Source organism: Aequorivita sp. CRS11 (genome assembly GCF_059693805.1).
Genome location: NZ_JCATIG010000011.1, coordinates 1 through 57,671, shown reverse-complemented (window position 1 = coordinate 57,671; position 57,671 = coordinate 1). Strand labels below are relative to the sequence as shown.

Here is a 57,671-nt window from a genome sequence, read left to right as displayed (position 1 = left end):
GAAGACTTTAATTTCAAATAAATCAATAGAAATAAAAGGTGAAGATCGACGGGTTTTTACAAAAAAAATAAAAATAAATATACAACATTCTAAACTAAAAAGCAAGTAAAATGGAGGAGTGCCTATCGTGTTCGTCAGGTTAAAGATTTTATAAATGTTTGCCGTTGCGCACTATCTCCATTAACTTTAAAAAATTAAAACAATTATTATGAAATGCCCATTAACGATTTATAAACAAAAGGATGATGTGAATTTGGGCATTCCATCTTCTTTTTTCCCAAATATTTTATACAGATGAAAAACTCATATTCATCATTATCCGTGGCTATTGAAGATTTACAAAACCACGGCTTTACCGAAGATTTCAACCTTGTGGGCGAAGGCATAGAGTCCAAAAATCTTAAAATGCAGTGGAAGGCTGGCGAATTGGACGTTGTGAAATTCTATCGCTTTGAAGGAATGACCAATCCGGGCGACAACACTATTCTTTATTTGATTGAAACCCACGATGGCAAGAAAGGTTTGCTTGTTGATGTTTACGGCGCAGATCAAGGCGAAATTTCTCCAGAAATGATTAAAAAACTTACCATTCACCATGACGAATAATCTTTCGTGGGCCGATTTTGAAAAGGTCGAAATGCGCGTGGGAACCATAATTGAAGTAAATGATTTTCCCGAAGCACGAAATCCTTCGTATCAACTTTTAGTAGATTTTGGAAACGAAATAGGGCAGCGGAAAACATCGGCACAGATTACTTCGCTTTATTCAAAAGAGGAATTGGTTGGGAAACAAGTAGTTGCCGTTGTGAATTTTCCGAAGAAACAAATCGCCAATTTTATGAGTGAATGCCTTGTTTTGGGCGCTGTGGAAGGGAAAAATGTTACTTTACTAGAGCCCGGAAAAGAAGTTCAGAACGGATTAAGAATACTATAGCTAAAAACTTTTTTTGATACCTTCACCGAACAAAACCTAAACTTATGAAAAAGTATTTGTTGTTTTTAGTGTTTCCGCTATTACTCAACTCCTGTAAAAACAATTCGGATGCAGAAAAACCGAAAACTGAAATTACCTCTGAAAAATTTGAAAAAATAGACCAACTTCAGTGGATTTTGGGAACTTGGATAAATCAAAATGGCGAAGAGTTTTCACAAGAAACTTGGTCGCAAGAAAGTCCAAGCAGTTTTACTGCTTTCAGTTTTACGCAAGTTGGAAAAGAAACTGTTTTTGCTGAAACGATGGCTTTGGAACAAAAGGCAGATAGTTTGTTATTGACGGTTGCAACTGCCAAACCTGAGCAAGAAAACCCCGTAACTTTTAAACTGATTCCTTCGGAAAATGGACAGTTTACTTTTGAAAATAAAAACCACGATTTTCCACAGCGAATTATCTATACAAATCCAGCAAAAGATTCACTCCACGCTTGGATTGAAGGAACGCTAAATGGTGAAGCCAAAAAAGTTGATTTCTCTTTTTCCCGTAAGAACTAATTAAGAAACATCCGCATCCAAAGTATCAGTAACCACATAATAACGCGGATCTTCAACAGAATCTTCAATAATAGTTTCAAACTCAGGATTCCATTTTAAAAGAAGGGCTTTGCAGTCTGGGCTGAGGTGTGTAAGTTTCACTTGCTTTCCACTGTCGAGATATTTATTTGCAATATTCCTAACAGCTTCAACTCCGGAATGGTCCGAAATTTTAGATTCGATAAAATCAATTTCTATTGAATCCGGATCATTTGAAGCGTCAAACTTACTATTAAAAGCAGTGGTTGAACCAAAAAATAAAGGTCCCCAAATTTCATAAACTTTCGTTCCGTCATCTTTAATTCGTTTTCGGGCACGTATCATAGTGGCACTTTTCCAAGCAAAAACAAGCGCACTCATAATTACACCCACAAGCACCGCAATAGCCAAATCCTGCCAAACGGTAACTGCGGAAACGGTAATTAAAACAATGGCGTCTGCCACTGGAATTTTATTAAGAATCCTAAAACTGCTCCACGCAAAGGTGCCTATAACAACCATAAACATTACTCCCACCAAAGCTGCGATGGGAATTTGTTCAATCAACGGCGCACCAAAAAGAACAAAACACAAAAGCGCAATTGCCGCCGTAGCGCCCGATAATCTACCGCGTCCGCCCGAACTTACGTTGATGATGGATTGACCGATCATTGCACAACCACCCATTCCGCCGAAAAAACCGTTTAATATGTTTGCGCCACCTTGGGCAACACATTCACGGTTTCCACTTCCGCGGGTTTCGGTCATTTCGTCAATTAAATTCAGCGTCATTAAAGATTCAATCAAACCGACGGCTGCCAATAAAAATGCTGTAGAAAGTATTAAGTCCCAATGCCCGTTAAGTGTTTCTAAAAACCCAAAAATCTGCGTTTGAAAATGGGGAAGCGAACCTTTTAAACCACTTCCGCCACCGTCACGAATGAAGGAGCCAACAGTGCTCACGTCAATACCTCCAAAGATAGTTATGCAAGCCACCACGATAATTGCTATCAATGCTGCTGGAAGTTTTTTGGTAAGTTTCGGCAAACCGAACATTATTCCCATTGTCAACCCAACCAAAGCCAACATCACCCATAAATCTGCACCGGTTAGCCATTGCGGCACGGTGCCGCGGCTTTCTTTAAATAGCCCCAATTGCGAAAGGAAAATTACGATTGCCAAACCGTTTACAAACCCCATCATTACAGGATGTGGAATGAGCCGAACAAATTTTCCCAATCTAAAAACCCCGGCCATAATTTGGATGGCACCCACAAACAAAAGTGTGATAAAGAGCCATTGCAAACCAAGATTTTGAACAGGTTCAGCCAAAGTTAATCCAACTTCATTTCCTTTTTGAATTAAATGAACCATTACAACGGCCATTGCTCCCGTAGCTCCAGATATCATTCCCGGGCGACCGCCAAAAAGCGCTGTAACAATTCCCATCATAAACGCGCCGTATAAGCCGACCAAAGGGTCAATTCCAGCAACGAAGGCAAATGCAACGGCTTCAGGCACTAAAGCCAAAGCTACGGTAAGCCCAGAAAGTATATCGTTTTTTGGGTTTTGGGTAAAAGATAATAGATATTTTGCTAGCATTTTGGTTTTTTAAAGGCGGCAAATATAAGGTTTTGAAAATAGACCAAAGACCGCTTCGCTGAAAGATACAAGACTTAAGGCTAAAATGGAAATGTTTAAAATTTCAAATTCCAAACTCCAAATCCCAAATTCCAAATCCCAAATCCCAAATCTCAAAACCCAATTTCTGATTTTTTTGATCTCTTTACTTCCTTAAAAATTTTCCAAGAACCAAATTTCAAAATTGCGGTAGCACATAGCAATCCTGAGAGCATCGCGCCAGCAACGCCAACCAAAGTAATATCCTGTCCAACTAAAAACAAACCTTTTATTTTCGTTTTTGGGCGTAAAAAAGGAAGCGTGAAACGTTCTGGCGAATGTGCCAAACCATAGATTTCACCACTTTTATAATTTGTGAAATTTTCTGTGGAAAGCGGGGTTGAAACCTCGGAAGTAACAATGGTTCCTTCAATCTGCGGAAAAAATTTGTAGAGAACTTTTAGCATTTCAGCTTCAAAACTCTTTTTTAGTTGAAGATATTTCTCGCCACGTTTCATCCAATTTGAATCTTTAAATTCTTCAAACCAATCCATATTTCCCACTGAAATAGCCTGAATGGTTGCCGTACCCGGATTTTTGGTTTCCCAGTTTGGATCTTTTGCGGAAGGGAAGGAGATATATGCAAAATTTTCGGGAGCGTTTTCCAAAGTGGCTTCGTCAAATATTTTATCAATGCCTTCGTGTTTGTAATACCATAGATTGTGCTTCGGAAGATTTAGAGCTTCGCTGGATTTGTTCAAGCCGAGATACAAACAAATATGTGCACTGGCGGGCTGCACACTTTTTAAACTGAAATTGCACTTTTTTCGATCTTTTTCCGAAAGCAGATATTTAAAGGTATTGTTCACTCCAATGTTGCTTATCACGCTTTTGCACGGAATGAATTTTTCGCCAAGGTTAATTCCTTGAACACGATTGTTTTCAGTTACGATTTTAGTTACATCAGCATTTATAAAAGTCTTTCCGCCGTTTGCCGTAAATACTTCGAGAGTTTTTTCGCAAATCTGGTCTGCGCCACCAATAGGGTAGTAGCCACCTTCCAAAAAATGCCCGATTACCATTGCGTGTGCCCCGAAGCTACTGTTTTTTGGTGAAAGGCCGTAATTGCCACATTGTGCACAAAGCACGGCAATCAATCGTTCGTTTTTAGTAATTTTATTTAAAACTTCCCCAGTGGTTTTTTGTGAAAATTTGGAATATCGTTTTCTGAAAATCCATCCAACAGATTTACTGAGCCAAGGCTCAAAAATTTTTTCAAAGAAAAAAGCACTGGCGCGTTTGTTGGTTTTTGCAATGAGCTTCAAGTAGGTGTCAATCGCTTTTTCTTCGTCGGGAAAATAGCTTTTAAGTTGTTTTCTGAAGTTTTTTTTCCCAGCTTTAAATTTATATTCTGTGCCGTCAATATGTGCAACATCGTAAACTTCGCCCATGGATTCCCACTCCAGTTTACCATCTGTCAAAAAATCGAAAAAACCTCGAAGCGAAGAATCTTTCGCCATATTCCCCACATAATGAACGCCCACGTCCCATTGAAATCCATCCTTACGTTTAAAGCTATGTGTAAAACCACCGGGCACGTAGTGACGTTCAAAAATCGCGACTTTTTTACCGGCTTTTGCAAGCCAGGTCGCAGCGGTGAGCCCGCCCATTCCACTTCCAATTACAATGTGATCCAACCCTGAAAAATCCAGATTTGGTTTATAGGGTTGGTACAGCTTTTTTACCATAAAAGGGTTTGGAAAATTGTTTTAAAAGTGAAAAATAAGGAAAAGTATTTGAGCTTTCGTTGTTTTTAGAAATAAAAAACCGGCAGCGGTTTTGGCCGTGCCGGTTCTGTTTTTTAAATAATCTGACAATTATATGTCATCAAATTCAACATCGGTAAAGTTACTGGTATCCGTTTGTCCATTTTCTGAAGTGTTTTCAGCAGCAACGGGAACTTCATCGGTCTCTTTTTTATAATCTTTTTGATGACGTTCGCTTATTACTTCTTCACCTTTTTCATCAATTACATAATTTATCATTTCTTCAAGGTTATCTTTAAACTCGTTGAAATCTTCTTTGTAAAGATAGATTTTGTGCTTTTTATAATGGTAGGAACCATCGTCATTTGTAAATTTTTTGCTTTCAGTAATGGTAAGGTAAAAATCTCCTGCTTTTGTGGACCTTACGTCAAAAAAATAGGTGCGTCTTCCGGCGCGCATTACTTTTGAAAAAATCTCTTCTTGCTCCATCGTATAGTGGTCACTCATAATTTCTGTTTTTTACTAACGTTTGCCAAAAATCCAAAAAAAATCCAAATCAGCCAAAGTAAAATTTACATTTCTTTTTCTAAAAGTTGTTTTGCGTAAAGTTCCTTGTAATAGCCCTCGCTGTTTACCAATTTGCTGTGTGTGCCTTGCTGTATGATTTTTCCGTCATCCAGAACAATAATTTTATCTGCATTTTTAGCCGATGAAATTCTATGACTCACAATAATAGTGGTTTTATGTTTTGAAATTTTATGCAGGTTTTGAAGTATTTGCTCTTCAGTTTCGGTATCTACCGCAGAAAGGCAATCATCAAAAAGAAGTATTTGCGGATCTTTAATAATGGCCCGAGCAATGGAAACACGTTGTTTTTGCCCGCCGCTCAAAGTAATTCCGCGCTCGCCCAAAACAGTGTCATAGCCTTTTGTAAAACCAATGATGTTTTTGTGCACTGCGGCATTTTTTGCGGCTTCAACTACTTCTTCTTCGGAAGCATTTTCTTTACCAAAACGGATATTATTGCGAAGTGTATCACTAAAGAGAAATGCATCTTGGGGAACGTAACCGATGCTATCCCGCAGATCTTCCAAATTTAATTTGCGGATTGACGTATCATCAATTTTCAGCATTCCTTCTTCCACATCGTAAAGTCTGCCAATCAATTCAAGAATGGTAGATTTACCGGAGCCTGTATTTCCAACAATCGCAAGTGTTTCACCGGGTTTTATCGCAAAAGATACATCTTTTAAAGCGGTGATTCCTGTATCGGGATATGTAAACGACAAATGGTTGAATTCAATATTTCCTTCCACGGGAGTGCTTTCAGCAACCAAATTTTCAATGGAAGGTTCGGTCTCCAAAAATTCATTGATTCGTTTTTGTGAAGCTTCTGCCTGCTGCACCATGGAAGTTACCCAACCCACAACGGCCACGGGCCAAGTGAGCATATTCACATAGATTAAAAATTCTACAATGGTTCCAAATTCCGCAATCTGACCATTTATATACCGAGTTCCACCTATATAAATTACCAAGATATTGCTTATGCCAATCAGTAAAATCATCAACGGAAAAAACAAAGCCTGCACCTTTGCCAGGTCTATGTTCTTTACTTTACTGCCTTCGGCAAGTTCTTCAAAATTGGCGTTGGTGCGCGGCTCAATTCCGTAAGCTTTTATTACAGCAATGCCGCTAAAGCTTTCCTGTGTAAAGGTGGTAAGTTTTGAAAGATACTGCTGTACAATGGTTGTGCGTTGGTTAATAAGCACGCTCAATCTATAAATTGCAATGGAAAGAATAGGTAATGGTGCAATTGCATATATAGTTAAGATGGGTGCTTGATAAAACATATAGCTTATAACAACCACAAACAATGTTAATGTTGTGATACTGTACATAAGGGCGGGGCCAACGTACATACGTACTTTGGAGACGTCCTCGCTGATGCGGTTCATTAAATCGCCCGTGCGGTTCTGTTTGTAAAAGCCTAAAGAGAGTTTTTCGTAATGTTGAAAAATTTCGTTTTTGAGGTCGTATTCCACATATCGGGATACCACAATAAAGGTCTGCCGCATCATAAAAGTGAATAGCGCAGATAGCAGCGCAGCGCCTAAAAGCAATAAAATGTTAATAAGCAACTCGTGTTCTACAATACCGATATCCGCAATTTCACCATTCATATATTGTTTGACCGAAGTCAATGAATCGCCCACTTTCATAGGAACAACGAGCTTAAAAACGGTTGCAATAATAGTGATGAACACACCTAATAGCAGCCGCCCTTTATATTTTAGAAAATATTTGTTGAGATACTTTAATTCTTTCATTTATGCTTCAGTTAGCTGCACGCTAACTTTTTTAAAATTCTTAAATTAACAACCATTGCTTTGTGGAATTGACAACAATAAGCTACTTTTGCACCGCCTTTTTAAAGGATGAATAAAATAATTAAAAAAGCTATGGTAACTGAAGTAATTAAAACAAACGAACTTCACAAAGTTGACCCGGTTTTCGGGCAAATGTCCTTCGACAATCACGAGCAAATCGTTTTTTGCAACGACAAAGATACTGGATTAAAAGCAATAATTGGTATTCACAACACTGTTTTGGGACCCGCTTTGGGCGGTACCAGAATGTGGAACTATACCAGCGAGTGGGAAGCCTTAAACGACGTACTGCGTCTATCACGAGGAATGACTTATAAGAGTGCAATCACAGGTTTAAACCTTGGCGGCGGAAAAGCAGTTTTGATAGGTGATGCAAAAACCCAAAAAACTCCAGAATTAATGCTGAAGTTTGGTGAGTTTGTACATTCTCTTGGCGGAAAATACATTACTGCCGAAGATGTGGGAATGGCAACTTCAGATATGGATTTGGTGCGCACGGTTACCCCTTACGTTACAGGAATTTCTGAATCAAAAGGTGGCGCGGGCAACCCTTCACCGGTTACTGCTTATGGTGTTTTTATGGGAATGAAAGCTGCGGCAAAATATAAATTTGGAAGCGATATACTGGAAGATAAAGTTATTTATGTTCAAGGAATCGGAAACGTAGGTGAAGCTTTAGTAGAAAACTTGAGCAATGAGGGTGCAAAAGTATATATTGCCGATATTAACCAAGATCGTTTGGAAGAAGTTCGCGATAAATACAGCGTGAATATTTATGGTGGTGACAACATTTATGCAGAAGAAATGGATATATATGCGCCTTGTGCATTAGGAGCTACTGTTAATGATTTTACCATAAACCAATTAAACACAAAAATTATTGCAGGTGCTGCAAACAATCAATTGGCTGAAGAGCAAAAGCACGGGAAAATGCTTCGTGAAAGAGGAATAGTTTACGCACCAGATTTCTTGATTAACGCCGGTGGAATTATAAACGTGTATGCAGAATTAGAAAATTATGACCGAAAGGAAATAATGCGCAAGACCGAAAATATTTATAACACTACGCTTGAAATTTTGAAAAAAGCTGATGCAGATAATATTACAACCCATCAAGCAGCCTTCAACGTAGCCCAAGCTAGAATTGATGCAAGAAAAAACGAAAAATAGGTTTCGGTTTTTTTAAAACACTATCTTTGCAGCGCACAAGAACATTCTTGTGCGTTGTTTCTTTAAAAACAGTTCTTTCTAAAATATGCTTACAAGAAGACATATACGAGTAAAAGTTTTGCAGTCCGTTTACGCCTTTAACCAACGGGTAAACCCAGATATAGATTCACAGGAAAAATTTCTGTTGCACAGCATAGACCAAATGCAGGATCTTTATTTATTGTTGTTGCAGTTGCTTGTTTCACTTCAGGAGCAAGCAGAAAGCTTCCTTAACCGTTCGCAAAAAAAACACCTTGCTACCACACTTGAAAAGAACCCCAGCCGTACTTTTGTTGACAACAAGCTTTTAAAGGTAATTGCCGAAAACGCAACCTTTTCTAATATTATTGAAAAGAAAAAACTCAATTACTGGAAATTGGACAGCGAGTATGTTTCAATTATTTTTAACGAGCTGCGCCAATTGGAATGGTACGATGATTACCTTTCAAAAAAAGAAACTACTTATAAAGAAGATAGAGATTTCATAATTAAGGTTTTCAAGGAATTAGTGGCGCCAAATGACAAGCTTTACGATTATTTAGAAGACAAAAGATTGACTTGGGTAGATGATTTTCCCATTGTGAATACGGCCATTGTAAAGATGCTAAATAAACTTTCGGAGAAAAATGCCTCCTCGCTTTTGGTTCCCAACCTCTATAAAAATGAGGAAGACCGAGAGTACGCATTGCAGCTTTTCAGAAAAGTGATTTTGAACGAAGACAAGCTAAATGCGCAGATTGTGGGAAAAACACCAAACTGGGACCAAGAAAGAATCGCTGATGTAGATTTGATAATTCTGAAAATGGGCATTGCCGAATTTTTATATTTCCCATCAATTCCTGTTCGGGCCACAATCAACGAGTATTTAGAGGTTTCCAAAGAATATTCAACGCCTAAAAGCAGCATTTTTGTCAACGGAATTTTGGATAAAATAGTGAAGGAATTTGAAGAAAATGGCAAACTCAATAAAATTGGACGCGGACTTCAATAAAAGTAAAAAAATCCCTATTTTTGGCGTGCTAAAAACATAAAAAATAACAATTATCATGAAAAAATCAGTTTTATTAGTAGCAATACTATCTGTTTTCGCTTTTTCTTCTTGCAAGGATAATGCAGCAGACAAAGTAAACGAAGAAAATGTCGCCACAGCAGAGGCACGTGATGCAGAATCGGGCAAATTTCCAGTAATCACTTTTGAAGAAAGTCAATTTGATTTTGGTACTATTGACCAAGGAACAAATGTGGAGCACGTTTTTAAATTCAAAAACACTGGTGAGGCCCCTTTATTGATTGTAAATGCAAAAAGTAGCTGTGGTTGTACAGTTCCAGAATATACTAAGGAACCAGTTGCGCCAGGTGACTCAGGTGAGCTTTTGGTAAAATTCAATGGTAGCGGACAAAATCAAGTGAGCAAAACAGTTACACTTACTACAAACACAAAAGCAGGGACAGAAACTTTGACAATCAAAGCTTTCGTAAATCCTAAAGCAGGTGCTACACAAGCTCCGATTAAAACCCCAACTTCCTAATTTTACCTTTTAGGAATAAATAACTGCTATGGAACAAATACAAAGTTTTTTACCAATAATATTATTGTTTTTGGTGATGTACCTTTTTTTGATACGTCCCCAAATGAAAAAAGCCAAACAGGAAAAACAATTTGCCGCCCAACTTAAAAAAGGCGATAAAGTTATTACCAATGGCGGAATTCACGGAAGAGTGCTTGAACTTAATGATGATGGAACCTGTGTTATTGAATGTGGTGCCGGAAAAATAAAGTTTGAAAGATCTGCCATTTCTATGGAAAGAACAGCAAAACTAAACGCTCCCGTAAAAGAAAAGAAATAGTAAATTGTTCCTTTTTTGAATAAAAACTCCCTCAATCTGTTGTTAAATAGTTGAGGGAGTTTCTTTTTTGAATAATTCTTTCAAAAAACTATTCTTCTTCTTTCTTAAACTTTGAGATATCCTCTGCGGTAATTTTTGCAATGTTCACAATTACCTCTACAGCCTTTTGCATGCTTTCCACAGGCACATATTCATACCTGCCGTGAAAATTGTGCCCGCCAGCAAAAATGTTCGGGCACGGTAGCCCCATAAAGCTAAGTTGCGAACCATCGGTGCCACCGCGAATTGGTTTTATTAATGGCTCAATGCCAGCCTGCTCCATGGCTTGTTTTGCAATTTTCACAATGTGCATTACGGGTTCAATTTTTTCGCGCATATTGAAATATTGGTCTTTTATTTCAACTGTTACTACTTCCATTTCAAACTGTTCATTTAAATCATCAGCCAGTTTCTGAATCATTTCCTTTCTGGCTTCAAAATGCTTTTTGTCATGGTCACGAATAATGTATTGAATCTTGGTCTCATCCACAGTTCCCTTTATACCATGCAGATGAAAAAAACCTTCACGCCCTTCGGTGTGCTCTGGGGTTTCAAGTCTTGGTAAAGAATTTATGTAGTCTGTAGCAATGTACATACTGTTTACCATTTTCCCTTTTGCGTAACCAGGGTGAACAATTTTTCCCTTTACGGTAACCACAGCGCCAGCTGCGTTGAAGTTTTCATATTCCAGTTCGCCCACTTGGCTACCGTCCATAGTGTAGGCCCAATCAGCAGCGAATTTTTTTACATCAAACTTATGTGCACCGCGGCCTATTTCCTCATCGGGTGTAAAACCTACACGAATTTTTCCGTGTTTTATTTCGGGATGGTTTATAAGGTATTCCATAGCTGAAACAATCTCTGTAATCCCAGCTTTATCATCTGCACCCAAAAGTGTTGTACCATCTGTTGTGATTAGCGTTTGGCCTTTATAGAGCAACAAATCCTCAAAATAATCTGGAGAAAGAACGATATTCTGTTCTTTGTTCAGCACAATATCTTTTCCGTTGTAGTTTTCAACTATTTGCGGTTTTACATTCGCTCCTGTAAAATCTGGGGAAGTATCAAAGTGGGAAACAAACCCGATTACGGGAACCGGATGTGAAACGTTTGACGGCAAAGTGGCCATTATATAGGCGTTTTCGTCAATGCTAACATCTTCCATCCCAATTTGCTTAAGCTCTTCGGCAAGTTTATTGGCAAGATCCCATTGCTTTTTGGTACTTGGGGTAGTATCGCTATTTGGGTCGCTTTCGGTATCTATGGTAACGTAGCTTTTAAAGCGATTGATAATGTGTTGTTTTTCGATCATAATTTTTCTTTTACACTACAAAATAAAGCATATTCAAAATAACAAATACATAGTTTAGTGTATTTTTGTACCACATTTTTCAACTATGTACAAAAGCGTCATTCGTCCCCTGTTTTTTAGTTTCGATCCCGAAAAAATCCACCACTTCACATTTTCATTGATTCGGTTTTTTCATAAAATTGGCTTCGGAAGTATTTTCAGAAGTATTTATAAAGTAGAAAACCCAAAACTGGAACGCGAACTCTTTGGATTGAAATTTCCAAACCCAGTGGGGCTTGCCGCCGGTTTTGACAAAGATGCAAAGCTGTATAAAGAACTTTCAAATTTCGGTTTCGGTTTTATTGAAATAGGAACCATTACCCCAAAACCACAGCCGGGGAACGAAAAACCGCGATTGTTTCGCTTAAAGGAAGATGCCGCAATTATTAACCGAATGGGTTTTAACAATGGCGGGGTGAAAGAAGCGGTTGAAAGATTGAAATCGAACTGTCACCCTGAGCGCAGTCGAAGGATCTTGATCGGAGGAAACATCGGTAAAAACAAAAACACGCCCAACGAGGAAGCTGTAAACGATTACATTATCTGTTTTGAGGCGCTTTTTGATTATGTGGATTATTTTGTGGTAAATGTAAGTTCGCCTAACACGCCAAACCTTCGTGCGTTGCAGGAAAAAAAGCCATTGACTAATTTGTTGCAAACACTACAGGATAGAAATAATGAAATGTCCGTTCGAGCGGAGTCGGGAACTCGCAAACCAATTCTACTGAAAATAGCTCCCGATTTAACCGACGAGCAACTTTTAGACATTATCGAAATAGTTGCCACAACAAAGATTGACGGCGTTATCGCAACCAATACAACCATTTCCCGCGAAGGAATTTCCTCTGAAAACAAAAAGGAAATGGGCGGTCTGAGCGGAAAACCATTAACCAAAAGAGCTACGGAAATAATCCGTTTTCTTTCGGAAAAAAGCAACAAAGCGTTTCCAATTATTGGCGTTGGCGGAATCCATTCTGCTAAAGATGCTGTGGAAAAACTGGAGGCCGGTGCAAGTTTGGTGCAACTTTACACAGGCTTTATATACGAAGGGCCGGGGCTGATTCAACAAATAAACAAAGCGCTTTTGAAAAGGACATAGGACCAGTAGGATTTAAGACATAGGATAACTTTTAAAAAATGTTAAATAAATATCTTGATTTGAATAATTTGAGAGTCTTTAATCTTACGTCTTAAAGCGTAGCGGTCTTATGTCTTTTTTTATGATTGAATCCCTAATTTCCTTTTCAATTGCAACCCTGGCCTTGGCAATTTCTCCGGGACCGGACAATATTTATGTGCTTACGCAATCCTTGGCCAACGGCACCAAAAGTGGCATCGCCACAACTGCTGGATTGATAAGTGGTTGCATAGTCCACACTACACTTTTGGCTTTTGGCATTTCTGCAATTATTACTGCTTCGGAAGAACTTTTTTACGCAATAAAGGTTTTTGGGGCTTGTTACTTGCTTTACTTGGCGTACAAAGTCTATAAAAGTGACGAGCATATTTCCTTGGCTGAAAATGCGCCAAAAAAATCATACACACAACTTTTTAAAACAGGAGTAATCATGAATTTGGTAAACCCCAAAGTAATGATTTTCTTTTTGGCGTTTTTCCCTGGTTTTCTTTGGAATGAAGACGGAAACTCCGTGCTGCAATTTTACATTTTGGGAATAACTTTTATGATGGTTTCTTTTATAACTTTCAGTAGTATAGCCCTCGCGGCGGGTAAGATTTCATCTTTAATCTCCGAATGGAAAAGTATGGGCATTGTTTTAAAGTGGCTTCAGATAGTTGTTTTTGTGGGCATTGCCATTTTTATCTTGCTGCCCTAATTCCATAATTCTTTTTTAAAATTGAAAGATTCCTGCCTGCGCAGGAATTGCTATCTTTGAAGCAATGCAGCAAGTAAAAATTATAGAATGTCCGCGCGATGCCATGCAAGGCATCAAAGACTGGATTCCCACCGAGCAAAAAGTGAAATATATACAATCGCTTTTGCGTTGCGGTTTTGATACCATTGATTTTGGAAGTTTCGTTTCACCAAAGGCAATCCCGCAAATGCGTGATACTGCGGAAGTACTTTCAAAGCTGGACCTCTCTGCAACCAAAAGTAAATTGCTTGCCATCATCGCTAACCTTCGCGGGGCGGAAGATGCAGTGAAACATCCTGAAATTGATTATTTGGGTTATCCTTTTTCTATTTCTGAAAATTTCCAAATGCGTAACACGCACAAAACAATTAGTGAATCCTTAGTGATATTACAAGATATATTAAATATAGCCGAAAAAAACAATAAAGAAGTAGTGGCCTATCTATCCATGGGCTTTGGAAATCCTTACGGAGACCCTTGGAATGTTGATATTGTAGGGGAGTGGACGGAGAAGCTTTCAGCTATGGGAGTAAAGATTCTTTCCCTTAGTGATACAGTAGGTTCATCTACACCTGATATTATTTCATATTTATTTACTAACTTAATACCCAAATATCCCCACATAGAATTTGGCGCACATTTGCACACCACACCAAATGCTTGGCATGAAAAAATTAATGCAGCCTATAAAGCTGGCTGCAGAAGATTTGATGGAGCCATTCAAGGTTTTGGTGGTTGCCCAATGGCTAAAGACGATTTGACAGGGAACATGCCTACCGAAAAAATGCTCAGCTATTTTACTGCTGAAAAAGTTTCGAGCAACATTAACCCGATGTCTTTTGAAAGCGCACATAATGAAGCAACTAAAATTTTTACTAAATATCATTAAATGAGAAATTTTATACTTTTAGCTTTAGTGGGCTATTTTTTATCGAGCTGCGAAGCCCTTCAACTATATCCGGAAGACCCCATAAAGGGCGCTGGCGCCGTAACCCTTAAGTTTGTTCAGATTAACGATGTATATGAAATTGCTCCCATGAACGGAGGAGAATATGGTGGATTGGCCCGAGTGGCCCATATTCGTGATTCTATTAAAGAAAGGTTTCCTAATACATATATGTTTTTAGCTGGCGATTTTCTTAACCCATCTTTAATTGGAACATTAAAAATAGATGGTGAACGCGTAAATGGGAAACAGATGATTGACGTGCTCAACGCAATGGATATTGATTTGGTAACCTTTGGCAATCACGAGTTCGATTTGAGCGAAGAAGATCTGCAGAAAAGATTAAATGAATCAAACTTTACCTGGACTACCGCAAATGTTCGTCACGTAACGGAATCGGGTCTTATGCCTTTTGCTAGAAAATGGCAATATTCCACCGTGCCCTCATCAGATTTTTCAACTTTTAACGCAATAGACGCTGATGGAAATAAAATGAAATTTGGAGTTTTTGGGGTAACACTCCCTTCCAATCCAAAAGATTATGTGTCCTATGGCAATATTTATGAGAATGCCATAAGAGCATATGACCTGGCCATTCAAAAAGCTGATTTTGTAGTTGGCCTTACACACGTTTCTATAGATGAAGATAAAGAAATAGCTAGTCGCTTGAGAGCATTACCTTTAATAATGGGTGGACATGAGCACTACAATATGCTTGTAAAAGAAGGAAGAACAATTATAGCGAAAGCAGATGCCAATGCAAAAAGTGTATACGTACATACCCTTATCTATAACCTTCGTACAAAATATCTCCATATCAATTCTGAATTGATGATGGTAACAGATAAAATAGCATCCTCAGCCAAGGTAGAACGCGTAGTAAGCAAATGGACAGATCTTGTGAACTCGAAACTGAAAGAAGTTGTAGAAAACCCCGAAGAAGTAATTTACAACGCTTCATCTCCACTAGATGGCACAGATAAATCCAATAGAAGAAAACAAACCAATATAGGTGAATTAATTACACGTTCCATGTCCTATGCATATAGTGATAACGTTGATGGCGCCTTGGTAAACGGAGGTTCAATAAGGATAGATGATAGACTGGTGGGGGATATAACTAGTATTGATATTTTTAGAGTCCTCCCCTTTGGCGGAAGTGTGCTGAAAGTAGATTTAAAAGGAAGTTTATTAAAAGAAGTTTTGGAGTTTGGAAACTCACAAAGTGGTGAAGGAGCATATCTTCAACGCTACAAATTTTCACAAAACGAAAAGGGGAATTGGCAAATAAACAATCAGTCAATTAGCGATAATAAAACGTATACAGTGGCCTTCAGTGACTTTTTACTCAAAGGATTGGACATTCCCTTTTTAACGCCTGAAAATAAGGGGATTGTTAAAATCTATACACCCAAGGAAACCGAAACGGCTGCTGATATTCGGAAAGCAATTATTTTCTACTTAAATTCGCTAAAAAAATAATGGTAAAAAAAGTTATAAAAATAGTTTTGGTATTGGCACTCATTGCTTTGGTGGCAATTCAGTTTATTCGTCCGGAAAAGAATAATGGAGGGTATGAGAATGTTGCCCTTTTTGAAACAGAAACAAAACCTTCTGTAAAAGTAGCTGCCATTTTAAAAGAAAATTGCTACGATTGCCATAGTGACCAAACCCAGTATCCATGGTATGCTGAGGTTGCTCCTTTTTCACTTTGGCTTGACGATCATATTGAACACGGAAAAAAGCATTTCAATGTTTCAGCCTGGAACGATTACTCTATCAAAAAGAAAGAGCACAAACTAGAGGAACTTATTGAAATGGTAGAAGATGATGAAATGCCATTAAAATCCTATACCATCATCCATGGTGATCTTTCAGAAGATGACAAAAAGCTATTACTGCAATGGGCTGGAGTTGCAAGGCTTCAATACAAACACCAACTGGAAGTTTCTTCAAACAAATAACATTTCAAATTAAATTTTATTTAAATTTATTCTAAATAAACTTGTGAGGTTTATTTTTGACTATTATTTTTGCGGCTGAAAAATCAACCTATTTTAATTCAGTCTAAATAATATTTAAAATGAAAAGCCTAATTTTAACCACATCAATTACAGCACTTTTATTCGTCTCGTGTTCTTCCGATGACGATCAGCCTATAGTTCAAAATACTGTTGAAGCCCCGGCAACCTATAAATTTATGCGCGGTAGCGAATCAACAGTTAGCTTTGAAGGACAAACCACAAGAATTTTAATGGCCGGTGAAACTGCAAATGCATTTATGGATTTTGACAATGCTACGGAAGCTTCACTATTGGCAATGTTCAACCATCAAGCGGGAAATATGGATTTTTCAGATGCAGATTTAAATGCTTCCGATAAAAATCTTCGAAGCAAAACTGCAGCTTCCTATGATTATTTTTTCACTAATACTTCTGAGAGCGCCGCAATTAAGGCAACTTTTGAAGATTATATTTTTGCACAAATCAATGAGGTCTTTCCAAATATAATGGTAGTCGCAACTCCTGGAACACCTGGACAAATTGCAGATGGTTCTCGCACAAGATACGTTAACGCTAAAGGATTAGAGTATAATCAGGCCTTTGCAAAAAGCCTTTTGGGAGCTGTAATGGCAGACCAAATGCTTAATAACTATCTAAGTGCCGCTGTGCTTGATGAAGGTAATAATCGTGAAAATAACGATAACGGTATTACTGAAGAAAATAAAACTTACACAACTATGGAGCACAAATGGGATGAGGCCTACGGTTACCTTTATGGAACATCTGCAAATCCCGAAACACCAAATTTAACAATAGGTGAAGACGACAAATTTTTGAACGAATATGTAGGCCGCGTAAATGATGATCCGGATTTTTCTACCATTGCTGCTGAAATATTTGATGCCTTTAAAATGGGCCGCGCCGCAATTGTTGCAAAAAATTACGAGGTTCGCGATGAGCAGGTAGCAATCATTCGCGAGAAAATTTCTGAAGTAATAGCAGTACGTGGTATTTATTACCTGCAAGCGGGAAAAAATAAAATTGTTGACGGCGATCGTCAAGGTGCATTCCACGCCTTATCGGAAGCCTATGGGTTCGTTTACAGTCTACGTTTTACAAGAAAATCTGATAATAATACACCGCTTTTTTCAAAAACCGAAGTGGATGCACTATTGGATATGTTGTTGAATTCATCAGATAATGGATTTTGGGATATTACTCCAGAAACATTAGATGCAGTATCTGAAGCCATGGCAGCAAAGTTTGAGTTTACTGTAGCGCAGGCAGGAAGTCTATAATTAAATTGAGTTAGTAGCCAATCGGTCGGTAATTCTGGCCGATTGTTTTTTTAATAAAATCTTTTATGATGAAATTTTTAAAATCAGGAATCCTTTTGGCAATCATCGCAGTGGCAATTACAGCTTGTTCCAGCGATAATGATGGCCCAACAGAAACAAACGACAATTTTGATCGGGGCGCCATGCTCGCCAATTGGGCCGATACTATCATCATTCCGGCATATACCAGCTTTAATTCAAAAGTAGTTGAAATGGAAGCTGCAACGGCTGCGTTCAACGCAGCACCCACAGTAGAAAATCTGCAATCGCTGCGTGCGGCGTGGAAAGTTGCATACGTATCTTTTCAAAATGTTTCTATGTTTGAAGTTGGAAAAGCAGAGGATATCCGTTTTAGAAATCGTTTAAACGTGTACCCGACAAAAGTTGCCCAGATTGAAGATTTTATCGCCAGCGGTAATTACGATTTTGACCTTCCTTCTACCATAGACAAACAAGGTTTTCCGGCAATGGACTATATGTTGAACGGTTTAGCCGAAAATGACGCCGAAATCGTAACTTTTTACACTACAAATTCCAATGCTGTAGGTTATAAGAATTATTTATCAACCCTTTCACATACCATAAAAAGTTTAAGCAATGAGGTGCTTACAAGCTGGACGGGCGGTTACCGCGATACTTTTGTAGCAAATACAAGTTCCTCAGCTTCCGGGGCGGTGGACAAACTTACAAACGATTACATATTTTATTTTGAAAAGGCGCTTCGAGCGGGTAAAGTGGGTATTCCTGCGGGAATATTTTCAAACGGAACTTTGCCCCAAAACGTAGAGGCTTTTTACAAAAAGGATATTTCAAAAGAACTTTTATTGGAAGCTATTGATGCCAGTGTAGATTTCTTTAATGGGAAAAGTTTTAACGGAACTTCCAATGGAGAGAGTTTCAAAACATATTTGGATTATTTGAATACCATCAAAAATGGTGAAAATTTAAGTGCTTTAATAAACGATCAATTCACTGTCGCAAAAAATAAGGCAAACGAGCTAAATGCAAATTTTGTAGAACAGATTGAAACTGATAACTCAAAAATGCTTGCTTCGTATGACGAATTGCAACGTCTTGTCGTACTTTTTAAGGTAGATATGGTACAGGCTTTTGATGTTACCATAGATTATGTTGACGCTGACGGGGACTAATGTTAACGGCAGTTCAAAAATATTTCAAGAAAGACACACAGGCCGCACCACTTGCGGTCTTTCGTGTTCTTTTTGGATTTATGATGGCTTTGTCCATTCTTCGTTTTTGGGCAAATGGCTGGATTGAAAAACTCTACATCCAACCGAAATTTTTCTTCAGTTATTACGGTTTTGAATGGGTAAAGCCCATTGGCGATTATACCTATATTATTTTTATAATATGTGGAATTGCCGCTCTTTTCGTGGCTTTGGGCTATAAATACCGAATGGCGATAATAGTTTTCTTTTTAAGCTTCACTTATATTGAGTTGATGGATAAAACCACTTATCTCAACCATTATTATTTTATAAGTTGCATTGCGTTTTTAATGATTTTTCTTCCTGCAAACGTTTACTTTTCAGTGGATGCTTATAAAAACCCGAGGAAGGGTTTTCAAATGATCCCAAAATGGACTATAGATAGCATCAAACTAATGTTGGGAATCGTCTATTTTTATGCAGGTCTGGCAAAGCTGAACAGCGATTGGCTTTTTAATGCCATGCCGTTGAAGATTTGGCTTCCCTCAAAATACGATCTTCCTTTTTTGGGAGACTTGATGCAGCAGCAGTGGGTGCATTACACTTTCAGTTGGAGTGGCGCCCTGTATGATTTGGCTATTCCTTTTTTATTGCTTTACAGGCGTACGCGCTGGTTTGCTTTTGCCTTGGTCGTAATTTTTCACGTAATGACGCGGGTTTTGTTTCCTATCGGTATGTTTCCGTACATAATGATCGTGAGCACGCTTATCTTTTTTGACACTGGCTTTCACAGAAAAGTAATTCGTTTTATTTCAAAATTATTGCGAATTGATTATTCCAAAATGGTCGCTCTTTCGCAAACAAAGAAATACCGTTTCAAAAGAAATATTGCCTTGCCGATTCTTGCTATATTTTTCGTGATTCAGCTATTGTTCCCGTGGCGCTATTTGGCGTATCCAAATGAGCTTTTTTGGACAGAGGAAGGCTACCGATTTTCGTGGCGGGTTATGTTGATGGAGAAAGCTGGATATGCACAATTCAAAATAAAGAATACCGAAACGGGCGAACAATTTCTAGTGAATAATACAGACTTTTTAACGCCCTTTCAGGAAAAACAAATGAGTACCCAACCCGATTTTATATTGCAATACGCACATTTTTTGGGTGAACATTTTGAGGCGGAAGGCCACGAAAATGTGGCTGTTTACGCTGAAAGCTATGTGGCACTCAACGGAAGATTGAGTCAGCCTTACGTTGACCCAAACGTAGATTTGATGAAACATCGGGAATCCTTCCGAAGAAAGGATTGGATACTTCCATTTAACGACACTATTACAGGACTTTAAAAACATACAATGTTGAAAAACGCTCTATTTCTATTTTTTCTTTTTGTGAATCTTTCCGTATTTGCACAATTTTCTGTTTCTGGAAAAGTGGTTTCAAAGGAAACTCAAACGCCTATAGCTTACGCCGAAGTGTATATTCTCGACCTCGGAAAATCTAAAGTAAGTGATGAAAATGGAAATTTTGAATTTTCGGATATTCCCGCTGGAACCTATGGGTTTGCTGTCTTTAATTTGGAATATGAAGTATTGAAAAAGCAGCTGACTATTTCAGAAAATACCGCAATTACCTTTGAATTGGAATTGCTTGGCGAGCAGCTTTCCGAAGTACTGATTACAAAACGTAAAGAGGAAATTTTCGCTTTGCGGAATTTAAAACAGGTGGAAGGCACGGCCATTTACGCGGGAAAAAAGAGCGAAGTTGTAGTTATGGATAACCTTACCACAAATACGGCTACCAACAATGCCCGCCAGATATATGCGCAGGTTGTGGGGCTTAATATTTATGAAAACAACGATGGCGGGTTGCAGTTGAACATTGGCGGTCGCGGTTTAAACCCAAACCGAACCGCAAACTTCAATACCCGCCAAAATGGGTACGATATTTCGGCAGATGTTTTGGGCTATCCCGAAAGTTACTACACTCCGCCGGCAGATGCCATCAGTGAGATTGAAGTAGTCCGTGGCGCGGCTTCGCTTCAGTACGGAACGCAGTTTGGCGGATTGATAAATTTTAAGTTGCACCAACCCAATCCGAAGAAAAAAATAGAATGGATTTCCCGACAATCCTTAGGTTCGTATGAACTTTTCAATAGTTTCAACAGTCTGAGCGGCACCGTGGGGAAGTTTGGTTATTACGCGTATTACAACTTTAAGACGGGTGACGATTTTAGGCCCAATTCAGAATTTGACTCACATAACGCCTACGTTCATTTGGAATATAATTTTTCGGAAAATACAAAGCTCGCTTTTGAAATGAGCTATTTGAACTATTTGGCACAACAGCCGGGCGGACTTACCGATAGGCAATTTGAGGAAGATCCCACTTTTAGCAACCGGACGCGAAACTGGTTTAAGGTAGATTGGAAACTCTATTCGCTTCGTTTGGATCACAGTTTTTCGGATAAAACAGATTTCAGCCTAAACCTTTTTGCACTGGATGCCTATAGAAAATCCGTTGGTTTCCGTGAAAACAGGGTTTCACAACAGGATGATCTAGATGCGCCACGGGAGTTGATTGTGGGCAATTTCAATAATTGGGGTGCGGAAGCTAGGCTGTTGACGCATTACAATTTATTTGGAAATGAAAATGTGGTTTTGTTCGGCGGAAAATATTATCAATCAAACAATAATGAACGCCAAGGGCCGGGAACCAACGGTAGTGACGCCAATTTTGAATTCGCATCTTCGGAATATCCCAACTACCCGCGCCAAAGTGATTTTGAATTCCCAAACCTTAATTTTGCTGCTTTTGGTGAAAATATTTTTAACATTTCGTCCAAGTTTTCGGTTACGCCCGGTTTCCGGTTTGAATATATAAAAACACAGAGCGAAGGGGAATACAAAAAAATAAATTTCGACATTGCTGGCAATCCTATCTTGAATGAGGACATTGCCGATAACCGCGAATTTGACCGAGCTTTTGTGTTATTGGGAGTAGGGTTGAGTTATAAACCCTTAAAGTCGTTGGAAATTTATGGGAACGTCAGCCAAAACTACCGTTCAGTTACTTTTAATGATATTAGAATAACCAATCCGTCATTAGTAGTTGATCCAAACATTACCGATGAGCAAGGTTACACTTTTGACTTGGGCGCACGCGGACGGTTTGGTAAATATCTTTCGTATGACATTGGTGGTTTTTTCTTAAGCTATCAGGATAGGTTAGGGGTTATCGTGCGCGAGGTGAGCGATATTCAAGAGGAACGCTTCCGCGGAAATATTGGCGATGCGGTTACCTATGGTTTGGAAAGTTTTGTGGATTGGAACATTATGGAAACTTTTTCGGCGAATAGAAATTTTAGGATGAATTATTTCGTGAATCTTGCAATTACCGATAGCGAATACACTTCTTCCGAAGAAAATAATGTGGAAGGCAAAAATGTGGAATTTATTCCTGCTATCAACCTAAAAACAGGACTTGGTTTTGGTTATAAAAACTTTTTGGGAAGTCTGCAATACACTTATTTGAGCAAGCAATTTACCGATGCCACCAACAGTGAGCGCGATTTTGAAAGCCAGAGTGGCATCGTGGGCGAAATTCCGGCCTATGATATTTTGGATCTTTCCTTGGCATATACTTTTGGCCGTTTTAAGTTGGAAAGCGGAATCAACAATGTTTTGGATAACAGTTATTTTACACGCCGCGCTACTGGGTATCCCGGTCCGGGAATTCTTCCCAGTCAGCCGCGTACTTGGTATACGACGCTTCAGATTAAAATTTAGAAATAAAATATTTATTTTTCTTTTTGGGAAATAATCGTACATTCGAAAAAAAACCTTTTTGTATGAAATATTTCCTGCCAACTGTTTTTCTCGCTTTGTTTTTAGTATCATGTGGAGCAAAACAACCAGCAATTTTAAGCTCTTCTACAAATCCAACAGAAACAGCTACTGCCCACGAACCATTTTTGGATGTTACAGAAATGGCACCCAATAAAAAATATGCCCTTTCGGGAGAATATCCTGTAATGGTTGGGGAAAAAAGCGTTTCAAACCAACGTAGGTATATTGCATCTTTGGCAGGGCCTAATGGGGAAGAACTTATCTTTCACCGTAGGGGCAGTTGCTGTCCGTATGAAAGTGAAAACGGGATGATGGGAAGCGCACTGGTAGATGTGTATGAAGTGATGTATGATGGATTAAAAGAACCAATACTGCTGTACATTAGTTTTTATGATGAAGGCCCTTTATACATTCCACACGGATTTACAAAAAGAAAGCTAAATTAATTACTTAATTTAACGTACATTTGCACGCAATTAATCCATAACCACTTTCGCTCTTTCGGAAGTTAATTTAATTGCAATGACCGCACACGACAACAAGATTCTTGGGGAAGGCCTTACTTACGACGACGTACTTTTAGTGCCTGCCTATTCCGAAATTTTACCGCGCGAAGTTTCCATCGCCACAAAATTTTCACGAAATATTACACTCAATGTACCAATTGTGTCCGCAGCGATGGATACGGTTACCGAAAGCGCCATGGCCATTGCCATTGCCCGCGAAGGGGGTATCGGTGTGCTTCACAAAAATATGACTATTGAAGAACAAGCTGCTGAAGTACGAAAAGTAAAACGTGCCGAAAGCGGAATGATAATCGATCCCGTTACGCTGCAAAAAGAGAATACCGTGGGCGATGCCCAAAAAACCATGCGTGAGTACAGCATTGGTGGTATTCCTATCACTGATAATGCTGGAAAACTTATAGGCATTGTAACAAACCGCGATCTTCGTTTTGAAAAAGATTTAAAACGTCCTTTGAGCGAGGTAATGACTTCCGAAAACTTAGTGACAGTTGCACAGGGAACATCCTTAAAGGAAGCTGAGATAATTCTTCAGCAAAATAAAATTGAAAAATTGCCTGTAGTGAGCGACGACGGAAAATTGTTGGGGCTTATTACATTTCGAGATATAACAAAACTTACCCAAAAGCCCATTGCCAATAAAGATAAATTCGGAAGACTTCGCGTTGCCGCAGCATTAGGGGTTACAGCAGATGCAGTGCAAAGAGCAGAGGCTTTGGTAAATGCACAAATTGATGCTGTAATTATTGATACTGCCCACGGACATACAAAAGGAGTGGTTGAGGTTTTAAAACAAGTAAAACAAAAATTTCCGGATTTAGATGTGGTTGTGGGAAATATTGCCACAGCCGATGCTGCTAAATATTTAGTTGACGCTGGTGCCGATGCCGTAAAAGTTGGAATTGGTCCTGGTTCTATTTGTACAACCCGCGTGGTTGCGGGAGTTGGGTTTCCTCAGTTTTCTGCGGTGCTGGAAGTTGCCGCGGCTATTAAAGGGAGCGGTGTACCCGTTATTGCAGACGGTGGAATTCGTTACACGGGGGATATTCCCAAGGCAATTGCTGCTGGAGCAGATTGTGTAATGCTTGGTTCATTATTGGCTGGAACAAAGGAATCTCCTGGAGAAACAATTATTTATGAAGGTAGAAAGTTTAAATCATATCGCGGAATGGGTTCTGTGGAGGCGATGAAGCAAGGTTCCAAAGACCGATATTTTCAGGATGTGGAGGACGATATTAAAAAACTGGTTCCGGAAGGAATCGTGGGACGTGTACCGTACAAAGGTGAATTGGTTGAAAGTATGACTCAGTTTATTGGCGGACTCCGTGCTGGCATGGGCTATTGTGGCTCCAAAGATATTGAAACGCTGAAAGAGAACGGAAAGTTTGTAAAAATTACTTTTTCGGGTATTGCGGAAAGCCATCCGCACGATGTGACAATTACAAAGGAAGCGCCAAACTATAGTAGATAGTTTATAAAAAAAGAAAGATATGTTTGCTTAAAGCACTGAATTTTTTCGGTGCTTTTTTATTTTATGGTGACAATCAATTCTTTAAAATAATCAATTATTTTTTGCAGTTGATGGCTTTCTTTTTTCTTCAGTTCCGCGGAATATAAAATCTGTTTGTTTTGACTAATAATCTTTGAANTTTAAAATAATCAATTATTTTTTGCAGTTGATGGCTTTCTTTTTTCTTCAGTTCCGCGGAATATAAAATCTGTTTGTTTTGACTAATAATCTTTGAATTCATGGCTGTGTGAGTTGAGATTCTTCAAATATCGTTTTTTGAAAAATAAAGCATAAAAAAACGTGGGACTTATGGGCTCCACGCTTCTTTTATAAAAAATAATAAAGTCTTTTATTCTCCTTCTTCTTCGTCAGCTGTTAATGTTATTCCCAATTCGGTGAGAATCGGAATGGTTAAGTCATAATTTGGATCTAGATATATCAAGTCTTGATTGGTTTGGGTAACTTGGGTAAACCCTTGTGCTTTGGCTACTTTGTCCAAAGCTTCGCCTATTTTTTTGTAAAGTGGTTGTAGGTATTCCTGTCGCTTTATTTCCATAAGCTTGGCGCCGTTTTGCTGAAATTTTTGAATGTCGGCATCCAATGTTAAAAGTTCGGTCTGTTTTGTCTTTTTTTCTTCGGGAGTCAAGTTAGCCTCGCCTTTTTTATATGCTTCGGCCAATACTTTATATTCGTCTATTTTTTTATTAAGATCAACGTCCAATTGTGCTGCGTAGGTTTCCAATTGTGTTCTTACGGTTTCCATTTCTGGCATTTTGGAAAGTATGTAATCTATGTCCGCAGCGCCCACTTTGCTTTGTGCGAAGGTGGTAAGGCCAATAAAGAATATGGCAATTTTTAGAAATTTCATTTTAATATGTTTTAAAAAATTAAGTGCGCAATATTACTATAAATATCGCAAATATACAGGCAGTTGCGCTATCGTTTATAAAAAATGTAGTCTGTAATAAGAGGTGGAAGCCCTTTTTCTTTTAGCAAACTGATAAGCTGGCAACGGTGGTAGGTGCTGTGGTTTATTATGTGAAAAAGAATATCGACTACCGAATTTGTATAAGTTTGTCCCTTGCTATTGGTGTAACTTATGTTTTCATTTAATTGTATTTGATGAAGAATATGCATGCTTTTCTCAAAATTTTCGGTGTTGATGCTTTTTAATTGTTCCAAGCCCAATTCTTGCCACACCGAAAAAGTAGGTAAAGTACCTAAAATTCTATGGTTCCAAATGTGGTGGGCATTTAGTGTATGGCTTGTCAAAACGCTTATCTTCCCTTTAGAAAGAACAGGGTGCCCAATCAATGTGTCAATAACTTGCTGATTGCAGTGGTGTGTATACTCAAAACTATTTTGAAAAAAGGACTTCATTCGTCATAAAGCTGCCCTCGGGTGGGCTTTAGGGTTTCCCGTAAACTATCCATCAGATTTTTTTCTACGACCATAAATGCGATGTGGTGCATAGGGCTAAGTTCTTCCATTCCGGTAAAACTGTGCTGTAGTTTTTCCGTTTCAGCAAATTCATTAAGATGCTTTGCATGGTGTTGTGCAATGTGCTTTGCGTTAGGACCTCGAAAATCCCATATAAGTTTTATTCTTTCAGTCATTTACAGGGTGTTTTGAAGAAAATGTGATAACAAATAAAAGTAAAAGTTTCCTTCATTTTAAAACCATTGGCAAGGTACGGGTTTTCGGGAATATTTTTAAAACCGAAGAACACTATAATTATATTAAATTCGTTTGCATTTCTGATGTGTGTTACCATAGCTTTTTGTTATTTTTGCCACGCTTCACTAAAAATAAAATATTCAAAAAATGATGAAAAAATTTCTTTCCCTATTCATTTTGGTCTTTTTAAGCGCCATGACCGTTTTTTCGCAAAACAAAAAAGAGGTGTTGATGACCATAAACGGCAAACCTGTTTTCACCAATGAATTTAAGCGTGTTTATAAAAAGAACCTGGATCTGGTTCAGGATGAATCCCAGAAAGATATAGATGGTTATTTGGAACTTTTTATAGATTATAAACTGAAAATTGCAGAAGCCCAAGCTCAGGGTTTGGATCAGGAAAGCGCTTATCAAAGTGAATTTTCAAAATACCGTGACCAACTGTCAAGAAATTATCTCTTTGAAGACAAGGTTACAGAAGAACTTGCCAAGGAAGCATACGAGCGTGGAAAATTTGATATAGCCGCATCTCACATTTTGATTCGTGTAGATTATGAATCGGTTCCGCAGGACACATTGGCTGCTTATAATAAAATAAAGTCAATCAGGGAAAAAGCTTTAAAAGGAGAAGACTTTACAGGGCTTGCAAAAACATATTCCGAAGAACCGGGCGCCAAGGAAAGAGGCGGCGATTTGGGTTATTTTTCTGTGTTCACTATGGTTTATCCTTTTGAAACCGCAGCCTATAACACTCCAGTAGGAGAAATTTCTGAAATTGTTAGAACCAGTTTTGGTTACCACATCATAAAAGTGAAGGACAGAAGAGCAAAATTGCCAAAGATTGGGGTTTCGCACATTATGATTTCTGATAAAAAAGGAGCGCGCACTTTTAACCCTGAAGAACGCATCAATGAAATTTACACGATGCTAAAGCAGGGCGAATCTTTTGAAAGCTTGGCAAAACAATTTTCTGACGATAAAAACTCTGCAGTAAAGGGAGGGAAACTGAACCCTTTTACAAAAGGTGATCTTCGTGCATCAGAGTTTGAGGATGCTGCCTATGATCTAAAAAAGATTGGTGATATCAGTAAGCCTGTAAAAACTGATTTTGGCTGGCATATTATTCGTTTGGATGAAAAACTTCCTGTGGAAACTTTTGAAGAGCAAAAACAGATGCTTGAGAAAAAGGTATCTGAAGGCGACCGTTCTAAATTGGTTTCCACCGCTACCAACAATAAGATAAAGCAGAAATACGGCTTCAAAAAAGAAGCAAGCTTTTTACCCTATTTTGATACGTATGTAGGTGATGAAGTGCTTAAGCGAAAGTGGGTAATGGAACCCATTCCTGCTTCTGAAGAGAAAACGCTCTTCACCATAGGGGACAGAAAGGTAGGGTACACAGATTTTGCCAAATTTATTGAGAATAGACAAAGAACCACAAGGCCGTACAAGCATAAGGAGGCATTTTTGGTGGAACTTTATAACGAATTTGAAACTGAGCAGCTAAAGGATTATTTCAAAGAAAAACTGGAAGTGGACAATGAAGAGTACGCGGCTGTGCTTAATGAATACCGCGACGGACTTTTAATTTTTGATGTGATGAACAAAAACATCTGGCAGAAAGCTAAGACTGATAGTTTGGGCCTTGATGAATATTATAATAAAACAAAGGCAGACTACCAATGGAAACAGCGGGTTGACGCAGATATTTATTCAGCTACTTCAGAAAACATCGCAAAGCAGATTCAGACTATGTTGGCAGAAGGTAAAACTGCTGAAGAAATAAAAGCATCACTCAATACTGAAGAAAAAGTAAACGTATTGATAACGCCGGGACTTTTTGAAATTGATCAACACGAGCTGCCTAAGAATCTTGAAATAAATAAAGGCGTTTCAAGTATTTATCCTAACAATGATTCGTTTGTAGTCGTAAATATAAAAGAAGTATTGGCGCCTGACGTTAAGGCTTTAGATGAAGTAAAAGGAAAAGTTTTAAGCAATTATCAAAATGATATTGAGGCTTCTTGGATGGAAAACTTACGCAAAAAGTACAATGTTGATGTAAATAAAAAAGCTTTAAAACACGTTAAAAAAGACCTTAAGTGATACGTAAAAGCCTTCATATAATATTGCTTTGCACTTTCTTTGTTTCCTGTGAATATTTTAAACCGGAAACCCAAGAAAATGCTGTAGCTCGGGTAAACAATACATTTTTATATGAAGAAGATATTCAAAAACTGATTAGTGAAGATACTTCCGCAGAGGACAGTACTTTAATAGTCAACAACTATATAAACCGTTGGGCAACCCAGCAGTTACTTATAGACCAAGCCAAGATTAATCTTACGGCTGACAAGCTTGAACAGTACAATAAATTGGTTCAGGAATATCAAAATGATTTGCTTACTGAGGCCTATAAAAACGTTATTGTAAACAAGCAACTGGACAGTACAATTACAGAACAGGAATACCACGAATATTACGAGACAAACAAAGAAAACTTTAAGCTGAAGGATCTTCTCGTCAAATTGCGTTATGTCCAACTTCCTGTAAATTATGATGGTTTGGCGTCAGTTCGGGAAAAGCTAAGCCGATACAACGAAAAGGACAGAAAATCACTTAACAGTCAGAATTATCAATTTATTTCCTCAAATTTTAATGACTCTGTTTGGGTCAAAAAAGAAGTATTACTGAATACGCTGCCAATAATTAGAGGCAATAACGAGCAAGTGTTAAAAAAAACCAATTTTACCCAATTGCAAGATTCATTAGGAGTATATTTGGTGAAAATTGAAGATGTGCTCAATCCCAATGATACTGCGCCTCTTTCTTATATCAAGCCTACTTTAAAGCAGATAATCCTGAACAAAAGAAAGCTTGAGCTTATAAAAAAACTAGAATCAGATATAACAAAAGATGCTATTGAAACAAATAATTTTGAAATCTATAAAAATGAATAAACTTTTATTGGTATTGTTACTTACTTCTGCAATGCTACAAGCACAAACAGTGGTAGAGCCGGACAGTACCGGGGTTGCGAAAGCTAATGATTCCTTGGTGATGCAGCAAGCTGTAAAGCGCGACACTTTAAAACCTTTTAAAAGGTACAAGGCAGAAGGTGTAAGCGCCGTAGTTGGCGAATACGTAATTCTTGATAGCGATATCGATAAGGCCTACGTGGAAATGCAATCGCAGGGCATGTCTATTGAAGACATAACCCGTTGCCAATTAATGGGCAAGTTGATGGAGGATAAACTATACGCGCACCAGGCCCAGCAGGACAGCATTTTAGTTCCCGATGCCGAAATAAACGGAATGATTGATCAGCAATTGCAATATATGATCAGTGAATTGGGCAGTGAGGAAAAAGTTGCGGCATACTACAGAAAAGATAACATTGCCGATCTTAAAAAGGAACTTTTTGAAGCCAACAAGAGCATAAAATTGGCAAGCTTAATGCAGCAAAAAGTAATTGAAAAAGTAGAGGTTACCCCAGAAGAGGTACGTACTTTTTTCTTTTCCATTCCCGAAGAAGAACGCCCCGTTTTTGGAGCGGAGATTGAAATTGCGCAAATTGTTATTGACCCCGAAGTAACCAAACAGGCCATAGACGAGGTCATAGCCAGACTAAACGCAATCCGTGCAGATATTATTGACAACGGCTCCAGTTTTGCAACTAAGGCGGTGCTTTATTCCAAAGATCCGGGTTCTGCTTCAAAAGGAGGCCTTTATCAGGGCGTGAGACGCGATTCGCCGTGGGCAAAGGAATTTAAGGATCAGGCCTTTTCACTTTTGGAAGGCGAGATCAGTGAGCCTTTTGAGACCGAATTTGGCTGGCATATTCTTTATGTTGAAAAGATCCGCGGACAGGAGGTAGATGTTAGGCATATTCTAATGTTTCCCGAAGTATCACAAAAATCGATCGATGAAGCACAGAAAAAGATAGAGGACATCAAAACCGAAATAGAGAATGGCGAAATTACCTTTGCCGAAGCTGCCAGAAAGTACTCAGACGATAAGGAAACGCGCAATAACGGTGGCCAATTGGTCAACCCCATAACATTTGACACTAAGTTTGATCTTACCAAAATGGATCCAACCCTTAGCGCCCAAGTATATAATCTAAAGGAAGGACAGGTTTCTGAAATTTTCACAGACCGTGACCGTACCGGAAAAAGCAGTTTGAAGATCCTTACCGTAACCAAAAAATACCCCGAGCACAAAGCCGATTATGCCAATGATTATGAGCGCATCAAACAATTGGCCTTACGCGAAAAGCAGATTAAGGTAATCAACAAATGGCAGAACGATAAAATAAAAGATACGTATATTAGCATCAATCAAGATTACCAGGATTGTGACTTTGCTGGAGATTGGTTAAAAAAATAATATAGAAAACAATATGTCAGACGTAGCAGCGGTATCGCAACTGGTTTCCAAATACAACGCCCTTAAAAAAGAAATAAAAAAAGTAATAGTAGGTCAAGATGAAGTGGTTGAGCAGGTTTTGCTTGCCATCTTTTCCGGTGGGCACGCTTTGCTTATAGGTGTTCCCGGGCTTGCGAAAACCTTGTTGGTAAACACTGTTGCGGAAGCGCTCGGTCTAAAATTCAAAAGAATTCAGTTTACACCAGATTTGATGCCGAGCGATATTTTGGGTTCTGAAATCTTAGATCAAAACCGTGAATTCAAATTCATAAAAGGGCCCATTTTCGCCAACATCATCCTTGCAGACGAGATTAACCGCACGCCTCCCAAAACCCAAGCGGCCCTACTGGAAGCTATGCAGGAGCGTGCTGTAACTGTTGCGGGCCACCATTATAAATTGGATCTTCCCTATTTTGTACTCGCTACTCAAAACCCGATAGAGCAGGAGGGAACCTACCCATTGCCCGAGGCGCAGTTGGATCGGTTTATGTTTGCCATAAATCTGGAATACCCTTCTTTTTCTGAAGAGGTTGAGGTAGTAAAGCAAACCACTACGGGAGAAATAGAAAAGGTGAATGCCCTTTTCACTGCGCAGGAAATCATAGACTTTCAGCATTTGATCCGAAGAATTCCTGTAGCGGACAATGTTGTGGAATACGCAGTAACACTCGTTGGAAAAACCCGTCCCAACAGCTCCACCGCGACTGATACAGTAAAAAACTATATTGATTGGGGCGCAGGGCCACGCGCCTCGCAAAACCTCATTTTGGCAGCCAAGACAAATGCAGCCTTGCACGGAAAATTTTCTCCAGATATTGAGGACGTGCAGAAAGCCGCAATCGGAATCCTTCGCCATAGGCTTATAAAAAACTACAAGGCCGAAGCCGAAGGGTTAAGTATTGAGGAAATAATCAAAAGCTTATATTAATTCAATTAATCTTTCCTTTTAAAATTATAAAACATTCTTTTGTAATATTCTGAATTTCTTAATTTATCATAGGTATTTTTATCATATTAGCAATTATATTCAATAATATTTAGTATTTAATGAATTATGTTCATTAAATAAGCATTTTCATTAAATATTTTTTAAATATTCCATTTTTTTGTATTTTCGCAAACAACTAAAAATACAACTATGGCATTTGATATTGATATGATTAAAAAGGTTTATTCCCAAATGGCCGAACGTGTGGATAAAGCACGTGAAATTACGGGAAAACCACTTACACTTTCCGAAAAGATTTTATATTCCCACCTTTGGGATGGCAACCCAGATAAGGCTTTCCAGCGAGGAAAGGATTATGTGGATTTTGCCCCAGATAGAATAGCGTGCCAGGATGCAACCGCCCAAATGGCGCTTTTGCAATTTATGCAGGCTGGTAAGAAAACAGTTGCAGTACCAACAACCGTTCACTGTGATCATTTAATTCAGGCCAAACAGGGTGCCGCGCCCGATTTAAAGCGCGCAAACGAAACCAGTAACGAGGTTTTCGACTTTTTGGAATCGGTTTCAAACAAATACGGAATCGGCTTTTGGAGACCGGGAGCAGGAATTATCCACCAAGTGGTTTTGGAAAATTACGCCTTCCCCGGAGGAATGATGATCGGTACCGATAGTCACACCGTAAACGCAGGGGGCTTGGGAATGGTGGCTATAGGCGTGGGCGGCGCTGACGCCGTAGATGTAATGGCCGGAATGCCTTGGGAGCTAAAATTTCCGAAGTTAATAGGTGTAAAACTTACCGGGGAACTGAATGGCTGGACAGCTTCAAAAGATGTTATTCTAAAAGTGGCCGGAATCCTTACCGTAAAAGGTGGAACGGGTGCCATTGTTGAATATTTCGGTCCCGGTGCAAAAAATCTTTCCTGTACCGGAAAAGGAACCATCTGTAATATGGGCGCCGAAATAGGCGCGACTACTTCAACTTTTGGTTATGACGACGCCATGGAGCGCTTCCTTAGAGCAACGGATCGTGCCGAAATTGCAGACGAAGCCAATAAAATCCGCGAATATTTAACCGGTGATGATGAAGTTTACGCAAATCCCGAGAAATATTTTGACCAAGTTATAGAAATTGATTTAACCGCATTACGTCCACACTTGAACGGTCCTTTTACGCCAGACTTAGCGACGCCAGTGGGCCAATTGGGTGAAAAAGCAAAGAAAAATGAATGGCCCTTAAAAGTGGATTGGGGCTTGATAGGTAGCTGTACCAATTCTTCCTATGAGGATTTAACGCGGGCGGCGTCTATTGCGCAGCAGGCCATCGATAAAAAATTAAAACCAAAGAGCGATTTCGGAATAAATCCCGGTTCAGAGCAAATCCGTTTTACCGCAGAGCGCGACGGACTTTTGGACGTTTTTGAAAATCTGGGAGCTACCATTTTTACAAATGCCTGCGGACCGTGCATTGGCCAGTGGGACCGAAGCGATAGAAAAGGCGATGAAAAAAATACCATCGTACATTCATTTAACCGAAACTTTTCGAAACGCGCTGACGGAAATCCTAACACACACGCCTTTGTTGGCTCGCCGGAAATGGTTGCCGCAATCGCCATTTCGGGCCGTTTGGATTTTGACCCGATGAACGATACGCTTTTAAATGAAGACGGACAGGAGGTGAAACTTGACGAACCCCGTGGATTGGAATTGCCGCCAAAAGGCTTTGAAGTGGAGGATAACGGATATTTGGCACCCAAGGAAGATGGAAGCTCGGTTGAGGTGAAAGTAGCGAAAGACAGTGAGCGCCTTCAATTATTGGAACCTTTCCTTCCTATTAAGGATTCGGAATTGCAAGGTGTAAAATTATTGATTAAAGCTTTCGGAAAATGTACTACTGACCATATTTCTATGGCTGGTCCGTGGTTGCGCTACCGCGGGCATTTGGACAATATTGCCAACAATACATTAATTGGCGCCGTAAACGCTTTCAATAAACAAACTAATTTTGTAAAAAACCAATTTACCGGCGAGTACGGCGGGGTGCCAGATGTGCAACGCGAGTACAAAGCAAAAGGCGTAAAAACAATTGTTGTGGGTGACCATAATTATGGCGAAGGCTCTTCGCGTGAGCACGCGGCCATGCAGCCACGCCACCTAGGTGTTGCGGCGGTTTTGGTGAAATCATTTGCACGAATACATGAAACCAACTTAAAAAAGCAGGGAATGTTGGCACTTACGTTTGCTAACGAAGCTGATTATGATTTGATTCAAGAAGATGATACCTTCAACTTTGTGGATATTTCAGAATTTGCGCCAAACAAACCGCTTACAGTTGAAATCGTCCATAAGGATGGTAGCAATGATACAATTAAAGTAAACCATACCTATAACGATGCACAGATTAAGTGGTATCGCGAAGGATCTGCTCTGAATTTGATAAAAAAGCAGAACGCTTAAAAAGGGTTTAAATACTACTAAACCTAACAGGATTTTAAAACCCTGTTAGGTTTTTTTATAATATTAATGTTGATGAAATTTATAAAGAAACATTGGGGCAATATCTTGTTTTTTGCATTTTTGGCGTTGCTGATTATCCCGCAAACGCGAATGCCAATTCAGGTTTTTGTGCAGCGGCTTATTTCCTTTTCGCCTTCGGAAAAAAAGGTGTCGGACCGCGAGACATTACAGGATTATCAATGGAATTTACTGGAAATGGAAGGTGGGGAGATTAATTTTTCACAATCGGAAGGGAAGGTTACCATTGTAAATTTTTGGGCTACTTGGTGCCCGCCCTGCGTTGCCGAAATGCCCTCGTTTCAGAAATTATATGATAGCTACGGGGATAAAGTAGATTTCTATTTCGTCACTTCGGAAGAATCTGAAAAAGTGAATAGATTTCTTCAGAAAAATGAATATACATTGCCGGTTTACATTCAACAATACGAAGCTCCAAAACAGCTAAAATCACAGGCACTGCCTACTACTTTTTTAATTTCAAAAAGTGGTGAAATAGTTATTGACGAAGAAGGTGTTGCGGATTGGAACAGTAAAAAAATGAGAGCTTTATTGGATAATCTTCTTAATAAATAATCGGTTATAAATTATCCGGAAAAATGGTTTTTCAAGATAGAATCCATTTCTTTTTTACCTTCTGCAATTTCGCAGATAGTATTCCACAGTTTTGGAGTTATCAAAGATTTTAAAGGTTGTTCCACCTTTAGTATTTTAGGAAAATTTTTGATGAGTTGCTTATCCCAAGTTTGGTAATGATTCAAAAGATCGTCGGGATAGACAGTTTTGCGTCGCGTGCCCTCATCAATTCCTTTAAAGGGTTCAGAAACATTAAGGTAGCCATAATCGTCAGTCAATTCTTCCCCTGGTTGAATATCGCGTATTGCAATTTCAAAATCATAGGCCGTTGACATACAATTGCTCTTAAAACTATGGTTTACATACCGCCCATAATCCCAGCATAGCACAAAATTTCCTTTGTTGTTTCGGTAGCAATAGGTTTCAAGAATATTTTGATACAGCGAATTCATTTTTTTCATCTTGGCCGGTGTAAATTCACGGTCCAAATCATCCAAAGCCCAAGTTATTGTTCCGGCGGGAATAAATTTGGTAGCAACAACGCCATAACCAATTTGATTACTGATGAATTTCAGTTCTGTTTTGGGATGTATCATATAACGTATTTTTAGGATTAAATGTAATGCAAAAACTTAATCAATTTACATTCATAATTCTATTGTATATGAAATTTTATAGCTGTTAATTTGCCGATTTTTTCCGCAGGCTAATTTTCTCTTTCTAAATTTGGGCTATACTTATCCTTAAACTTTTCCATTAAAATATAAATGGTCAAAAGCATTGTGAGTGCATAAATACTGTCTTCTATGGGAACGGAGCCAATGCGGATGCCTAAGTTTTCAGCATTATTGTACCAAACCACTTCTTCGTGAATCCAACTACCGGTGAGAAAGCCATTCACTATAAAAAAAGGGACTAAAAGAATTAGAAAAATAGGGAAGAAAACTTGAAGTGTTTCACGTTTGTAATTATAAACCAAGGCCAGTAAAACAATTGCATAACCAAAATTGACGGCGGTGTACAACCGATCGTAAAAATAGAGCAGGGTGGCGATTAAAATGGTTTGCAGCAAAAAATATACTATTTGTGTTGTTTTCTCTGAAATTGAAAATTTGGGAAGCATATTTTTGAAAGCATAGATTGTGAAAATACAAGCGTAAGGAATGCAAATGAAGAAAAGCCATTCTTCCAAAGGCAAATTGCCCAGTTTAATTCCAGAAAGATATTTTTCATTAAAACCCCAAATTCCATTTTGGGTAAAGTTGATATCCCACGGAATAAAAAAAGCCATCATAATAAATGTGGCGGGGAAAAAATATTTCCAAAGCTTATAAAACCTCAGTTTCGGGTGAAAACTAAAGAGAAAAGGAATGCTGAGAGATGCAAGATTTAATAAAAGATAGAGATGCCACATCTGTTATTTTTTGAAATACTTTAACGGTGGTAGTAACATTCCGAAACATTCTCCTTTATCTTTTCCCAAATGTTTGTGGTGTATTTTGTGCGCACGCCTGATGCCTCGGGCATACCAATTATTTGCGTTTCGGAATATTTTAAAACGCTGGTGAATAAAAATGTCGTGAACAAAAAAGTAAGTAAGGCCATACGCAAAAATCCCTAAGCCTATGGGCAAACCTGCCCAAAAGCCAAAATAACTCCAGCCTACAAAACAACTGATGCTCACCAAGGCATAAAAAAGAAAGAAATAATCATTACGCTCCCACCAACTGCCGTGATCTTTATGGTGATGATCTTTGTGCAATTTCCATAAAAAACCGTGCATAATGTACTTATGTGTAAACCACGCCATAAATTCCATGATGCAAAAAGTAGAAATGAAAATTAGTATCCAAAGAACTGTTATCATTTTATTTTTAAATTATTTTGATTTGGGAGTATTATGTTTAGGTTTAAAATTAATACGACTGTACTTCTGTCTCCAGCAATATTATTTCACCAAATTTAATTGATATTTTACATAGCTGCGTGTTAAAAGCCCTATTTTTTCAATGTTTGGAACGCGAATTCTAGAATTTTTAATTTCTGTAGCAGGGGTTTTTTGTAGCTTTTTCAGCAATCGTCTATAATATCTATAAGCTATGAAAACTCCCAACTTTGAATCGTGTGGCAATTGTAAAATGCCTTGATATCCACGATTAAAGTTGTCTTCAATTTCTTCAATTATCTTTGTTTTTGAATCTTCGTCAAGAGATTCCAGATTGGTATTTGGAAAATAAGTTCGGCTTAAGTTTTCATAATCATCTTTAAGATCACGAAGAAAGTTCACTTTTTGAAACGCGGAACCTAAATTCATCGCCGACTCTTTTAATTGATTATACTTTTCAGTATCACCTTTCACAAATACTTTTAGACACATTAAACCAACAACGTCTGCCGAGCCGTATATATAATCATTAAATTCTTCTGTAGTGGAATAGACGCTTTTGGTAAGATCCAATCGCATACTGGCCATAAACGTATCGATTAAATCTCTTTGAATGTTATACTTATATACTGTTTCTTGAAATGAATTTAAAATCGGGTTTAAGCTAATTTTATCTAAAAGAGCTTCATCCAACGCATTTTCAAAGCGACCAAAAAGAACCCCTTTATTATAATCGTGAAAAGAATCAACGATTTCATCTGAAAAACGTACAAAGCCATAGATATTATAAATATCCTGACGTATGGCAGGCCCCAACATTCGTGTAGCCAACGAAAAGGAAGTACTGTAGGTTTCAGTTACCTGTTTGCTGCATTTTTTGGATACTATGTCAAAAAGTTCTTTCACTATTTTTTTTCTTTTTCAATTAACCCGGCTACTAATTTTCCAGAGATAAGTGCGGGTGGCACCCCCGGTCCAGGGACTGTGAGTTGTCCTGTGAAAAAAAGGTTTTTCACTTTCTTACTTTTCAATTTTGGCCTTAAAAAAGCTGTTTGCATCAAAGTGTTGGCTAGGCCATATGCATTTCCCTTATAACTATTGTAGTCAGTAGTGAAATCATTAATACAGAATGACTCTTTAAATATAACGTATTTTCTCACCTCTTGGTTGGTTATTTTTTCAAACCGATCGATTATTTTCTCAAAATATTCTACCCTTAATTCTGGGATATCAACCAAACCTGGAGCCAATGGAATTAAAAAAATTCCAGCTTCTTTTCCTGCGGGTGCTACACTAATATCGGTTTTTGAAGGAAAACTTGCGTAAAAAAGCGGTTCGTCGGGCCACTTTGGCGAATCGTATATTTCTTCGGAATGTTTTTTAAAATCAACATCAAAAAATAATGTGTGATGATCTACTCGCTCGATTTTTTTGTCGAAACCTACATAAAATAATAGGGCAGAAGGAGCAAAGGTTTTTTTGTTCCAATAATTTTCAGAATACTGTCGGAGCTTCTGCTCCAAAAGTGTTTCTGTATGATGATAATCAGCACCACTTAAAATGATATCTGTCTCAATTTTTTTACCGTTTGAAATTATTCCGCTAGCTTTTCCTTTTTCAACAATTATCTTTTCAATGTTTTGATTTGTCTTTATGGTTACGCCAAGTTCCTCTGCAAGATTTTTAATCCCGTCGACCACCGAGAACATACCTTTTTTTGGGTGAAATGTTCCGAGTCCAAAATCTGCATAGTTCATAAAACTATAAAATGAAGGTGTTGCGGAAGGTTTTGCTCCCAAAAACAATACAGGAAATTCTAAAATTGAAATTAGTTTCGGATTTGTAAATTCCTTCCGTACGTCTTCACTTACTGTGCTAAAAAACTGCCCAATCTTCTTCATGGTTTGCAACGTAACCAATTCTAATGGGGAAACACCGGGTCTGTAGACCAGATCTTTTATGGCAATATTGTAATTATCTAATGCCTGTACCATGAATTTTCTCAACTTGAGTGAACTGCCCGGTTCCTCTTTTTCAAATGAAGCACAAATCTTTTCAAGAGTATCTTCAATGGTTATATAGTTTCCACTTCCAAAATACACACGGTATGCTGGATTCAGTTTTTCGAGTTCATAGAAATCTGAAGGATACTTTCCAAAATCTTTAAAAAACCGTTCAAAAACATCTGGCATCCAATACCACGTAGGGCCCATGTCAAACGTAAAACCATGCTTTTTTAACTGTCGCGCTCTACCGCCAATGGTTTCATTTTTTTCATAAATGGTTACATTATTTCCTGCTTGGGCCAAATAACACGAAGCGGCAAGCGAAGAAAAACCAGAGCCAATAACTGCAACTTTTTTCATATTGTTTAACAAATCTACATTTTATTTAAACAAAAAAGAAATTTGCAGAATGTAATTTTGTGTTAAGATTTAATTTTATTGGAAATATTTGATTCTCCGAAAATGATTTCGGGCTTAAAGGATTTTTTAAAAGACTTATGTTTAGTAGGTTGACAGCTTTTCAATATGATCTGTAAACTGCTTAATGTCCCTAAAAAACTTTACACTTTTTGTGTTTTTATTACTCTTTTCGGCTTTGTCGCCCAATACCCAGAGTTCGCACGAACCTTTCGCACTGACTTCATCTTGAAAATCTGTAAGATACTTTTTAAGGTTATCATTTTCTGGGCGGACCGTGAAATAGGTAACAAAAATTATTTTAGTTTTTGTTTTTAAGACATGCTTTAAGCTTTCCAAAGGAATATTTGGACCTAAAAAAATTGTGTTGTAACCAGCTGAGATTAGTTCATAATTTGCGTATAGCAAGCTAATTTCATGGATTTCCTGATAAGGAAGATAAAGGGTGAACAATTGAGCTTTTTCAGAATTGCTTGTTTTCCGTTTGGACGTATGGCTTATAATGGAGTGTTTTATCTTTTCGGATATGAAATGCTCGTGTGAAGGATCAATGGTGCCAGAGTGCCACAGAACTCCCATTTCATTGAGTAATGGTACAAATATTTCAGCAAAAACTTCACTGAACGATTTTTTTTCCAAAAGTTTTTCCAAAGTAGCATCAAAAAGTTCTCCGTCAAACTCAAACATCGCCGACTTAAAAATATTTAGCATATATTCAGAATCAAGACCATTGATGTTTTTTTTAATCAATTCTTGAATCTGTACATTATTTAAGCTTGCAATTTTTGATATTTTGTGCCCGGCATTGTATAAATAGGCAACATTCAATAACTTCTTGAGGTTGTCTAGATCGTACTTTCTAATGTTGGTATCGGTACGGTCCGGTTCAAGAAGATTGTACCTTTTCTCCCAGATTCTGATTGTATGGGCTTTTACGTTTGAGAGATTTTCAAGATCCTTTATGCCAAATTGTGTTTTGACCACTGAATTACCGTTTAGTTTTAGCTTGTGAATGTACTAAAAAGAAGTGAATTTGTTTAGATAAATGTAAAATTCACTAAACATATTGGGAAAAAATGTACCCGGGATGGGACTTGAACCCACACGCCCAAAGGACACATGGCCCTCAACCATGCCTGTCTACCAATTCCAGCACCCGGGTGGATACTCATTTTCACCTAAGCGTTTAAAACAAATTAAGAAGTGTTTTAAACAAAAAAAGTTAAACCGAGGGCTTAACTTTTTGTGACCTGGCTGGGGCTCGAACCCAGGACCACCTCCTTAAAAGGGAGGTGCTCTACCAACTGAGCTACCAGGTCTTCCTTATTGCGGGTGCAAATATACTATCATTAAATGAAATTTTCAAAACGAAAATGAATTAAATTTGAGGAAAATCTAAAACCTTTGAAATACAGGGGCTCACAAATGAATTTTTTATTTCAAAAGCTGCATTTGGATAAATAATCAACAAAATATAGGAGAATGTTACACCATATTTTGAGAATTTCGTAATTTGAAAACCTATGAAAATCATCTTAGTTGGATACATGGGAAGCGGAAAATCTTCCATAGGAAAAAAAGTTGCGGAAGTTTTGAGGCTACCTTTTAAGGATATGGATTCTGAAATTGAAAAAGCTGAGGGGATTTCTGTATCCAAAATATTTTCAGAAAAGGGAGAGGTCTATTTCAGAAAAGTGGAAAACAAAATATTGAAGGAACTTCTGAAATACCCCAACAGCTTCGTTTTGGCAACAGGGGGTGGAACCCCGTGTTATTCAGATACGATTGAATTTATTCAAAAACAGGAAGATACCGTTTCAGTGCATTTAAAAATTCCGATAGATATTCTGGTTTCCCGATTGTTTTCAGAAAAGGCAGAAAGACCCCTGATAGCTCACTTAGGTTCTGAAGATGAACTTGAAGATTTCATTAGAAAACACCTATTCGAGAGGGCATTCTATTATAATCAGGCAGATTTGATTATTGAAGTTGGACCGGAAAGTGTAGCTGAAACTGTTGAAAAAATAATTTTGAAGTTATTCTAATACCGCTCTGTCGTTATTTTTCTCAAATATCACAGAAACGTTTTCGTTTAGCGAGGTTGAAAGCGAAATGCCTTTAAAATCAGCTTTTACAGGATACTTTTTATGGTTTCTGTCAACAAGAACTGCTGTCTTGAATTGTTTTAATGGTACTTCCAGAAAATGTTTCACACCATAAATTAAAGTGGTTCCTGAATGGAGCACATCGTCAACAAGGAGTAATGATTTATTTTTGTATTCTTCCTCTTTCAATGAGGTTTTTATTGGGTTGGTAGGGTTCTTTTTATCAATTATCACTTCACAAAGAATCACTTTTATAGGAGAGATTTTCTCGACTTCAATTTTAAGTTTCTTTGCTAACACAAAACCATTGGTCATAATGCCTGCAATCACCACCTCTTTTTCATCTACATTCGTTTCGTAGATTTGATAGGCAATTCGCTTTATTTTATGGGCAATCTGTTTTTTGTCCAGAATGATAGTATTTATTTCTTGCATTTGTTATTTTTTTCAAATATAGTTATAACGCCTCATTTTCATCATCTGTAGATTCGGTAAAATCATCCAAATCTCTCCTGTCCTTTTTTGTGGGTCTGCCAACTCCTTTTTTACGGTAATAGGTTTTTGCGTATTGCAGCATTTCATTGGTTTCAAATGCCTCTTTGGGAGTTGTGTCTTTTCTATATAAATCTACCAATTTGGCGCCAACTCTACTCTCAGGCAGATCAAGAACTTCCAATTCATAATTAATTTGGTTTTTCCGAAGGTTTATAGTATCGCCCGGATAAACGTCTCTGGAAGGTTTTACAATATCACCATTAACACGTACAGAACCTTTTTTGCATGCCTGAGTAGCCATATTTCTGGTTTTTAAATACCGAACTGCCCATATATATTTATCAATCCTCATAATTATTATGCCCAAAACAACGTTAATGTAGTGTGCAAAAATAACGGAAAATTGTATCTTGCGCCCACAAAACCTGGATGATGATTAAAATAAAATACGCTTGCGGCTTGATGATTGGGCTGCTATTTATTACTACTTCTTGTAAAAAAGATGATGATGTTGTTGAAGTTATTCCGCCACGTGACCGTGGACCTGAGGCTTTAAGAGCGCAAGAGGAAATTGAAGAATTTTTGGAAACGCATTTTTACAATTACGAAGATTTTGAGACGGATCCCGAAAATTTTAAAATAAAGTTTGATACAATAGCAGGAGATAATGCTTCAAAAACTCCTTTGATGGGGCAGGTAGATTTTATTAAGGTTAAGGACGTAGTGGATACTGATGTCGAATATAAGCTTTACTATTTGAATGTACGTGATGGTGGTGGCGAAAAGCCGCATTTCGCCGATTATACCATAAACACCTATGAGGGAAGGTTAATGAATCTTGATTTGTTTGACAGTTCCGTGATTCCAGTTAGATTTAACCTAGTAGATACGCCAACGAGTTCTGGAATCATAAGAGGATTGCAGCAAGCAATTATCCAATTTAGAGGTGCATCCAATGTTATTTCTAATCCTGATGGCACACTTACTTTCGAAAATTACGGTATTGGTGCAGTATTTATACCCTCCGGTTTGGCTTATTATCAGTATCCTCCACCCACTGGGGGATTGAATGCCTACGACCAACTTATTTTCTCTTTTGAATTATTTGAGTCTGAAGTAGCTGATCATGACGAAGATGGAATACCATCTTATATGGAGGATCTTAATGAGGACGGCTTTTTGCTGAATGATAATACGGACGGTGCAGGTGCGGTAAATTATTTAGATGATGATGATGATGGTGATGGCCGTTTAACTAAATATGAAATAGAAATAGACGGCAATGGAAATATAACCTTTCCTGATGTTGATGGGGATGGTATTCCAGATTATTTAGATTCTGACAGTTAAAAAAAAATAATAAAAGATAACAAAAAGCCCGATTCCTTTACGAATCGGGCTTTTTTATAATTAATTACTTTATAGATTATTTGCGGGCAATAACCTTTTTTACAGCATTTACAATTGCCGAAGCATTCAAGCCGTATTTATCCATCAATTGCTCGGGAGTTCCGGATTCCCCAAAAGTATCCTGCGTTGCAACAAATTCTTGCGGAGCGGGATGGTGCGTAGCTAATACACGCGCCACACTTTCGCCCAAACCACCTAAGAAGTTGTGTTCTTCGGCAGTTATTACACAGCCTGTTTTTTTCACGCTTTTCAGAATTGCTTCGTCGTCCAAAGGCTTTATAGTGTGTATGTTAATTACATCGGCAGTAATTCCGTTTTCGTTTAAAGTTTCCGCAGCTTGCAAAGCTTCCCAAACCAAATGGCCGGTGGCAATAATAGTTACATCAATTCCTTCCTGCAATTGAACCGCCTTTCCTATTTGAAAATTCTGGTCTGCAGGAGTGAAGTTTGCAACCTTCGGTCTTCCAAAACGCAAATAAACAGGGCCTTCAAAATCTGCAATTGCAATTGTTGCAGCTTTTGTTTGGTTATAATCGCAGGTATTGATTACCGTCATTCCCGGAAGCATCTTCATCAATCCGATATCTTCCAAAATTTGGTGCGTAGCGCCATCTTCACCCAAAGTAATCCCAGCGTGTGAAGCGCATATTTTTACGTTTTTTCCGCTGTAAGCAACACTTTGACGAATTTGGTCATAAACCCTTCCCGTAGAAAAATTCGCGAAAGTTCCGGTGAAGGGAATCTTCCCGCCAATGGTCATTCCCGCAGCAATGCCTATCATATTTGCTTCGGCTATACCCACTTGAAAGAAGCGCTCTGGATGGTTATCCTTAAACTCGTCCATTTTAAGCGAACCCGTAAGATCTGCACAAAGTGCAACGACATCTTTGTTTTTCTTTCCAAGTTCCGTGAGCCCGTCCCCGAAACCTGAACGTGTATCTTTTTTGCCTGTATCTGTATATTTTTTCATAAGCCTCCCCAACCCCTCCAAAGGAGGAGCTTATAATGGGTTGTATTTAAATTTTTAGTTTCATTTAGAGTTTTAAGTTCCCCTCCCTTCGGGAGGGGTTAGGGGTGGGCCTAATAATCTCCCAAGGTTACAGGGTTTTGTGAAAGCGCCGTTTCCAACTGCTGGTCATTTGGTGCTTTTCCGTGCCAATCGTGGGTATGCATCATAAAATCAACGCCATTGCCCATTACGGTATGTAGCAAAACACAAACGGGTTTTCCATTGCCTGTTTTTTCTTTCGCTTTTTTCATTCCCGAAACGATAGCTTTTAGGTCATTTCCTTTTTCAATATCCATCACATCCCAACCGAAAGCTTTAAATTTTGCTTTCAAATTTCCGAGGGGAAGTACATTTTTAGTAGCTCCGTCAATCTGCTGGCCGTTTAAATCAACGGTTACAATCAGGTTGTCCACATTATTTCCCGCAGCATACATGATTGCTTCCCAATTTTGACCTTCCTGTAATTCGCCATCGCCACAAAGTGTGTAGATTAAATGTTTGTCTTTGTTGAGCTTTTTAGTGAGTGCGGCCCCAATAGAAGCAGAAATGCCCTGACCCAAGGAGCCCGAGGCAATCCGAACACCCGGTAAACCTTCGTGCGTTGTTGGATGGCCCTGTAAACGCGAATTTAAAAGACGGAAGGTGTTCAGTTCTTCCACGGGGAAATAGCCCGCCCGTGCCAAAACACTGTAGAAAACAGGTGAAATATGTCCGTTTGAAAGGAAGAAGAGATCTTCACCAATGCCGTTCAGTGTGAAATTTTCATTGCGTTCCATCAATTCGTTGTAGAGTGCCACGAAAAATTCAGTACACCCAAGTGAGCCGCCGGGATGCCCAGAATTCACTTTGTGTACCTGCCTTAAAATATCTCTTCGGACCTGAACCACCAAATCCTCAAGTGCTTTGTAATCTGCCATAATGTGTTTTAATTTTCAGTGTCAAAAGTACGGTATTCGGCAGGCTGTTCAAAGAGTAAACAAATGGTTTTATTAACGATTTGAGGGTTTTGTTAACATGCTGCTCAATTCTGAATTCATAATTCCCAATTCAGAATTATAAAGTTATCTTTGCCACCTCAATAAAAATTGCTGAATGCACTTTAAATTAGAAGCTACAGATTTACAAAGCAGCGCCCGCGCTGGAACCATAACCACAGATCACGGAGTGATTGAAACTCCTATCTTTATGCCCGTGGGCACGGTTGGCACCGTAAAGGGTGTGCATCAGCGTGAATTAAGGGAAGATATAAACCCAGACGTCATTCTTGGAAATACCTATCATTTGTATTTAAGGCCACAAATGCCTGTTCTAGAAAAAGCTGGCGGACTTCATAAATTTATGAATTGGGATCGAAATATTTTAACGGATAGTGGTGGCTACCAAGTATATTCGCTTTCAGCAAATAGAAAAATCAAGGAGGAAGGGGTAAAATTCAAGAGCCATATTGACGGGAGTTATCACGTTTTTACGCCTGAAAACGTAATGGAAATACAACGCACCATAGGTGCCGATATCATTATGGCTTTTGATGAATGTGCGCCATACCCTTGCGATTTTAACTATGCAAAACGTTCTATGCACATGACACATCGATGGCTGGACCGCTGTATAAAACATTTGAAAAAAACACCCTTAAAGTATGATTATGGACAGACTTTTTTTCCAATAGTGCAAGGAAGTACTTATAAAGATTTAAGAAAGCAATCTGCTGAATATATTGCTTCGGTTGGAGCTGAAGGCAACGCCATTGGCGGACTTTCGGTTGGAGAACCCGCTGAGGAAATGTACGAAATGACAGCAATAGTAACTGAAGTTCTCCCAAAGGAAAAACCGCGTTATTTGATGGGCGTAGGAACACCGGTAAATATTTTGGAAAATATTGCGTTGGGAATAGATATGTTCGACTGCGTAATGCCAACACGAAACGGCAGGAATGGGATGCTTTTCACTTCCGAAGGAATTATCAATATAAAAAACAAAAAGTGGGAAGCAGATCTTTCTGTAATAGACCCGATGGGGATTACTTGGGTAGATACCGAATATAACAAAGCATATCTCCGCCATTTGTTTACCGTAAACGAAATGCTGGGAAGGCAAATAGCCACCATCCACAATCTGGGATTCTATTTATGGTTGGTTCGCGAGGCGAGAAAACATATATTAGCAGGTGATTTTGCCGAATGGAAAAACGGCATGGTAAAGAAACTGGATCAAAGACTATAACATGCTCCGCATTCTCGACAGGTACATATTAAAGAAATACTTAGGCACTTTTTCGCTCCTGTTATTGCTTTTTATACCTATTGGAATCACAGTCCATCTTGCTGAGAAGATTGATAAAATTCTGGAAAACGAAGTGCCGTTGATGGAGGTTCTTATCTATTTGTACAACTTCACCATTTACTTTGCCAATCTGCTTTTTCCGCTGTTCCTTTTTCTTTCTGTAATTTGGTTTACCTCAAAATTAGCTAACAATACGGAGGTTATTGCGTTTTTGAGCAGTGGCGTTTCTTATTATCGTTTTCTTCGACCATACATAATTGGCGCTACCATAGTCTGCATAGCGGCGCTTGTTTTTAGTATGTACTTGGCGCCTAAGGCCAGCAAGGGTTTTAATGAATTTTCCTATAATTATTTAAAAAAAGGAAAACAAGATAGGGACCAAAGCAACGTCTATACACAGATAAATGACAACGATTATATTTACGTTAGCTATTTCAACGTAACCGATAAAATAGGAAGCAACTTTACTTTGGAACATTTTGAAGGCAATAAAATGACCTATAAAATTTCCGCAGCGCAGATAAAATATAACGAAGCTGATAGCACATATTCATTGTTTCATTATAACAAAAGAAAAATAGGGGAATTTGATGATGTTTTGGAAAGCAAGCCAAAGCTCGATACCGTTTTTTCTTTTGACCTTGAAGATTTAACGCCGGTAACCTACATTGCTGAAACACTGAATTTTACAGAGCTGAACGATTTCATTAAAAAGGAAAAGGCACGCGGTTCTTCTTATATAAACAGATATGAAGTAGTTCGGTACAAACGGTGGAGTTTGCCGGTTTCTGCATATATTTTAACCATAATTGCCGTAGCCGTTTCCTCTGTAAAAAGGCGTGGCGGTATGGGGCTGAACCTAGCCATTGGTATTGGTATCGGGATGGTTTTTGTTTTCTTCGACAAAATTTTTGGCACTATGGCAGAGCAAAGTGATTTTTCTCCTTTCGTAGCCACTTGGTTTCCGAACTTTGTTTTCGGAATATTGGCAATCTATCTTTTAAGAAATGCGAAACGATAAGCTCCTCAATTATCTGCACCTACATTTTATAGTATTTATCTGGGGTTTCACCGCTGTTCTGGGCGCTTTGATTTCGTTGGAAGCCATTCCATTGGTTTGGTACAGAATGTTGCTGGCTGCAGGTTTTGTCTTTCTCTTTTTGCTTTTCAAAAAAGAAAATTTAAGGTTTTCGATGAAAACATTGGGCAAATTTTGCTTCGCCGGTATTCTTATTGCCGTGCATTGGCTCACTTTCTTTGGCGCGATCAAAGCCTCGAATGTTTCGGTAACGCTTGCAGTGCTCTCAACGGGAGCTTTTTTTGCATCATTGTTGGAACCGCTTCTCTACGGAAGAAAAATAATTTTATACGAAGTATTGTTCGGACTTATTGTAGTAGTGGGACTTTACATAATTTTCGACGTGGAAGCTTCCTATACCTTAGGCATTATTTTGGCGCTTATTTCAGCATTTTTGAGTGCGCTTTTTTCTGTAATCAATGGCAAATTTGTGTTGGAGCATAAAGCTTCGGCAATTTCATTTTATGAATTGCTATTTGGTGTTATTGGAATCAGTATTTATCTCGCATTCGCAGGAAAATTCACTACGGAATTTTTCACCGTTTCAGCCCACGACTGGGTTTATTTAATAATTCTCGCGTCGGCCTGTACCGCATATGCTTTCATAGCGTCCATTCATGTTATGAAATGGATAAGTCCCTACACTGTTATGCTTACCATAAATATGGAACCTGTGTATGGTATTATTTTGGCGCTAATCGTTTTGGGAGATTCTGAAAATATGAGTCCACAGTTTTATTACGGCGCGGCTATTATATTGTTAACGGTAATTGCCAACGGAATCATTAAAATTACCCAAGAAAGAAAACGAAGAAGATTGCATAACACCTAAAACAAAATTTTATCTTTGTACACCAACCTTTACAAAAAGAAGGAAAAAATTATGGAATATCTTGATTTTGAACTCCCTATAAAAGAATTGCAGGAACAATACGAGAAAGCATGTCTAATTGGCGAAGAAAGCGATGTAGATGTGACCAATACCTGTAAACAGATTGAAAAAAAGCTAAAAGAAACCAAAAAGGAAATTTATAAAAACCTTACGCCTTGGCAGCGCGTGCAGCTTTCACGGCACCCAGACCGTCCGTACACAATGGATTATATTAAAGCCATCTGTGGCGATTCCTTTTTGGAACTTCACGGCGACCGAAGTTTTAAGGACGATAAGGCGATGGTCGGGGGCCTTGGAAAAATCGGCGATCAGAGTTATATGTTCGTGGGCCAGCAAAAAGGTTATAATACAAAAACCCGGCAATTCAGAAATTTTGGAATGGCAAACCCTGAAGGTTACAGAAAAGCTTTGCGATTAATGAAATCTGCTGAAAAATTTAATGTGCCCGTAGTTTGTTTTGTGGATACTCCCGGAGCTTTCCCCGGTTTGGAGGCAGAAGAAAGGGGACAAGGGGAAGCCATTGCCCGTAACATTTTGGAAATGACACGCTTAAAAGTACCTATTATTGTTGTGATCATTGGAGAGGGAGCAAGTGGAGGCGCTTTGGGAATAGGTGTTGGTGACAAAGTGTTGATGCTCGAAAACACTTGGTACTCCGTAATCTCCCCCGAAAGCTGTTCTTCTATTTTATGGAGAAGTTGGGAATTTAAAGAACAGGCCGCCGAGGCCTTAAAGCTTACAGCAACAGACATGAAAAAACTTAAGCTCATTGATGAAATTGTAAAGGAACCAATAGGTGGTGCCCATAGCGACCGTGAGAAAACTTTTACAACGGTGGCAAGCACCATTGAAAAGTCATATGCTACCTTAAAAATGTTATCCCCAACCGATTTGGTTAAAAAACGGATGGAAAAATATTTGGAAATGGGCGAGTTTAAAAGTTAAAACTAACAATAGCTTATCTTACCGTAAATCCGATGCGAAAGCCTCGGATTTTTTTACGGGTTATCAACAATATTTCGCAGTTTTCAACAATTCAATTGTTGAAGAATGGTTAATATAGTAAGACAAAAAACAATACATTTCTCTTAACATTTTCTTTACATTCGCTTCATGGAAAAAATCAAACCTCAAACCAGTTTTTCAACCCGCTCTTCGCAGGTCATATCGCTTGAAAAGGGCAAAATACCGCCACAAGCTATTGATTTAGAAGAAGTTGTGCTCGGAGCTTTGATGATTGACAAAAAAGGGGTTGATGAAGTAATAGATATTCTACACCCCGAAGTTTTCTATAAACAAGCACACCAACACATCTTTGAAGCTATTCACGATCTGTTTGAAGATAGCCAGCCTGTAGACTTATTAACCGTTTCAACACAACTTAAGAAGCAGGGCAAAATCGAACTCGTTGGCGGAGAGTTTTATTTGATACAATTGACGCAAAAAGTGTCCTCTTCGGCACATATTGAATTCCATGCGCGCATTATTCTTCAAAAATATATTCAACGAAGTTTGATTAAAATTTCAAACGAAATTATTGAGGATTCCTATAATGAAGGAACCGACGTTTTTGATCTTCTGGATAATGCTGAGGCAAAATTATACGAAGTTACACAGGGTAATATTAAGCGGTCATCAGAAACTGCCCAGAATCTTGTAATTCAAGCGAAGAAACGAATCGAGGAAATAGCCAATAAAGAAGGACTTTCCGGAGTTCCTTCAGGTTTTACTAAGGTTGATAAATTAACTTCCGGCTGGCAGCCAAGTGATTTGATTATTATTGCCGCTCGTCCGGGTATGGGTAAAACAGCCTTGACGCTTTCCATGGCGCGGAATATCGCGGTGGAGCACAACATTCCCGTAGCGTTTTTCTCTTTGGAAATGTCTTCGGTACAGCTCATTACCCGTTTGATTTCTTCCGAAACACAATTGAGTTCCGAGAAATTACGTACCGGAAACCTTGAAAAACATGAGTGGGAACAACTGAATGTAAAGGTAAAAGGGCTTGAAAAAGCGCCTCTTTTTATAGATGATACACCTTCGCTTTCCATTTTTGATTTACGCGCCAAAGCGAGAAGGCTTTCATCCCAACACGGCATCAAACTTATAATTGTGGATTATCTACAATTGATGACCGCCGGTGGAAGCCAAAAAGGAGGGAACCGAGAGCAGGAAATATCTACCATTTCCCGAAACCTAAAAGCATTGGCAAAGGAATTAAACATTCCAGTAATTGCACTTTCGCAGCTTTCACGTGCCGTTGAAACCCGTGGGGGAAGCAAGCGCCCTTTACTTTCCGACCTGCGTGAATCTGGTGCGATTGAGCAGGATGCAGATATCGTTTCCTTCATTTACCGTCCCGAATATTACAAGATTGATGAGTGGGACGATGAAGAGCACACCCCAACGGCAGGACAGGCGGAGTTTATTGTTGCTAAGCACCGTAACGGTGGTCTGGATGAAATCCGTTTGAAGTTTATCGGCCATCTCGGTAAATTTGAAAGTCTTGCAGATTACGAAATGCCAACGGAAATCCATTCCCGAATGAACGATGCAGCAAATGACGATACTTTCAAAACGAAGAATCTGCCTTCGCCCAACGAAGCCTTCGGAAGTTCAATGAACGATGATTTTTCTATTGAGGAGGATAATGACGTGCCTTTTTAATACTCCATAGATACTTTGGCTTAAAAATTGTCGTTATCTTCGCACGATGCAACGTTTCATTTTTCTAATATTTATATTGCTTTTTTCTTTAAAAGCTTCAGCTTCATACATCCTTATTCCAATGGATGCCGATAGCCAAAAAGAACATCTAAAAGCTTACGGAATTACCTATTGGGTATTGGAAAAACAACAAAAAGTAAAGTGGTTGCTGAACTATCGCGGTGGTTCTTTTTTGATGCCAGATTCCCCTGAAATTCAGAAGGAATGCCAGATTCGCGGAGTTTCTTTTGAAGTGATTTCCGATAGCAAAACCGAACAAATTCTTACCGACATAAGTAGTCCTTCAAAAAATATGGATGCCGTGGTTCTTGAAAAAGCTCCAAAAATCGCAGTCTATTCCCCAAAAGGAAACCTTCCGTGGGACGATGCCGTGACTATGGTTTTAACGTATGCCGAAATTCCATATACCGTAATTTATGACGAGGAGGTAATGGCCGACCAACTTATTCTTTACGATTGGCTTCACTTGCACCATGAAGATTTTACGGGGCAATACGGCAAGTTTTATCGCGCCTATCGTTCGGCACCATGGTATATTGAAGAAAAGGCTAAAGCCGAAGCGCTTGCTGCAAAAATGGGTTACAATAAAGTTTCTGAAGCAAAATTGGATGTTGCCAAAAAAATCCGTGATTATGTTATAGGGGGGGGGTTTATGTTTGCAATGTGTAGCGCTACTGATAGTTTTGACATTGCTCTTTCCGCCGAAGGGGTTGATATTTGTGAACCCATGTTTGATGGTGATCCAAGCGATCCGGGTTACCAAAGTAAAATAGATTACAATAAAACTTTTGCTTTTAAGGATTTTATTCTGGAACGTAGTCCGATGGTCTATGAATTTTCCAGTATTGATATGACCGAAAAACGTAGAATTGCTAAGGAAAGTGATTATTTTACATTAATGGATTATTCCGCAAAGTGGGACCCAATCCCGACGATGCTTAACCAAAATCATACTGCTTTGGTAAAAGGATTTATGGGGCAAACAACTTCTTTTGACCCTGATGAAATTAAAAGTAATGTTTTAATTATGGGCGAAAACAAAAGCAATGGCGAAGCACGATACATTCACGGAATAAAAGGAAAGGGTTTCTTTACTTTTTACGGTGGTCACGACCCCGAGGATTATCAGCATAGAGTAGGGGATGCAAAAACGGAATTGGCATTACACCCAAATTCCCCGGGCTACAGACTAATTTTGAATAATGTTTTATTCCCAGCGGCAAAAAAGAAAAAGCAGAAAACCTAAATCTTACAAAGTCCTCAAACCTATTCCCTAGAAAGACTTTCGTAATAATCCTTTGGCGGTAAAACTGTAATTTCCACCCTTCTGTTTTGATGTTTGTTTTCTTCAGTATCGTTCGGAAAACGAGGTTTGCTTTCGCCATACGGTTTTATCTCGAATTCATATAACGAGTCTTCCCCAAAAATTTCAATTAATCTATTTTTTACTGAAATACATCTATTTTCAGAAAGCAACATATTTGAATTATCGTCACCATCACTATCGGTGTGGCCTTCCACCAATATGGTTGCCTTATCTACTTGACGAATGGATTCTGCCAGAGAATCGAGACTTTGTTTTGCGTTTTCCTTTAATTCATATTTGGCAACATCAAAAAGAACATCTGCGTTAATTGTAAGTTTGATTACGCTATTTATAGCTCCAATGGCGTCTATATCTGCCCCGGCACTTTTGCTTTTGCAAAGGTCTTTTAAATCGGTAATCTTGAGAAAATAGAAAACGGTTTCGGTATCAATTCCTTCTTTGCTTAAATCTATGGAGGACTTTCCACCCGCAATTTTTCCGGCATATATCCAATCTGTGCCATTTTGTGAAATCTCGACTTTGGCGGGCTCTTTGGAAGGACCAACTTCGAAAAGATAAAGATCATCGCCCGGAAGATTCATAAAACCATTGTCTGTAAATTCTACGGTTAAACTTCCTCCACAGCCCAGTGAAATAAAGTTAGGCGTTTGGTAATTTTTATAGTTTGGTTCGTGAAGGCACTGTAAACTATCCCTATATTTCTGAATGGGTGGTGGCGTGCCAACCTTATATTCAATGAGTTTATCTGCAAAGGAAATTTTTCCCAAGGGAAGATAGATAGATTCGTACCTGTCAATTCTGTATAGTTTTCCAGTTCCTTTTTGGGCGAAAAGAAAACTTTCCGATGCAAAGAGCAAAATGAAAAGAAGAAGTCTGGAGCGAGGCATCGATCTATTTTTAACGAAGATAATGAAACTTATTCAGTTGAATTTTTTGCATAAAAAAACCGCCTCATTGCTGAAGCGGTCTTTAGGCGAAATAATATAGTTAATGTCTTATTTTACTTGTTTTACGATTGCGGCAAAAGCCTCTGGGTGGTTCATAGCCAAATCTGCCAAAACCTTACGGTTAAGTTCGATTCCACTGTTTTTTAAACTTCCCATAAACTGTGAATAAGACATTCCATGCTGTCTTGCGCCCGCGTTGATACGGGTGATCCAAAGGGATCTGAAATTTCTCTTTTTTGCACGACGGTCACGGTATGAATAAAGCATTGCTTTGTCCACAGCGTTTTTAGCAACCGTCCATACGTTTTTACGTCTTCCAAAGTAACCTTTGGCTTGTTTAAGAACCTTTTTTCTGCGGGCTCTCTTCGCAACTGAATTTACTGATCTTGGCATAATTTTAATTTTTTTGTAGCAGGCGGTCGATAATCAACACTTGTTTTAAAACTTCTTAAATCAACAATCGTTAATCTAAAATCGTTTTGGCACTACTCCAGGGTTTAAATACTTGTTTTAACCGGTTAGGCTTTTACTTCATTCGAAGCATTAGCTTAACATTAGGCTCGTCGGCCTTGTCCACCAACCCATCATGGGTCAATGCAAGTTTGCGTTTTTTGCTTTTCTTTGTTAAGATGTGGCTTTTAAACGCATGCTTTCTTTTAATCTTACCTGTACCTGTAAGCTTAAAACGCTTCTTGGCACTGGATTTTGTTTTTTGTTTCGGCATGTTTCCTACTTTTTATTTATTACTTCGCTTTATTGTGAACTTCAATTTCTTTTAAAAAATGAAGTATTATTTCTTTTTAGGGGCAATGAACATAATCATTCGCTTGCCTTCCAATTTTGGCATTTGCTCCACTTTTCCGAATTCCTCAAGATCCCGGGCAAGACGCAAAAGCAAAATTTCACCTTGGTCTTTGTAAATGATGGAACGTCCTTTAAAGAAAACATATGCTTTCAGTTTAGAACCTTCCTGCAAAAACTTTTCGCCGTGTTTCTTTTTGAACTCGTAATCGTGATCATCGGTATTTGGCCCGAACCTGATTTCCTTAATGGTAACTTTGGTTGCTTTGGCCTTAAGTGCCTTTTCACGCTTTTTTTGTTCGTAAACAAACTTTTTATAGTCTATTACTTTACAAACTGGCGGGTTTGCGTTTGGTGAAATTTCCACAAGATCGAGTTCTTGCTCTTCAGCAATTTCACGTGCTTTTTTTAAAGGATAAACTCCTATTTCAACATTGTCTCCCACAAGGCGAACTTCTTCAGCACGAATCTTTCCGTTGATTCTGTGTTGATCTTCCTTAATTATCCTTGCAGGTCCTCTACTTCTTTTTCTTCGTATTGCTATGGCTTACTAATTTTAGTTAAACATTAAATTCTTTCGATTCGTCTTTTACTGCTTGTTGAATCAATTCTGAAAAGGCTTTTGGCGTCATTGTGCCTAAATCACCTTCACCGTGTTTACGTACAGAAACCGTTCCATCTTTTTCTTCCTGCTCGCCAACAATCAACATATATGGGATTTTGTTCATTTCAGCCTCCCTAATTTTTTTGCCAATTGTCTCGTTTCTATTGTCTACAAGGGCGCGAATTTCGTCATTTTCAAGCAAATTTAAAACTTTTTGTGAGTATTTTTCATATTTTTCACTTAATGATAATATACTCACCTGTTCTGGCATCAACCAAAGGGGGAAATTCCCGCCAGTATGTTCCAATAAAATTGCTACAAAACGTTCCATACTTCCGAAGGGTGCTCGGTGGATCATTACCGGACGGTGGGTCTCGTTATCACTGCCTTTGTATTCCAACTCAAAACGTTCAGGAAGGTTATAATCTACTTGAATTGTACCTAACTGCCAACTTCTTCCAAGCGCGTCTTTTACCATAAAATCCAGTTTGGGACCATAGAAAGCAGCTTCGCCATATTCAACTTTATAATCCAGCCCTTTTGCTTCGGCTGCATTTATGATTGCTTTTTCGGCTTTTTCCCAATTTTCAAGACTTCCAATATACTTTTCGGGCTTTTCAGGGTCGCGTAAAGAAACTTGAGTATAAAAATTTTCGAAACCTAAAGAACCGAAAACATATAAAACCAAATCAATTACTTTTTTGAACTCATCGTCCAATTGATCTGGCGTACAAAATATGTGTGCATCATCTTGTGTAAAACCGCGAACACGTGTTAAACCGTGCAATTCGCCACTTTGTTCATAGCGATAAACTGTTCCGAATTCAGCAAAACGCTTCGGCAAATCCTTATAAGACCAAGGTTTGCTATTGTATATTTCACAATGATGTGGGCAGTTCATGGGTTTCAATAGAAACTCTTCACCCTCGTTTGGCGTTTTTATGGGTTGAAAGCTATCAGCGCCATATTTAGCATAATGTCCAGAAGTTACATAAAGTTCTTTTTGACCAATATGAGGAGTGACAACCATTTCATAACTAGCTTTTTTCTGAGCTTTCTTCAAAAAGTTTTCAAGTCTTTCGCGAAGCGCAGCACCTTTTGGCAACCAAAGTGGAAGTCCTTGCCCAACTTTTTGTGAAAATGTGAAAAGCTCAAGCTCCTTTCCAAGTTTTCTGTGATCGCGTTGTTTGGCTTGTTCCAGTAATTCAAGATATTCGGTTAAATCTTTCTGTTTCGGAAAACTGATTCCGTAGATACGCGTAAGCTGTTTATTCTTTTCATCACCGCGCCAATATGCTCCGGCAATACTCATCAACTTTACAGCTTTTACGATTCCTGTATTTGGAATGTGGCCACCGCGACACAGATCAGTAAACGTATCGTGGTCGCAGAAAGTAATTGTTCCGTCTTCCAGGTTTTCAATCAATTCAACTTTATACTCATTGCCTTGCTTTTTATAATAATCCAAAGCATCAGCTTTTGAAGATTCACGTAATGAAAATTCGTGTTTTCCTCGAGCTATCTCAAGCATTTTATCCTCAACTTCTTTTAGATCTTTTTCCGAAATGGTTTTATCGCCAAAATCCACATCGTAATAAAACCCATTTTCAATAGCTGGGCCAATGGTTAATTTAATTCCAGGATACAATTGCTCCAATGCTTGCGCGAGTATATGTGCGGAAGAATGCCAAAACGCTTTTTTTCCCTCGTCGTTATTCCATGTATATAGTACCAATCTTCCATCCTCAGTTAATGGGGTGGTAGATTCAATCGTTACATCATTAAAGGATGCCGAAATCACGTTTCGCGCAAATCCTTCGCTAATACTTTTGGCTACGTCCATAGGCGTAACTCCTGCATCAAAATGCTTTACACTTCCATCTGGTAGGGTAATGGCTATCATATACTGAAAAATTTTAGGGTGCAAAGATACTATTAGTTTCGGCGGTTTGCAATATACTGTTTATCGATTATTGAGATTTTTTGAGCGTTCCCATTAATCGTTTTGCGGTTATCGGCCAGGCTTTCACTACTCGCTTCCATATGCGCTAAAATAGCTTATTGCGAGAGCTCAAACATACCGTTCAATCCTTAACGCGGCCACATCATCATAAATAGTATATATATTAAGGTAAAGAGAGGGTGTGAATTTATTTTTCAAGCTAAGTTATCTCTTTTCAAACCCTTACTTAATGATTGAAAAAATAATTCAAAATAAATATCAATTAAGTTTGTGGGATTGAAAAAGCAATCTATATTTGCACCCGCTTAAAAGAACAAATAGAAACGTTCAGCAAAGCAAAAACAACGTTCTTAAAAATTTTTGAAATATTTTTTAAAAAGTATTGCAGGATTAAAAAAGAGTTGTACATTTGCACCCGCTAAAACAATGAGTGACTATAAAACACGATTTGAAAGCGAGCAAAAAAAGAAACATAAGTTCATTGAGATATTGAAATTGACAGCGTAGATTGGCTATCGAAAGGTAGTTGGTCAACAAAGAAAACTAAACTAAGTGAGAATCCCGAGATTTTTTTGAGAGTCGGGCTCTTTTGGTGTATGGTCGCAATATTATTGAAGATTATACGATGAAGAGTTTGATCC

The 57,671-nt window shown here is 38.5% G+C and carries 55 protein-coding genes and 2 tRNA genes; 32 read left to right on the top strand and 25 right to left on the bottom strand.

The features are described from left to right. The first annotated feature begins 294 nt into the window (after positions 1-294). The 3 genes from AC58DT_RS14655 to AC58DT_RS14645 are packed head-to-tail and all read left to right on the top strand — an operon-like array spanning position 295 to position 1,488. Positions 295-606, top strand: a complete 312-nt coding sequence (locus tag AC58DT_RS14655) for a phosphoribosylpyrophosphate synthetase (protein WP_497217557.1) — start codon at positions 295-297, stop codon at positions 604-606. Continuing rightward, entirely contained in the window at positions 596-934 is a 339-nt protein-coding gene (locus tag AC58DT_RS14650) for a tRNA-binding protein (protein ID WP_497217556.1), read from the top strand. Before AC58DT_RS14655 ends, AC58DT_RS14650 begins: the two co-directional genes overlap by 11 nt. A 44-nt stretch (positions 935-978) precedes the next feature. Further along, positions 979-1,488: a DUF6265 family protein gene (locus tag AC58DT_RS14645; protein ID WP_497217555.1), complete on the top strand. Its 510-nt coding sequence runs from the start codon at positions 979-981 to the stop codon at positions 1,486-1,488. Here AC58DT_RS14645 and AC58DT_RS14640 read toward each other — a convergent pair whose 3' ends face one another. The 4 genes from AC58DT_RS14640 to AC58DT_RS14625 all read right to left on the bottom strand — a co-directional run bounded on the left by AC58DT_RS14640 (position 1,489) and on the right by AC58DT_RS14625 (position 7,222). Beyond that, entirely contained in the window at positions 1,489-3,108 is a 1,620-nt protein-coding gene (locus AC58DT_RS14640) for a SulP family inorganic anion transporter (protein ID WP_497217554.1), read from the bottom strand. 152 nt (positions 3,109-3,260) lie between these two features. Next, the gene (locus AC58DT_RS14635) at positions 3,261-4,874 is read right to left on the bottom strand and encodes a phytoene desaturase family protein (RefSeq protein ID WP_497217553.1); all 1,614 of its coding nucleotides are present in this window, start codon (positions 4,872-4,874) and stop codon (positions 3,261-3,263) included. Between the two features lie 129 nt (positions 4,875-5,003). Beyond that, the gene (locus tag AC58DT_RS14630; protein WP_497217552.1) at positions 5,004-5,399 is read right to left on the bottom strand and encodes a PUR family DNA/RNA-binding protein; all 396 of its coding nucleotides are present in this window, start codon (positions 5,397-5,399) and stop codon (positions 5,004-5,006) included. Positions 5,400-5,464: 65 nt separating this feature from the next. Next, complete coding sequence (locus AC58DT_RS14625; RefSeq protein WP_497217551.1) at positions 5,465-7,222, bottom strand: ABC transporter ATP-binding protein; 1,758 nt, start codon at positions 7,220-7,222, stop codon at positions 5,465-5,467. Positions 7,223-7,354: 132 nt separating this feature from the next. Here AC58DT_RS14625 and AC58DT_RS14620 point away from each other — a divergent pair, with 132 nt between their 5' ends. The 4 genes from AC58DT_RS14620 (at position 7,355) to yajC (ending at position 10,339) form a co-directional block, all read left to right on the top strand. Then, entirely contained in the window at positions 7,355-8,452 is a 1,098-nt protein-coding gene (locus AC58DT_RS14620) for a Leu/Phe/Val dehydrogenase (RefSeq protein WP_497217563.1), read from the top strand. Between the two features lie 85 nt (positions 8,453-8,537). Continuing rightward, on the top strand, positions 8,538-9,482 hold the full coding sequence (gene nusB, locus AC58DT_RS14615) for a transcription antitermination factor NusB (protein WP_497217550.1): 945 nt from the start codon (positions 8,538-8,540) through the stop codon (positions 9,480-9,482). 55 nt (positions 9,483-9,537) lie between these two features. Continuing rightward, positions 9,538-10,020, top strand: coding sequence for a DUF1573 domain-containing protein (locus AC58DT_RS14610; protein WP_497217549.1), 483 nt, complete (start codon positions 9,538-9,540; stop codon positions 10,018-10,020). A gap of 28 nt (positions 10,021-10,048) precedes the next feature. Then, positions 10,049-10,339 (top strand): preprotein translocase subunit YajC, encoded by a 291-nt coding sequence (yajC, locus tag AC58DT_RS14605; RefSeq protein ID WP_497217548.1) that lies wholly within the window; start codon positions 10,049-10,051, stop codon positions 10,337-10,339. A gap of 88 nt (positions 10,340-10,427) precedes the next feature. On the opposite strand, the gene pepT is transcribed toward yajC, so the two are convergent. Then, complete coding sequence (pepT, locus tag AC58DT_RS14600; protein WP_497217547.1) at positions 10,428-11,690, bottom strand: peptidase T; 1,263 nt, start codon at positions 11,688-11,690, stop codon at positions 10,428-10,430. A gap of 85 nt (positions 11,691-11,775) precedes the next feature. On the opposite strand from pepT, the gene AC58DT_RS14595 reads away from it, so the two are divergent. From AC58DT_RS14595 to guaB, 11 genes are all read left to right on the top strand, one after another. After that, positions 11,776-12,828, top strand: a complete 1,053-nt coding sequence (locus AC58DT_RS14595) for a quinone-dependent dihydroorotate dehydrogenase (RefSeq protein ID WP_497217546.1) — start codon at positions 11,776-11,778, stop codon at positions 12,826-12,828. A gap of 121 nt (positions 12,829-12,949) precedes the next feature. Further along, on the top strand, positions 12,950-13,564 hold the full coding sequence (locus AC58DT_RS14590; RefSeq protein WP_497217545.1) for a LysE family translocator: 615 nt from the start codon (positions 12,950-12,952) through the stop codon (positions 13,562-13,564). A 64-nt stretch (positions 13,565-13,628) separates the two neighbouring features. Beyond that, entirely contained in the window at positions 13,629-14,492 is an 864-nt protein-coding gene (locus AC58DT_RS14585; RefSeq protein ID WP_497217544.1) for a hydroxymethylglutaryl-CoA lyase, read from the top strand. Next, positions 14,493-16,031, top strand: a complete 1,539-nt coding sequence (locus tag AC58DT_RS14580) for a bifunctional metallophosphatase/5'-nucleotidase (RefSeq protein WP_497217543.1) — start codon at positions 14,493-14,495, stop codon at positions 16,029-16,031. After that, positions 16,031-16,513, top strand: a complete 483-nt coding sequence (locus AC58DT_RS14575) for a heme-binding domain-containing protein (RefSeq protein ID WP_497217542.1) — start codon at positions 16,031-16,033, stop codon at positions 16,511-16,513. The genes AC58DT_RS14580 and AC58DT_RS14575 overlap by 1 nt, the downstream gene beginning before the upstream one ends. A gap of 119 nt (positions 16,514-16,632) precedes the next feature. Further along, positions 16,633-17,850: a DUF4856 domain-containing protein gene (locus AC58DT_RS14570; protein WP_497217541.1), complete on the top strand. Its 1,218-nt coding sequence runs from the start codon at positions 16,633-16,635 to the stop codon at positions 17,848-17,850. Between the two features lie 65 nt (positions 17,851-17,915). Then, positions 17,916-19,040: an imelysin family protein gene (locus AC58DT_RS14565; RefSeq protein WP_497217540.1), complete on the top strand. Its 1,125-nt coding sequence runs from the start codon at positions 17,916-17,918 to the stop codon at positions 19,038-19,040. Next, on the top strand, positions 19,040-20,404 hold the full coding sequence (locus AC58DT_RS14560; RefSeq protein ID WP_497217539.1) for an HTTM domain-containing protein: 1,365 nt from the start codon (positions 19,040-19,042) through the stop codon (positions 20,402-20,404). The genes AC58DT_RS14565 and AC58DT_RS14560 overlap by 1 nt, the downstream gene beginning before the upstream one ends. 9 nt (positions 20,405-20,413) lie before the next feature. Continuing rightward, positions 20,414-22,846, top strand: coding sequence for a TonB-dependent receptor domain-containing protein (locus AC58DT_RS14555; RefSeq protein WP_497217538.1), 2,433 nt, complete (start codon positions 20,414-20,416; stop codon positions 22,844-22,846). Between the two features lie 62 nt (positions 22,847-22,908). After that, positions 22,909-23,352: a hypothetical protein gene (locus AC58DT_RS14550; protein ID WP_497217537.1), complete on the top strand. Its 444-nt coding sequence runs from the start codon at positions 22,909-22,911 to the stop codon at positions 23,350-23,352. A 76-nt stretch (positions 23,353-23,428) separates the two neighbouring features. Beyond that, complete coding sequence (gene guaB, locus AC58DT_RS14545; RefSeq protein ID WP_497217536.1) at positions 23,429-24,901, top strand: IMP dehydrogenase; 1,473 nt, start codon at positions 23,429-23,431, stop codon at positions 24,899-24,901. A gap of 388 nt (positions 24,902-25,289) precedes the next feature. On the opposite strand, the gene AC58DT_RS14540 is transcribed toward guaB, so the two are convergent. From AC58DT_RS14540 to AC58DT_RS14530, 3 genes are all read right to left on the bottom strand, one after another. After that, complete coding sequence (locus tag AC58DT_RS14540; protein ID WP_497217535.1) at positions 25,290-25,808, bottom strand: OmpH/Skp family outer membrane protein; 519 nt, start codon at positions 25,806-25,808, stop codon at positions 25,290-25,292. Positions 25,809-25,876: 68 nt separating this feature from the next. Beyond that, a complete protein-coding gene (locus AC58DT_RS14535; protein WP_497217534.1) occupies positions 25,877-26,320 on the bottom strand; it encodes a DinB family protein in 444 nt (147 codons plus the stop codon). Further along, a complete protein-coding gene (locus AC58DT_RS14530) occupies positions 26,317-26,556 on the bottom strand; it encodes a hypothetical protein (RefSeq protein ID WP_497217533.1) in 240 nt (79 codons plus the stop codon). Before AC58DT_RS14530 ends, AC58DT_RS14535 begins: the two co-directional genes overlap by 4 nt. 208 nt (positions 26,557-26,764) lie before the next feature. On the opposite strand from AC58DT_RS14530, the gene AC58DT_RS14525 reads away from it, so the two are divergent. From AC58DT_RS14525 to AC58DT_RS14500, 6 genes are all read left to right on the top strand, one after another. Then, positions 26,765-28,723: a peptidylprolyl isomerase gene (locus tag AC58DT_RS14525; protein ID WP_497217532.1), complete on the top strand. Its 1,959-nt coding sequence runs from the start codon at positions 26,765-26,767 to the stop codon at positions 28,721-28,723. Beyond that, positions 28,720-29,577 (top strand): peptidyl-prolyl cis-trans isomerase, encoded by an 858-nt coding sequence (locus AC58DT_RS14520; protein ID WP_497217531.1) that lies wholly within the window; start codon positions 28,720-28,722, stop codon positions 29,575-29,577. The genes AC58DT_RS14525 and AC58DT_RS14520 overlap by 4 nt, the downstream gene beginning before the upstream one ends. Further along, positions 29,534-31,006: a peptidylprolyl isomerase gene (locus AC58DT_RS14515; protein WP_497217530.1), complete on the top strand. Its 1,473-nt coding sequence runs from the start codon at positions 29,534-29,536 to the stop codon at positions 31,004-31,006. The genes AC58DT_RS14520 and AC58DT_RS14515 overlap by 44 nt, the downstream gene beginning before the upstream one ends. A 13-nt stretch (positions 31,007-31,019) precedes the next feature. Further along, a complete protein-coding gene (locus AC58DT_RS14510; RefSeq protein ID WP_497217529.1) occupies positions 31,020-31,973 on the top strand; it encodes an AAA family ATPase in 954 nt (317 codons plus the stop codon). A gap of 210 nt (positions 31,974-32,183) precedes the next feature. Then, a complete protein-coding gene (locus AC58DT_RS14505) occupies positions 32,184-34,448 on the top strand; it encodes an aconitate hydratase (protein WP_497217528.1) in 2,265 nt (754 codons plus the stop codon). A 72-nt stretch (positions 34,449-34,520) separates the two neighbouring features. Next, positions 34,521-35,081: a TlpA family protein disulfide reductase gene (locus AC58DT_RS14500; protein WP_497217527.1), complete on the top strand. Its 561-nt coding sequence runs from the start codon at positions 34,521-34,523 to the stop codon at positions 35,079-35,081. An 11-nt stretch (positions 35,082-35,092) separates the two neighbouring features. Here AC58DT_RS14500 and AC58DT_RS14495 read toward each other — a convergent pair whose 3' ends face one another. The 8 genes from AC58DT_RS14495 to AC58DT_RS14460 form a co-directional block, all read right to left on the bottom strand. Beyond that, positions 35,093-35,677 (bottom strand): SET domain-containing protein, encoded by a 585-nt coding sequence (locus AC58DT_RS14495; protein ID WP_497217526.1) that lies wholly within the window; start codon positions 35,675-35,677, stop codon positions 35,093-35,095. Between the two features lie 110 nt (positions 35,678-35,787). After that, entirely contained in the window at positions 35,788-36,495 is a 708-nt protein-coding gene (locus AC58DT_RS14490; RefSeq protein WP_497217525.1) for a lycopene cyclase domain-containing protein, read from the bottom strand. Between the two features lie 3 nt (positions 36,496-36,498). Then, a complete protein-coding gene (locus tag AC58DT_RS14485) occupies positions 36,499-36,948 on the bottom strand; it encodes a sterol desaturase family protein (protein ID WP_497217524.1) in 450 nt (149 codons plus the stop codon). Positions 36,949-37,029: 81 nt separating this feature from the next. Then, entirely contained in the window at positions 37,030-37,872 is an 843-nt protein-coding gene (locus AC58DT_RS14480) for a phytoene/squalene synthase family protein (protein ID WP_497217523.1), read from the bottom strand. Continuing rightward, complete coding sequence (crtID, locus tag AC58DT_RS14475) at positions 37,872-39,332, bottom strand: bifunctional phytoene desaturase/3,4-desaturase (protein WP_497217522.1); 1,461 nt, start codon at positions 39,330-39,332, stop codon at positions 37,872-37,874. Before crtID ends, AC58DT_RS14480 begins: the two co-directional genes overlap by 1 nt. 141 nt (positions 39,333-39,473) lie before the next feature. Next, positions 39,474-40,373, bottom strand: a complete 900-nt coding sequence (locus AC58DT_RS14470; protein ID WP_497217521.1) for a MerR family transcriptional regulator — start codon at positions 40,371-40,373, stop codon at positions 39,474-39,476. A gap of 95 nt (positions 40,374-40,468) precedes the next feature. Beyond that, positions 40,469-40,551, bottom strand: a tRNA-Leu gene (locus tag AC58DT_RS14465). 84 nt (positions 40,552-40,635) lie between these two features. Further along, positions 40,636-40,708 (bottom strand) — tRNA-Lys (locus AC58DT_RS14460). Positions 40,709-40,912: 204 nt separating this feature from the next. Here AC58DT_RS14460 and AC58DT_RS14455 point away from each other — a divergent pair. Further along, positions 40,913-41,434: a shikimate kinase gene (locus AC58DT_RS14455; protein WP_497217520.1), complete on the top strand. Its 522-nt coding sequence runs from the start codon at positions 40,913-40,915 to the stop codon at positions 41,432-41,434. On the opposite strand, the gene AC58DT_RS14450 is transcribed toward AC58DT_RS14455, so the two are convergent. Together AC58DT_RS14450 and AC58DT_RS14445 are read right to left on the bottom strand one after the other, a co-directional pair. Next, entirely contained in the window at positions 41,426-41,929 is a 504-nt protein-coding gene (locus tag AC58DT_RS14450; RefSeq protein ID WP_497217519.1) for a phosphoribosyltransferase family protein, read from the bottom strand. The genes AC58DT_RS14455 and AC58DT_RS14450 overlap by 9 nt on opposite strands. Positions 41,930-41,951: 22 nt before the next feature. Further along, positions 41,952-42,341, bottom strand: a complete 390-nt coding sequence (locus tag AC58DT_RS14445) for an RNA-binding S4 domain-containing protein (RefSeq protein WP_062622642.1) — start codon at positions 42,339-42,341, stop codon at positions 41,952-41,954. Between the two features lie 80 nt (positions 42,342-42,421). On the opposite strand from AC58DT_RS14445, the gene AC58DT_RS14440 reads away from it, so the two are divergent. Further along, positions 42,422-43,339 carry an FKBP-type peptidyl-prolyl cis-trans isomerase gene (locus tag AC58DT_RS14440; protein ID WP_497217518.1) on the top strand — a complete coding sequence of 306 codons (918 nt, stop codon included), beginning with the start codon at positions 42,422-42,424 and terminating at the stop codon, positions 43,337-43,339. Positions 43,340-43,415: 76 nt separating this feature from the next. Here the strand turns inward: AC58DT_RS14440 and AC58DT_RS14435 are convergent, their stop codons facing one another. After that, positions 43,416-44,369 (bottom strand): transketolase family protein, encoded by a 954-nt coding sequence (locus AC58DT_RS14435; RefSeq protein ID WP_497217517.1) that lies wholly within the window; start codon positions 44,367-44,369, stop codon positions 43,416-43,418. A gap of 110 nt (positions 44,370-44,479) precedes the next feature. Next, positions 44,480-45,325, bottom strand: a complete 846-nt coding sequence (locus AC58DT_RS14430; protein ID WP_497217516.1) for a transketolase — start codon at positions 45,323-45,325, stop codon at positions 44,480-44,482. A 175-nt stretch (positions 45,326-45,500) separates the two neighbouring features. On the opposite strand from AC58DT_RS14430, the gene tgt reads away from it, so the two are divergent. The 6 genes from tgt (at position 45,501) to AC58DT_RS14400 (ending at position 52,634) form a co-directional block, all read left to right on the top strand. After that, positions 45,501-46,631: a tRNA guanosine(34) transglycosylase Tgt gene (gene tgt, locus AC58DT_RS14425; protein WP_497217515.1), complete on the top strand. Its 1,131-nt coding sequence runs from the start codon at positions 45,501-45,503 to the stop codon at positions 46,629-46,631. A 1-nt stretch (position 46,632) separates the two neighbouring features. After that, complete coding sequence (locus tag AC58DT_RS14420; protein WP_497217514.1) at positions 46,633-47,712, top strand: LptF/LptG family permease; 1,080 nt, start codon at positions 46,633-46,635, stop codon at positions 47,710-47,712. Further along, positions 47,699-48,601, top strand: a complete 903-nt coding sequence (locus AC58DT_RS14415; protein ID WP_497217513.1) for a DMT family transporter — start codon at positions 47,699-47,701, stop codon at positions 48,599-48,601. The genes AC58DT_RS14420 and AC58DT_RS14415 overlap by 14 nt, the downstream gene beginning before the upstream one ends. A 51-nt stretch (positions 48,602-48,652) precedes the next feature. Then, positions 48,653-49,606, top strand: a complete 954-nt coding sequence (locus tag AC58DT_RS14410; RefSeq protein ID WP_497217562.1) for an acetyl-CoA carboxylase carboxyltransferase subunit alpha — start codon at positions 48,653-48,655, stop codon at positions 49,604-49,606. 168 nt (positions 49,607-49,774) lie between these two features. Beyond that, positions 49,775-51,328 carry a replicative DNA helicase gene (gene dnaB, locus AC58DT_RS14405; protein ID WP_497217512.1) on the top strand — a complete coding sequence of 518 codons (1,554 nt, stop codon included), beginning with the start codon at positions 49,775-49,777 and terminating at the stop codon, positions 51,326-51,328. A gap of 46 nt (positions 51,329-51,374) precedes the next feature. After that, positions 51,375-52,634 carry an asparagine synthetase B gene (locus AC58DT_RS14400; RefSeq protein WP_497217511.1) on the top strand — a complete coding sequence of 420 codons (1,260 nt, stop codon included), beginning with the start codon at positions 51,375-51,377 and terminating at the stop codon, positions 52,632-52,634. A 20-nt stretch (positions 52,635-52,654) separates the two neighbouring features. Here AC58DT_RS14400 and AC58DT_RS14395 read toward each other — a convergent pair whose 3' ends face one another. From AC58DT_RS14395 to thrS, 5 genes are all read right to left on the bottom strand, one after another. Next, positions 52,655-53,602 carry an OmpA family protein gene (locus tag AC58DT_RS14395; protein WP_497217510.1) on the bottom strand — a complete coding sequence of 316 codons (948 nt, stop codon included), beginning with the start codon at positions 53,600-53,602 and terminating at the stop codon, positions 52,655-52,657. Positions 53,603-53,710: 108 nt separating this feature from the next. Then, entirely contained in the window at positions 53,711-54,055 is a 345-nt protein-coding gene (gene rplT / locus AC58DT_RS14390) for a 50S ribosomal protein L20 (RefSeq protein ID WP_045081426.1), read from the bottom strand. Between the two features lie 133 nt (positions 54,056-54,188). Next, a complete protein-coding gene (rpmI, locus tag AC58DT_RS14385; protein WP_202335524.1) occupies positions 54,189-54,386 on the bottom strand; it encodes a 50S ribosomal protein L35 in 198 nt (65 codons plus the stop codon). A 66-nt stretch (positions 54,387-54,452) separates the two neighbouring features. Continuing rightward, positions 54,453-54,965: a translation initiation factor IF-3 gene (gene infC / locus AC58DT_RS14380; protein WP_262896523.1), complete on the bottom strand. Its 513-nt coding sequence runs from the start codon at positions 54,963-54,965 to the stop codon at positions 54,453-54,455. Positions 54,966-55,023: 58 nt separating this feature from the next. Further along, a complete protein-coding gene (thrS, locus tag AC58DT_RS14375) occupies positions 55,024-56,970 on the bottom strand; it encodes a threonine--tRNA ligase (protein ID WP_497217509.1) in 1,947 nt (648 codons plus the stop codon). Between the last annotated feature and the right edge of the window lie 701 nt (positions 56,971-57,671).

Bases quoted from the DNA above. Each gene is read 5' to 3' on its own strand.
- AC58DT_RS14400 (WP_497217511.1), top strand. From the start codon at position 51,375: ATGCAACGTTTCATTTTTCTAATATTTATATTGCTTTTTTCTTTAAAA.
- AC58DT_RS14650 (WP_497217556.1), top strand. From the start codon at position 596: ATGACGAATAATCTTTCGTGGGCCGATTTTGAAAAGGTCGAAATGCGC.
- AC58DT_RS14525 (WP_497217532.1), top strand. From the start codon at position 26,765: ATGATGAAAAAATTTCTTTCCCTATTCATTTTGGTCTTTTTAAGCGCC.
- AC58DT_RS14415 (WP_497217513.1), top strand. From the start codon at position 47,699: ATGCGAAACGATAAGCTCCTCAATTATCTGCACCTACATTTTATAGTA.
- AC58DT_RS14625 (WP_497217551.1), bottom strand. From the start codon at position 7,222: ATGAAAGAATTAAAGTATCTCAACAAATATTTTCTAAAATATAAAGGG.
- AC58DT_RS14420 (WP_497217514.1), top strand. From the start codon at position 46,633: ATGCTCCGCATTCTCGACAGGTACATATTAAAGAAATACTTAGGCACT.
- pepT (WP_497217547.1), bottom strand. From the start codon at position 11,690: ATGATCGAAAAACAACACATTATCAATCGCTTTAAAAGCTACGTTACC.
- AC58DT_RS14515 (WP_497217530.1), top strand. From the start codon at position 29,534: ATGCTATTGAAACAAATAATTTTGAAATCTATAAAAATGAATAAACTT.
- AC58DT_RS14450 (WP_497217519.1), bottom strand. From the start codon at position 41,929: ATGCAAGAAATAAATACTATCATTCTGGACAAAAAACAGATTGCCCAT.
- AC58DT_RS14500 (WP_497217527.1), top strand. From the start codon at position 34,521: ATGAAATTTATAAAGAAACATTGGGGCAATATCTTGTTTTTTGCATTT.
- AC58DT_RS14490 (WP_497217525.1), bottom strand. From the start codon at position 36,495: ATGTGGCATCTCTATCTTTTATTAAATCTTGCATCTCTCAGCATTCCT.
- AC58DT_RS14575 (WP_497217542.1), top strand. From the start codon at position 16,031: ATGGTAAAAAAAGTTATAAAAATAGTTTTGGTATTGGCACTCATTGCT.
- rplT (WP_045081426.1), bottom strand. From the start codon at position 54,055: ATGCCAAGATCAGTAAATTCAGTTGCGAAGAGAGCCCGCAGAAAAAAG.
- AC58DT_RS14495 (WP_497217526.1), bottom strand. From the start codon at position 35,677: ATGATACATCCCAAAACAGAACTGAAATTCATCAGTAATCAAATTGGT.
- guaB (WP_497217536.1), top strand. From the start codon at position 23,429: ATGACCGCACACGACAACAAGATTCTTGGGGAAGGCCTTACTTACGAC.
- AC58DT_RS14435 (WP_497217517.1), bottom strand. From the start codon at position 44,369: ATGAAAAAATATACAGATACAGGCAAAAAAGATACACGTTCAGGTTTC.
- yajC (WP_497217548.1), top strand. From the start codon at position 10,049: ATGGAACAAATACAAAGTTTTTTACCAATAATATTATTGTTTTTGGTG.
- AC58DT_RS14610 (WP_497217549.1), top strand. From the start codon at position 9,538: ATGAAAAAATCAGTTTTATTAGTAGCAATACTATCTGTTTTCGCTTTT.
- AC58DT_RS14640 (WP_497217554.1), bottom strand. From the start codon at position 3,108: ATGCTAGCAAAATATCTATTATCTTTTACCCAAAACCCAAAAAACGAT.
- AC58DT_RS14510 (WP_497217529.1), top strand. From the start codon at position 31,020: ATGTCAGACGTAGCAGCGGTATCGCAACTGGTTTCCAAATACAACGCC.
- crtID (WP_497217522.1), bottom strand. From the start codon at position 39,332: ATGAAAAAAGTTGCAGTTATTGGCTCTGGTTTTTCTTCGCTTGCCGCT.
- AC58DT_RS14590 (WP_497217545.1), top strand. From the start codon at position 12,950: ATGATTGAATCCCTAATTTCCTTTTCAATTGCAACCCTGGCCTTGGCA.
- AC58DT_RS14555 (WP_497217538.1), top strand. From the start codon at position 20,414: ATGTTGAAAAACGCTCTATTTCTATTTTTTCTTTTTGTGAATCTTTCC.
- nusB (WP_497217550.1), top strand. From the start codon at position 8,538: ATGCTTACAAGAAGACATATACGAGTAAAAGTTTTGCAGTCCGTTTAC.
- AC58DT_RS14565 (WP_497217540.1), top strand. From the start codon at position 17,916: ATGATGAAATTTTTAAAATCAGGAATCCTTTTGGCAATCATCGCAGTG.
- AC58DT_RS14395 (WP_497217510.1), bottom strand. From the start codon at position 53,602: ATGCCTCGCTCCAGACTTCTTCTTTTCATTTTGCTCTTTGCATCGGAA.
- tgt (WP_497217515.1), top strand. From the start codon at position 45,501: ATGCACTTTAAATTAGAAGCTACAGATTTACAAAGCAGCGCCCGCGCT.
- AC58DT_RS14445 (WP_062622642.1), bottom strand. From the start codon at position 42,341: ATGAGGATTGATAAATATATATGGGCAGTTCGGTATTTAAAAACCAGA.
- AC58DT_RS14430 (WP_497217516.1), bottom strand. From the start codon at position 45,325: ATGGCAGATTACAAAGCACTTGAGGATTTGGTGGTTCAGGTCCGAAGA.
- AC58DT_RS14585 (WP_497217544.1), top strand. From the start codon at position 13,629: ATGCAGCAAGTAAAAATTATAGAATGTCCGCGCGATGCCATGCAAGGC.
- rpmI (WP_202335524.1), bottom strand. From the start codon at position 54,386: ATGCCGAAACAAAAAACAAAATCCAGTGCCAAGAAGCGTTTTAAGCTT.
- AC58DT_RS14530 (WP_497217533.1), bottom strand. From the start codon at position 26,556: ATGACTGAAAGAATAAAACTTATATGGGATTTTCGAGGTCCTAACGCA.
- thrS (WP_497217509.1), bottom strand. From the start codon at position 56,970: ATGATAGCCATTACCCTACCAGATGGAAGTGTAAAGCATTTTGATGCA.
- AC58DT_RS14505 (WP_497217528.1), top strand. From the start codon at position 32,184: ATGGCATTTGATATTGATATGATTAAAAAGGTTTATTCCCAAATGGCC.
- AC58DT_RS14620 (WP_497217563.1), top strand. From the start codon at position 7,355: ATGGTAACTGAAGTAATTAAAACAAACGAACTTCACAAAGTTGACCCG.
- AC58DT_RS14410 (WP_497217562.1), top strand. From the start codon at position 48,653: ATGGAATATCTTGATTTTGAACTCCCTATAAAAGAATTGCAGGAACAA.
- AC58DT_RS14540 (WP_497217535.1), bottom strand. From the start codon at position 25,808: ATGAAATTTCTAAAAATTGCCATATTCTTTATTGGCCTTACCACCTTC.
- AC58DT_RS14630 (WP_497217552.1), bottom strand. From the start codon at position 5,399: ATGAGTGACCACTATACGATGGAGCAAGAAGAGATTTTTTCAAAAGTA.
- AC58DT_RS14595 (WP_497217546.1), top strand. From the start codon at position 11,776: ATGTACAAAAGCGTCATTCGTCCCCTGTTTTTTAGTTTCGATCCCGAA.
- AC58DT_RS14550 (WP_497217537.1), top strand. From the start codon at position 22,909: ATGAAATATTTCCTGCCAACTGTTTTTCTCGCTTTGTTTTTAGTATCA.
- AC58DT_RS14635 (WP_497217553.1), bottom strand. From the start codon at position 4,874: ATGGTAAAAAAGCTGTACCAACCCTATAAACCAAATCTGGATTTTTCA.
- AC58DT_RS14485 (WP_497217524.1), bottom strand. From the start codon at position 36,948: ATGATAACAGTTCTTTGGATACTAATTTTCATTTCTACTTTTTGCATC.
- AC58DT_RS14560 (WP_497217539.1), top strand. From the start codon at position 19,040: ATGTTAACGGCAGTTCAAAAATATTTCAAGAAAGACACACAGGCCGCA.
- AC58DT_RS14440 (WP_497217518.1), top strand. From the start codon at position 42,422: ATGATTAAAATAAAATACGCTTGCGGCTTGATGATTGGGCTGCTATTT.
- AC58DT_RS14580 (WP_497217543.1), top strand. From the start codon at position 14,493: ATGAGAAATTTTATACTTTTAGCTTTAGTGGGCTATTTTTTATCGAGC.
- dnaB (WP_497217512.1), top strand. From the start codon at position 49,775: ATGGAAAAAATCAAACCTCAAACCAGTTTTTCAACCCGCTCTTCGCAG.
- AC58DT_RS14655 (WP_497217557.1), top strand. From the start codon at position 295: ATGAAAAACTCATATTCATCATTATCCGTGGCTATTGAAGATTTACAA.
- AC58DT_RS14535 (WP_497217534.1), bottom strand. From the start codon at position 26,320: ATGAAGTCCTTTTTTCAAAATAGTTTTGAGTATACACACCACTGCAAT.
- AC58DT_RS14455 (WP_497217520.1), top strand. From the start codon at position 40,913: ATGAAAATCATCTTAGTTGGATACATGGGAAGCGGAAAATCTTCCATA.
- AC58DT_RS14570 (WP_497217541.1), top strand. From the start codon at position 16,633: ATGAAAAGCCTAATTTTAACCACATCAATTACAGCACTTTTATTCGTC.
- AC58DT_RS14645 (WP_497217555.1), top strand. From the start codon at position 979: ATGAAAAAGTATTTGTTGTTTTTAGTGTTTCCGCTATTACTCAACTCC.